Annotated in this window: 56 protein-coding genes and 1 tRNA gene (2 of these 57 cut by a window edge); 24 read left to right on the top strand and 33 right to left on the bottom strand. The window is 39.9% G+C overall.

All coding sequences use genetic code 11. The features are described from left to right. The 4 genes in view from OU683_RS08275 to mscL are tightly spaced (at most 1 nt apart) and all read left to right on the top strand, a layout consistent with a single transcriptional unit that may run on beyond the window. Window positions 1-1037, top strand: the 3' portion of a protein-coding gene (locus OU683_RS08275; protein WP_268137109.1) for a DNA topoisomerase IV subunit B. It extends 817 nt beyond the left edge of the window; the window shows 1037 of its 1854 coding nt (coding positions 818-1854); the start codon falls outside the window, past its left edge; it ends in the stop codon at window positions 1035-1037. A 1-nt stretch (window position 1038) separates the two neighbouring features. Then, window positions 1039-1521 carry a hypothetical protein gene (locus tag OU683_RS08270; protein WP_268137107.1) on the top strand — a complete coding sequence of 161 codons (483 nt, stop codon included), beginning with the start codon at window positions 1039-1041 and terminating at the stop codon, window positions 1519-1521. Continuing rightward, window positions 1522-4209, top strand: coding sequence for a DNA gyrase/topoisomerase IV subunit A (locus OU683_RS08265; RefSeq protein WP_268137105.1), 2688 nt, complete (start codon window positions 1522-1524; stop codon window positions 4207-4209). Next, window positions 4209-4661, top strand: a complete 453-nt coding sequence (mscL, locus tag OU683_RS08260; protein WP_268137102.1) for a large conductance mechanosensitive channel protein MscL — start codon at window positions 4209-4211, stop codon at window positions 4659-4661. The genes OU683_RS08265 and mscL overlap by 1 nt, the downstream gene beginning before the upstream one ends. 84 nt (window positions 4662-4745) lie before the next feature. On the opposite strand, the gene OU683_RS08255 is transcribed toward mscL, so the two are convergent. Continuing rightward, on the bottom strand, window positions 4746-5120 hold the full coding sequence (locus OU683_RS08255; protein ID WP_268137101.1) for a DNA topoisomerase IV: 375 nt from the start codon (window positions 5118-5120) through the stop codon (window positions 4746-4748). A 30-nt stretch (window positions 5121-5150) separates the two neighbouring features. Beyond that, window positions 5151-5561, bottom strand: coding sequence for a helix-turn-helix transcriptional regulator (locus tag OU683_RS08250; RefSeq protein WP_268137100.1), 411 nt, complete (start codon window positions 5559-5561; stop codon window positions 5151-5153). 278 nt (window positions 5562-5839) lie between these two features. Between OU683_RS08250 and OU683_RS08245 the strand changes: the two genes are divergently transcribed. The 4 genes from OU683_RS08245 to OU683_RS08230 all read left to right on the top strand — a co-directional run bounded on the left by OU683_RS08245 (window position 5840) and on the right by OU683_RS08230 (window position 9332). Then, a complete protein-coding gene (locus OU683_RS08245) occupies window positions 5840-7003 on the top strand; it encodes a M14 family metallopeptidase (protein ID WP_268137099.1) in 1164 nt (387 codons plus the stop codon). 78 nt (window positions 7004-7081) lie between these two features. Then, window positions 7082-7561 (top strand): Lrp/AsnC family transcriptional regulator, encoded by a 480-nt coding sequence (locus tag OU683_RS08240; protein WP_228914785.1) that lies wholly within the window; start codon window positions 7082-7084, stop codon window positions 7559-7561. An 81-nt stretch (window positions 7562-7642) separates the two neighbouring features. Next, on the top strand, window positions 7643-8677 hold the full coding sequence (locus OU683_RS08235) for a YihY/virulence factor BrkB family protein (RefSeq protein ID WP_268137098.1): 1035 nt from the start codon (window positions 7643-7645) through the stop codon (window positions 8675-8677). Between the two features lie 106 nt (window positions 8678-8783). Further along, complete coding sequence (locus OU683_RS08230; protein WP_268137097.1) at window positions 8784-9332, top strand: type 1 glutamine amidotransferase domain-containing protein; 549 nt, start codon at window positions 8784-8786, stop codon at window positions 9330-9332. A gap of 81 nt (window positions 9333-9413) precedes the next feature. Here the strand turns inward: OU683_RS08230 and OU683_RS08225 are convergent, their stop codons facing one another. Continuing rightward, window positions 9414-9740 carry a hypothetical protein gene (locus OU683_RS08225; protein ID WP_268137096.1) on the bottom strand — a complete coding sequence of 109 codons (327 nt, stop codon included), beginning with the start codon at window positions 9738-9740 and terminating at the stop codon, window positions 9414-9416. Window positions 9741-9837: 97 nt separating this feature from the next. Then, window positions 9838-10917: a 3-dehydroquinate synthase gene (gene aroB, locus OU683_RS08220; RefSeq protein WP_268137095.1), complete on the bottom strand. Its 1080-nt coding sequence runs from the start codon at window positions 10915-10917 to the stop codon at window positions 9838-9840. A 100-nt stretch (window positions 10918-11017) separates the two neighbouring features. Between aroB and OU683_RS08215 the strand changes: the two genes are divergently transcribed. After that, entirely contained in the window at window positions 11018-12229 is a 1212-nt protein-coding gene (locus tag OU683_RS08215) for a proline dehydrogenase family protein (protein WP_268137094.1), read from the top strand. 19 nt (window positions 12230-12248) lie between these two features. Further along, the gene (locus OU683_RS08210; RefSeq protein WP_268137093.1) at window positions 12249-12752 is read left to right on the top strand and encodes a 1-acyl-sn-glycerol-3-phosphate acyltransferase; all 504 of its coding nucleotides are present in this window, start codon (window positions 12249-12251) and stop codon (window positions 12750-12752) included. 47 nt (window positions 12753-12799) lie between these two features. Here the strand turns inward: OU683_RS08210 and OU683_RS08205 are convergent, their stop codons facing one another. The 3 genes from OU683_RS08205 to OU683_RS08195 form a co-directional block, all read right to left on the bottom strand. Further along, window positions 12800-14029 carry a baeRF7 domain-containing protein gene (locus tag OU683_RS08205; RefSeq protein ID WP_268137092.1) on the bottom strand — a complete coding sequence of 410 codons (1230 nt, stop codon included), beginning with the start codon at window positions 14027-14029 and terminating at the stop codon, window positions 12800-12802. A gap of 103 nt (window positions 14030-14132) precedes the next feature. Continuing rightward, window positions 14133-14957, bottom strand: a complete 825-nt coding sequence (locus OU683_RS08200; protein ID WP_268137091.1) for a DUF1853 family protein — start codon at window positions 14955-14957, stop codon at window positions 14133-14135. Continuing rightward, the gene (locus OU683_RS08195; protein WP_268137090.1) at window positions 14958-16034 is read right to left on the bottom strand and encodes an AI-2E family transporter; all 1077 of its coding nucleotides are present in this window, start codon (window positions 16032-16034) and stop codon (window positions 14958-14960) included. It abuts the gene before it with no gap. 125 nt (window positions 16035-16159) lie between these two features. Here OU683_RS08195 and OU683_RS08190 point away from each other — a divergent pair, with 125 nt between their 5' ends. After that, entirely contained in the window at window positions 16160-16948 is a 789-nt protein-coding gene (locus OU683_RS08190; protein WP_268137089.1) for a tRNA pseudouridine synthase A, read from the top strand. A 96-nt stretch (window positions 16949-17044) separates the two neighbouring features. On the opposite strand, the gene recQ is transcribed toward OU683_RS08190, so the two are convergent. After that, entirely contained in the window at window positions 17045-19147 is a 2103-nt protein-coding gene (gene recQ / locus OU683_RS08185; RefSeq protein WP_268137088.1) for a DNA helicase RecQ, read from the bottom strand. Between the two features lie 116 nt (window positions 19148-19263). Between recQ and corA the strand changes: the two genes are divergently transcribed. Continuing rightward, window positions 19264-20346, top strand: coding sequence for a magnesium/cobalt transporter CorA (gene corA, locus OU683_RS08180; RefSeq protein WP_268137086.1), 1083 nt, complete (start codon window positions 19264-19266; stop codon window positions 20344-20346). 9 nt (window positions 20347-20355) lie between these two features. Here the strand turns inward: corA and OU683_RS08175 are convergent, their stop codons facing one another. Next, entirely contained in the window at window positions 20356-20823 is a 468-nt protein-coding gene (locus OU683_RS08175; RefSeq protein ID WP_268137084.1) for a hemerythrin domain-containing protein, read from the bottom strand. Window positions 20824-21014: 191 nt separating this feature from the next. On the opposite strand from OU683_RS08175, the gene OU683_RS08170 reads away from it, so the two are divergent. From OU683_RS08170 to OU683_RS08150, 5 genes are all read left to right on the top strand, one after another. Beyond that, a complete protein-coding gene (locus OU683_RS08170) occupies window positions 21015-21980 on the top strand; it encodes a TIGR03885 family FMN-dependent LLM class oxidoreductase (protein ID WP_268137082.1) in 966 nt (321 codons plus the stop codon). 9 nt (window positions 21981-21989) lie between these two features. Next, window positions 21990-23630, top strand: a complete 1641-nt coding sequence (locus OU683_RS08165; protein WP_268137080.1) for an alpha-amylase family protein — start codon at window positions 21990-21992, stop codon at window positions 23628-23630. Further along, window positions 23627-25222: an alpha-amylase family glycosyl hydrolase gene (locus tag OU683_RS08160; RefSeq protein ID WP_268137078.1), complete on the top strand. Its 1596-nt coding sequence runs from the start codon at window positions 23627-23629 to the stop codon at window positions 25220-25222. Before OU683_RS08165 ends, OU683_RS08160 begins: the two co-directional genes overlap by 4 nt. Before the next feature lie 3 nt (window positions 25223-25225). Further along, window positions 25226-25597, top strand: a complete 372-nt coding sequence (locus OU683_RS08155; protein WP_268137076.1) for a sensory rhodopsin transducer — start codon at window positions 25226-25228, stop codon at window positions 25595-25597. Window positions 25598-25745: 148 nt separating this feature from the next. Further along, complete coding sequence (locus OU683_RS08150; protein WP_268137074.1) at window positions 25746-26084, top strand: hypothetical protein; 339 nt, start codon at window positions 25746-25748, stop codon at window positions 26082-26084. 25 nt (window positions 26085-26109) lie between these two features. Here OU683_RS08150 and OU683_RS08145 read toward each other — a convergent pair whose 3' ends face one another. Genes OU683_RS08145 through OU683_RS08130 form a run of 4 tightly spaced genes read right to left on the bottom strand, consistent with a single transcriptional unit; the run spans window position 26110 to window position 31060 of the window. Further along, a complete protein-coding gene (locus OU683_RS08145) occupies window positions 26110-27006 on the bottom strand; it encodes a M14 family metallopeptidase (protein WP_268137072.1) in 897 nt (298 codons plus the stop codon). 18 nt (window positions 27007-27024) lie between these two features. Continuing rightward, window positions 27025-28074: a glutathione synthetase gene (locus tag OU683_RS08140; RefSeq protein WP_268137070.1), complete on the bottom strand. Its 1050-nt coding sequence runs from the start codon at window positions 28072-28074 to the stop codon at window positions 27025-27027. A 53-nt stretch (window positions 28075-28127) separates the two neighbouring features. Continuing rightward, the gene (locus OU683_RS08135; protein WP_268137068.1) at window positions 28128-29177 is read right to left on the bottom strand and encodes a glutathione synthetase; all 1050 of its coding nucleotides are present in this window, start codon (window positions 29175-29177) and stop codon (window positions 28128-28130) included. Then, window positions 29174-31060 (bottom strand): peptidase MATCAP family protein, encoded by a 1887-nt coding sequence (locus tag OU683_RS08130; protein WP_268137066.1) that lies wholly within the window; start codon window positions 31058-31060, stop codon window positions 29174-29176. The genes OU683_RS08135 and OU683_RS08130 overlap by 4 nt, the downstream gene beginning before the upstream one ends. Window positions 31061-31407: 347 nt before the next feature. Between OU683_RS08130 and OU683_RS08125 the strand changes: the two genes are divergently transcribed. After that, window positions 31408-31481: transfer RNA gene (locus tag OU683_RS08125), tRNA-Arg, on the top strand. 496 nt (window positions 31482-31977) lie between these two features. On the opposite strand, the gene OU683_RS08120 is transcribed toward OU683_RS08125, so the two are convergent. From OU683_RS08120 to OU683_RS08110, 3 genes are all read right to left on the bottom strand, one after another. Beyond that, complete coding sequence (locus tag OU683_RS08120) at window positions 31978-32793, bottom strand: universal stress protein (protein WP_268137064.1); 816 nt, start codon at window positions 32791-32793, stop codon at window positions 31978-31980. Between the two features lie 131 nt (window positions 32794-32924). Then, the gene (locus tag OU683_RS08115; RefSeq protein ID WP_268137062.1) at window positions 32925-33674 is read right to left on the bottom strand and encodes a DsbA family protein; all 750 of its coding nucleotides are present in this window, start codon (window positions 33672-33674) and stop codon (window positions 32925-32927) included. A 7-nt stretch (window positions 33675-33681) separates the two neighbouring features. Continuing rightward, the gene (locus OU683_RS08110; protein WP_268137060.1) at window positions 33682-34614 is read right to left on the bottom strand and encodes a manganese catalase family protein; all 933 of its coding nucleotides are present in this window, start codon (window positions 34612-34614) and stop codon (window positions 33682-33684) included. A gap of 260 nt (window positions 34615-34874) precedes the next feature. Between OU683_RS08110 and OU683_RS08105 the strand changes: the two genes are divergently transcribed. Beyond that, window positions 34875-35693, top strand: coding sequence for an HAD family hydrolase (locus tag OU683_RS08105; RefSeq protein ID WP_268137058.1), 819 nt, complete (start codon window positions 34875-34877; stop codon window positions 35691-35693). Window positions 35694-35763: 70 nt separating this feature from the next. Here the strand turns inward: OU683_RS08105 and OU683_RS08100 are convergent, their stop codons facing one another. Together OU683_RS08100 and OU683_RS08095 are read right to left on the bottom strand one after the other, a co-directional pair. Further along, a complete protein-coding gene (locus OU683_RS08100; RefSeq protein ID WP_268137056.1) occupies window positions 35764-37260 on the bottom strand; it encodes a S10 family peptidase in 1497 nt (498 codons plus the stop codon). A 61-nt stretch (window positions 37261-37321) separates the two neighbouring features. Then, a complete protein-coding gene (locus tag OU683_RS08095; protein ID WP_268137054.1) occupies window positions 37322-38167 on the bottom strand; it encodes a phosphatase PAP2 family protein in 846 nt (281 codons plus the stop codon). A gap of 207 nt (window positions 38168-38374) precedes the next feature. Between OU683_RS08095 and OU683_RS08090 the strand changes: the two genes are divergently transcribed. Further along, window positions 38375-38851, top strand: coding sequence for an SRPBCC family protein (locus OU683_RS08090; protein ID WP_268137052.1), 477 nt, complete (start codon window positions 38375-38377; stop codon window positions 38849-38851). Window positions 38852-38929: 78 nt separating this feature from the next. Here OU683_RS08090 and OU683_RS08085 read toward each other — a convergent pair whose 3' ends face one another. Beyond that, a complete protein-coding gene (locus tag OU683_RS08085; RefSeq protein ID WP_268137050.1) occupies window positions 38930-40384 on the bottom strand; it encodes a TonB-dependent receptor in 1455 nt (484 codons plus the stop codon). Window positions 40385-40505: 121 nt separating this feature from the next. Here OU683_RS08085 and OU683_RS08080 point away from each other — a divergent pair, with 121 nt between their 5' ends. Together OU683_RS08080 and OU683_RS08075 are read left to right on the top strand one after the other, a co-directional pair. Beyond that, window positions 40506-41267 (top strand): MBL fold metallo-hydrolase, encoded by a 762-nt coding sequence (locus OU683_RS08080; protein ID WP_268137048.1) that lies wholly within the window; start codon window positions 40506-40508, stop codon window positions 41265-41267. An 18-nt stretch (window positions 41268-41285) separates the two neighbouring features. Then, the gene (locus OU683_RS08075) at window positions 41286-41765 is read left to right on the top strand and encodes a hypothetical protein (protein WP_268137046.1); all 480 of its coding nucleotides are present in this window, start codon (window positions 41286-41288) and stop codon (window positions 41763-41765) included. Here the strand turns inward: OU683_RS08075 and OU683_RS08070 are convergent. The 8 genes from OU683_RS08070 to OU683_RS08035 all read right to left on the bottom strand — a co-directional run bounded on the left by OU683_RS08070 (window position 41762) and on the right by OU683_RS08035 (window position 51275). Further along, a complete protein-coding gene (locus OU683_RS08070) occupies window positions 41762-42424 on the bottom strand; it encodes an alpha/beta hydrolase (RefSeq protein ID WP_268137044.1) in 663 nt (220 codons plus the stop codon). The genes OU683_RS08075 and OU683_RS08070 overlap by 4 nt on opposite strands. Next, window positions 42424-42750, bottom strand: a complete 327-nt coding sequence (locus OU683_RS08065; RefSeq protein WP_268137042.1) for a magnetosome magnetite crystal formation protein family — start codon at window positions 42748-42750, stop codon at window positions 42424-42426. The genes OU683_RS08070 and OU683_RS08065 overlap by 1 nt, the downstream gene beginning before the upstream one ends. A gap of 53 nt (window positions 42751-42803) precedes the next feature. Beyond that, the gene (locus OU683_RS08060; protein ID WP_268137040.1) at window positions 42804-44057 is read right to left on the bottom strand and encodes a dihydroorotase; all 1254 of its coding nucleotides are present in this window, start codon (window positions 44055-44057) and stop codon (window positions 42804-42806) included. Next, window positions 44054-45979, bottom strand: a complete 1926-nt coding sequence (locus tag OU683_RS08055; protein ID WP_268137038.1) for a BatA domain-containing protein — start codon at window positions 45977-45979, stop codon at window positions 44054-44056. The genes OU683_RS08060 and OU683_RS08055 overlap by 4 nt, the downstream gene beginning before the upstream one ends. A 36-nt stretch (window positions 45980-46015) precedes the next feature. Beyond that, window positions 46016-47194, bottom strand: a complete 1179-nt coding sequence (locus OU683_RS08050) for a sensor histidine kinase (protein ID WP_268137036.1) — start codon at window positions 47192-47194, stop codon at window positions 46016-46018. 93 nt (window positions 47195-47287) lie between these two features. After that, window positions 47288-48052, bottom strand: coding sequence for a TIGR02757 family protein (locus OU683_RS08045; protein ID WP_268137034.1), 765 nt, complete (start codon window positions 48050-48052; stop codon window positions 47288-47290). Between the two features lie 111 nt (window positions 48053-48163). After that, window positions 48164-48823 carry an ABC transporter ATP-binding protein gene (locus OU683_RS08040; protein WP_268137032.1) on the bottom strand — a complete coding sequence of 220 codons (660 nt, stop codon included), beginning with the start codon at window positions 48821-48823 and terminating at the stop codon, window positions 48164-48166. Between the two features lie 16 nt (window positions 48824-48839). Further along, window positions 48840-51275 carry a DUF5916 domain-containing protein gene (locus tag OU683_RS08035; RefSeq protein WP_268137030.1) on the bottom strand — a complete coding sequence of 812 codons (2436 nt, stop codon included), beginning with the start codon at window positions 51273-51275 and terminating at the stop codon, window positions 48840-48842. A gap of 107 nt (window positions 51276-51382) precedes the next feature. On the opposite strand from OU683_RS08035, the gene msrA reads away from it, so the two are divergent. After that, window positions 51383-51934: a peptide-methionine (S)-S-oxide reductase MsrA gene (msrA, locus tag OU683_RS08030; RefSeq protein WP_268137028.1), complete on the top strand. Its 552-nt coding sequence runs from the start codon at window positions 51383-51385 to the stop codon at window positions 51932-51934. 48 nt (window positions 51935-51982) lie between these two features. Next, window positions 51983-52288 carry a hypothetical protein gene (locus tag OU683_RS08025; RefSeq protein WP_228912903.1) on the top strand — a complete coding sequence of 102 codons (306 nt, stop codon included), beginning with the start codon at window positions 51983-51985 and terminating at the stop codon, window positions 52286-52288. Window positions 52289-52360: 72 nt separating this feature from the next. Here OU683_RS08025 and OU683_RS08020 read toward each other — a convergent pair whose 3' ends face one another. The 6 genes from OU683_RS08020 to OU683_RS07995 form a co-directional block, all read right to left on the bottom strand. Next, entirely contained in the window at window positions 52361-54628 is a 2268-nt protein-coding gene (locus OU683_RS08020) for a TonB-dependent receptor (RefSeq protein ID WP_268137025.1), read from the bottom strand. A gap of 49 nt (window positions 54629-54677) precedes the next feature. Next, window positions 54678-54995 (bottom strand): hypothetical protein, encoded by a 318-nt coding sequence (locus tag OU683_RS08015; protein ID WP_268137023.1) that lies wholly within the window; start codon window positions 54993-54995, stop codon window positions 54678-54680. 1 nt (window position 54996) lies between these two features. After that, window positions 54997-55314: a DUF6787 family protein gene (locus OU683_RS08010; RefSeq protein WP_268137021.1), complete on the bottom strand. Its 318-nt coding sequence runs from the start codon at window positions 55312-55314 to the stop codon at window positions 54997-54999. A gap of 57 nt (window positions 55315-55371) precedes the next feature. Continuing rightward, entirely contained in the window at window positions 55372-55797 is a 426-nt protein-coding gene (locus OU683_RS08005; protein WP_268137019.1) for a DUF6146 family protein, read from the bottom strand. A gap of 4 nt (window positions 55798-55801) precedes the next feature. Continuing rightward, window positions 55802-56413 (bottom strand): DUF937 domain-containing protein, encoded by a 612-nt coding sequence (locus tag OU683_RS08000; protein ID WP_268137017.1) that lies wholly within the window; start codon window positions 56411-56413, stop codon window positions 55802-55804. A 118-nt stretch (window positions 56414-56531) separates the two neighbouring features. Then, window positions 56532-57389, bottom strand: partial view of a D-2-hydroxyacid dehydrogenase gene (locus OU683_RS07995; RefSeq protein ID WP_268137015.1) — the 3' portion only. It continues 93 nt past the right edge of the window; the window shows 858 of its 951 coding nt (coding positions 94-951); its start codon lies beyond the right edge, outside the window; its stop codon occupies window positions 56532-56534.

Here is a 57389-nt window from a genome sequence, read left to right as displayed (position 1 = left end):
AATCTGTAGTAAAAACCCTTAGGGAATTCTACGGAAAGAATTTTGAAGCTAGTGACGTTAGAAAGTCTATTGTTTCGGCTATTAGTATAAAAGTTATGGAGCCGGTTTTTGAAAGTCAGACAAAGACAAAACTTGGTTCTACAGATATGGGAGGTGACCTGCCAACGGTGCGTACTTATATAAATGATTTCCTGAAGACCCAGTTGGACAATTACCTGCACAAAAATCCTGAAACTGCCGATTTACTGCAGCGCAAAATCCTGCAGGCAGAAAGGGAACGCAAGGAACTTTCGGGAATTAGAAAGCTGGCAAAAGACCGTGCTAAAAAGGCCAGCCTGCACAATAAGAAATTACGGGATTGCCGAATCCATTTGGGAGACAGTAAAAAAGAACGCTACCTGGAAAGCACCCTTTTTATTACAGAGGGAGATTCTGCGAGTGGTTCCATCACCAAATCGAGGGATGTTAATACACAAGCAGTTTTCAGCTTAAAAGGAAAACCTCTCAACAGCTACGGTCTAAGTAAAAAGATCGTGTATGAGAATGAGGAATTCAATTTGCTTCAGGCAGCGCTTAATATCGAAGAGTCTATGGAAGACCTTCGGTATAATAATATTGTGATCGCTACAGATGCCGATGTTGACGGAATGCACATTAGATTACTGCTCATTACTTTCTTTTTGCAGTTCTTTCCGGAGTTGATTAAAGAGAACCATTTGTACATCCTGCAAACGCCACTTTTTCGCGTGCGGAACAAAAAAGAAACGATCTACTGCTACAGTGAGTTGGAAAGGCAACAGGCAATACAAAAACTTTCAGGGAAACCTGAGATCACCCGATTTAAAGGACTTGGGGAGATTTCTCCGGACGAATTCAGGCACTTTATCGGCGATAATATTCGGCTTGATCCTGTTATGCTCGACAAGGAAATGAGCATTGAGGAACTTCTGAACTTTTATATGGGGAAAAACACGCCAGACAGGCAGGAATTTATTATTGATAACCTTAAAGTCGAGCTGGACCTTATTAACGAATAGCATGAAGTTCAACAATAAGAAAGAAACCAGCATTATCCCCTCGATCTATATTATTGTTGTGGCGGTTTTTATTACTAATACATTTGCATCTATTGAGTTAAAATACGACGATGCTCCCTTTAATTACAGCAGTTTAATACCTAATGTAATTGCGCTTTTGGTAGGGATCTTTATTTTTATTGTTGGTAAGACTTTCGAATTTGACAGCGATGGAGAGACAATTAACTTTAAAAGCAATGGTGTGCTGGTGTCGCAATTTATGCATTATCGGGAGCAAAGAACAGAAGTTCCAAAGTCGAAATTGAAGGATTTTAGAGTAGAGAATTATTTTTTCTATAAACGTCTGCACATCTTTATCCATTCAAGGAACAGTAAGGGTTACAGGCATTATAAATATAATATCACCTTTTTGACAGGCAAGAAAATCAAGGCTTTAAAGATGTCACTTGCCAAGATTTTGGAAAAAAACAAAGCGAGGGCTTAAATGGAGAACGAGAATCTAGACGATCATCAAGACGAACAAATCGGGCAAAACGAAGAGCTGAATTTAGAGAATAATGAGGTGCTCAAAAAGGTCACCGGGATGTACAAGGACTGGTTTCTTGATTATGCTTCTTATGTGATCCTGGAAAGGGCCGTTCCTGCTCTTGAAGACGGGTTTAAACCTGTACAGCGGCGTATCATGCATTCTATGAAGGATCTTGATGATGGCCGGTACAACAAAGTGGCTAACATTGTAGGTCATACCATGCAGTATCACCCGCACGGGGATGCCAGTATTGGAGATGCCATGGTGCAGGTTGGGCAAAAAGACCTGTTGATAGATACCCAGGGGAACTGGGGAAATATCCTTACAGGAGATGGGGCAGCAGCAGCACGATACATTGAAGCGCGGCTTTCTAAATTTGCCCTGGATGTGGTTTACAATCCAAAGATCACCGAATGGCAGCTTTCCTACGACGGAAGAAAAAAAGAACCGGTAAATCTTCCGGTAATGTTCCCGTTGTTACTTGCCCAGGGGGCTGAAGGTATTGCAGTAGGATTAAGTACCAAGATCCTGCCTCATAACTTTATTGAACTCATTGAGGCTAGTGTAAAACACCTGCAAGGGAAAAAATTTAAATTGTATCCCGATTTTGCTACCGGCGGAATTGCTGATATTACTAATTATAACGATGGTCTGAGAGGGGGCCGCGTGAGGGTGCGGGCCAAAATTTCTCAACTCGATAAAACTACCCTGGTAATAAAGGAGATACCCTTTAGTACTAATACGTCAACTTTAATTGATTCTATCCTCAAGGCAAACGAAAAAGGAAAGATTAAAATCAAGAAAATTGAGGACAATACCTCAAGTGAAGTTGAGATCCTTATCCATTTACCCTCGGGTATATCACCCGATAAAACTATAGATGCATTATATGCATTTACAAACTGCGAAGTATCTATTTCCCCTTTAAGCTGTATTATTATTGATAATAAACCGGCTTTTCTCGGAGTTTCAGAAATCTTAAAAAGATCAACAGATCATACTCTGAGTCTTCTAAAAAGTGACCTCGAAGTAAAGCTCGACGAATTCCAGGAGCAATGGCATTTTGCTTCCCTTGAGAGGATCTTTATTGAAAAACGTATCTATCGTGATATTGAAGAGGAGGAGACCTGGGAAGGAGTAATAAAAGCCATAGATGAAGGCCTAAAGCCACACACTACCCACTTAAAACGCGCAGTGACCGAAGAAGATATTGTGCGGCTTACTGAGATAAGGATCAAGAGAATTTCCAAATTTGACCTGGAAAAAGCCGAGCAGAAGATTGATGCACTGGAAGGGGAGATTGCCCAGATAAAACATCACCTGGATCATCTTGTGGAATATGCCATTGCATACTTCAACCGCCTGAAAAAAGAGTACGGTGCCGGAAAAGAAAGAAAGACCGAACTTCGATTATTTGATGATATTGAAGCTACAAAAGTTGTTATAAGAAATACCAAGCTCTTCGTCAACCGGAAAGAAGGTTTTGTGGGTACCGCCCTAAAAAAGGATGAGTATGTTACCGATTGTTCAGATATCGATGATGTGATCTGCTTTACGGCCGAAGGGAAAATGATCGTAACAAAAGTAGATGCCAAGACCTTTATAGGAAAAGACATTATTCACGTTGCCATTTTCAAGAAGAAGGACCGCAGGACCATCTATAACATGATCTATAAAGACGGGAAAGGTGGTGCTGCATATATTAAAAGATTTGCAGTAACCTCGGTCACCCGGGACAGGGAATACGATCTTACCCAGGGTAAAAAAGCTTCTGAAGTACTTTACTTCTCTGCCAATCCAAATGGAGAGGCCGAAGTAGTAATGGTTTACCTGCGCCAGGTAGGCAGTATAAAAAAACTGAAATTTGAAGTGGATTTTGCAGACATGGCCATAAAAGGCAGAGCTGTAAAAGGAAATATTGTGACCAAGTATCCGGTTAAAAAGATCGACCTGAAGGAAGAAGGGGTTTCTACCTTGAAACCGCGAAGGATATGGTTCGATGATACAGTACGAAGACTTAATGTTGATGAAAGAGGAGAGTTGCTTGGCGAGTTTAAAGGAGAAGACAGGCTGTTGATCATTACCCAAAATGGAATTGCCAAAACAATTAAACCCGAACTCACTACCAGATTTGACCAGGATATTATAGTTCTGGAAAAATGGTCTCCAAAGAAGCCACTTTCGGCTATCTATTGGGAAGGGGAAAAAGAAAAATTTTATGTAAAACGCTTCCTGGTTGAAAATGAGGAAAGGGAAGAGAATTTTATAGGAGATCACCCTAAATCCTATCTTGAAATTGTCTCTACAGATTATCTTCCGGTTGTGGAAGTGGTCTATGGAAAAGTTAGAGGTAAAGATCAAAAACCGAATGATCTTATTGAACTTGAAGAATTCATCTCGGTAAAAGGCATCAAAGCTCTTGGAAACCAACTTACCTCAGAAAAGGTTAAACAAATAAACCTTTTGGATCCTAAGCCTTTCGTAGAGCCCGAAGAGACTGCTCCCGAAGACATGGAAGTGGTAGGGGAAGAGAATGTAGAAGGGACAGGTGCTTCCTCGGGATCTCCGGATTTTTCGGAAGGAAAACTTCAGAAAAAAGGTGTGAAAAATGATGAGAGCCAGATAAAACTTTTTGATGAGTAATGGCTAAAGGATTTTTTCAGGAATTTAAAGAGTTTGCGGTCAAGGGTAACATGATCGATATGGCGGTGGGTATCATCATTGGTACAGCTTTTAACCGCGTTGTAGATGTACTCGTAAAGCAGGTGGTAATGCCTCCTTTATCGATGATGACCGGCAGGATCGATTATGGCGAAAGAAAATATGTTTTAAAAGAAGCAGTGCCAGCCACAGATGGTACAGAAGCTATTGAAGAAATAGCCGTGGGGTATGGCCTTCTCATTGAAGTTTTTATAGATTTCCTGGTAATTGGATTGACTGTGTTCCTGGTAGTGAAATTCATGAACAGGTTTAGAAGAAAGGCCGAAGATACAAAAGACACTACCGTCGCTACTCCAAAAGACATTGAGCTGCTCACAAACCTTAAGGAACTTATGCAGGAACAGAATGAGTTGCTTAAGAAGAATAACAGTTAATCTGTAATTAAAAATACAATATTTGAAAAGTGGCAGAAAAGCCACTTTTTTTATGGAATAGCTTTAAATTCGTTTAGGTATAAATTATTCTGTTTTCACTACCGTTCCCCTCTGTTTATTACTTTCCCCCACCAAACCATATTCAAAGGTATAAGTATTGTCCTTCGTAGTAAGGATCTTCATGTGAATTGGTTTTTCTTCTGCGCGGTTCTTTGGGTTTAAGTTTGAAAGGAGATATTCACAGTCGTTTATCCATCGTATGGAAGAAGTATCTGCCTTCCCTCTAAAATAATCGATCTCTATACTGTCATTTCGTACAAACCGGGTTTTTACCAGTTCTCCTTCAAGATAGGATTCAAACTCAAAAGTGCCGGTTCTAAAATCTTCGCAGTTACGTTCTGCCTGGTAACAGGAGGTGAGACAGCAAAGAGCCGTCATTCCTAAAAACAGTTTTTTCATGTGGCAAATTTAAAACTTTTTCAATGCTTCTCAATTTTCGTAAGCATCAAAAGAACCGTCGGTATAAAGAATGACCACTTTTTTTATCTTTTTTGAAGAAGAGGTTACAGCATGATCATTTGAAGGAAGTGGGGAGGAAGAAGAAAAAAGATCCTGTGCCTCATTTTTTGGAGGAGGAATCCTCACGGGTTTTTCTACTTGTGCCTGGTCATTTTTCTTCGGAAAACTTCCCTTTCCATTTAGTAGCCAATAAAGTTCTACATCGGGAAAAGCTGTGACGATCTTCATGACAAAATCTAAACTGGGTTTGTTTCTACCCGAAAGCAGGTGAGAAATAGAGGAGCGGCCTACTTCAATTTTATCGGCAAAAGAAGCAGCCGAGAGGTCATAATATTCCATGATCTCATTTAGTCTATTTGTAAATTCTGCAACGTTTACCATTGTAAACACAAATGTAAAATTGTTATGTTTACAAAAGTAACACTTTTAATTTTAATCTGCCAATTTCCGATTACAAGATAAAATTTGTATAAACTTAAACATTAAGTAAATATCTTTAGTTAACTAAAGTACAGTATTTTAAGTCATTTAATTTAGAGCTAGGGAATATTTCCTAGTAGCTGTGTTTACTGGGTTGATGGGCTGTTTACATAAGTAGACAACCAGGTCGAATTTTCATGTTTACTATTGTAAATTATGGAATATTTACTTTTGTAAACATGAAAATAGTTACAGATTTTTTGGACCAGTACGAGCAATTCACAGTTCCTGGAATACATGGCAGATTTCTTGATTTTTCTAATCTGGAGAAAGCTTTGAAGGAGTTTGGGGAAGAGTATGAAATAAAGGAAGTAGGAAGATCATTTCTTAATATTCCCATTTTAAGTATTACAATAGGTACAGGATCTAAGAAAATCTTTGCCTGGTCTCAAATGCACGGGAACGAAACCACTACTACAAAAGGAGTACTTGATCTTCTGCTTTTTTTCAATATTTATAAAGATCATATCGAGGTCAAAAAAATCCTGGAGCAATGTACTTTACTTATTCTTCCTATGGTCAACCCAGACGGGGCTGCCAGGTATACGAGAGAAAATGTCAATAAGGTAGACCTTAACAGGGACGCCAGTGATCTACACGAGCCGGAAAGTAGAGTTCTTCGGAATTGTTTTCTGGATTTTAAACCAGATTTTTGTTTTAATCTGCATGATCAACGTACCATCTTTGGTGCAGGAGATGAGAATTTGCCTGCTACGCTTTCCTTTTTAGCGCCTTCTATGGATGCAGCAAGGACAGTGACACCTGTAAGGACAAAAGCGATGAAAGTAATAGTTGCAATGAACACTGAACTGCAAAAGGTGATCCCGGGGCAGGTGGGGAGGTTTGATGATGGTTTCAATATTAATTGTACGGGTGATTATTTTACGGCACAAAACGTACCTACTATTCTTTTTGAATGCGGCCACTTTCCGCAGGATTATTTAAGAGAGAAAACCCGCAGGATTTTCACTTATTCACTATTAATGGGAATAAAGGCTATTGCTACAGGAGATTTTGTTCAGCAAAGGGAAGAAGACTATTTTGGTATTCCGGAAAATAAAAAGAGTTTTCTGGATGTTATTTTACGTAATGCATCAATAAAAGGAAGAACAGTAGATGTGGGGATCCAGTTCTCAGAAAAAATAAAAGGAGGAGAAGTTCATTTTGAGCCCCAAATTCAGAATATAAATGAGCATCTCAATTTTTTTGGTCACAAGGAAATAGATTGCAAGGGAAAGGAATTAGAAAAAACAGATGGATCCCCTCTTATCGAAAACGATATAGTAGAGGTTATTTTGTTAAATAAAGAGAAGTTATCAATAAAATCCCCTCAAATTCCGTGAATATTATTTATAATCTAATTATTTTGTATTAATTTTGTACTTCGTTTAAAAATAAGGAGAATCTACAAAAGATTAGATATGGCAAAGTTTAGATTAGATGAAACAGATCACCAGATCCTCAATATGTTGATCGACAACACCCGTACCCCTTTTACCGATATAGCCAAGAAATTGAACATATCTGCAGGGACGGTGCATGTTAGGGTTAAGAAAATGGAAGAGGCAGGAATTATTCTTGGATCATCCCTTACTCTTAATTATGAGAAATTAGGTTATGCTTTTATAGCATATGTGGGAATTTTTCTTCAAAATACATCTCAAACAAAATTTGTTCTTGAGCGTATTAATGAAATTCCATATGTTACGGTTGCACACGTTACCACAGGAAAATTCAATGTGTTCTGTAAGATTAGAGCAAGAGATACCCAACATGCCAAAGAGATTATTTTCAAACTGGATGACATAGAAGGAGTGTATCGCACAGAAACAATGATTTCTCTTGAGGAAAGCATTAATGATAAGAAAAGGCTTATGCATTCAATTTTTGAGAATCTTTAGTTTACTAAATTCTTATTAAAAGCCCTTCAAGCTATAGTTTGGAGGGCTTTTTTTATTAATTTGAATTCTTATATGACTTCTATGAGCTTAATTAAGCGAAAATTACTCACATTCTGGTCCTTGATAAGGCGTTCCTATGTAAGCTGGAACAGGAATGATCCATGGGCCCGGAGTGCTACAATTGCTTATTACGCTTTATTCTCTTTACCTTCTTTACTTATAATTGTTGTAACAGTTGCAGGCTACTTTTGGGGGAAGGAAGCGGTACAGGGGAGGATTACTCAGGAAATAGGAGAATTCATCGGTATAGATGCAGCAAAAGCCATTGAAGGAATGGTAGCCAACGCAGCACTCGATCAAACCTCCACCTGGGCTGTGATCTTTGGTTTTTCCTTTCTTATTTTTGGTGCTACGGGAGTATTCTTTCAGTTAAAGGCAGCAATGAACAATATTTGGAATATTGCTGTAAAAAAATATACGGTTAAAAGGATTGTTATAAACAGGGTTATTTCCCTCGGAATGGTTTTCGTCCTTGGTTTATTGCTCCTTATTTCGCTCGTCATATCGGCAATTTTAAAAGCTATAAATGATTATGTTGCATCAATTGCTCCCGTCATTACTACATTCCTGCTTAAAATATTGAATTTCTCACTTTCTTTTGCCATTATTATGTCCCTCTTTGCGGCCATTTTTAAATGGTTACCCGATGTAAAATTGAGGTGGAAAACAACTTATTTAGGAGCCATGCTTACTACCTTTTTATTCCTGATAGCCGAATATTTAATTGGTTTTTATTTTGGCCAGAGTAATCCCGGTTCTATATATGGTGGGGCTTCCTCTGTGGTCCTGATTCTGCTATGGGTTTATTATACCTGTCTTATTGTATTCTTTGGAGCCGAATTTACAGTGCAATATGCCCTTCACAAAAAGGAGAGGGTGGAGCCAAATGAATACGCCGAACCTGCAATCTACCAGGAGCTTGAAAGGCTTGAGCAGAAGCGGGGTCAATTGATTGATGAAAAGAGGATCCTGGACACACTTCAATCGCATTCTGATAAGGCAAAGGAAGAAAACCTTACAGAAGAACAGGAAGAGAAAAAGGAAACCCAATCTTAATTAAAGTTTAACCTTCCCTTACCCGATTTTAAAGCCTTTTTAATACAAAATACCTTTTGTATTGATTATCTTATTTCTAAATATTAAACCAAAAAAAAGAAAAGATATGAATAAGAAAGTAGCCATTTTGGCAACACATGGATTTGAAGAAGTAGAATTGACCTCTCCAAAAGAAGCAATGGAAGATGAAGGATTTGAAGTACATATTGTAAGTCCCGAAAAAGGCAAGATAAAAGCCTGGAATAAGACCGACTGGTCAAAAGAGTACAATGTAGATAAAGTAGTAGGAGAAGTGAATGCAAGTGATTATAACGCGCTTATGCTTCCCGGGGGAGTTATGAATCCAGATAATCTAAGAACGAACGAGAAGGCTCTAAAATTTGTTCGTGATTTTTTCGAACAAAAGAAACCAGTAGCAGCCATTTGTCATGCACCATGGACCCTTATAAGTGCGGGAGTGGTCAAAGGAAGGACTATGACCTCTTATAATTCCATGAAAGATGATGTAAAAAATGCAGGAGCAAACTGGGTTGATGAGGAAGTAGTTGTAGACGAAGGATTCGTTACAAGTAGAAATCCAGATGATCTACCTGCATTTAATGCTAAGCTGATAGAGGAAATCAAAGAGGGGAAACATGAAGACCAACATGCTTAATCCTTTAACTCTTTTCTAATTTTAAAGAAAAAAAAGCCGCTCTAAAAATGACATTTTTTGAGCGGCTTTTTTATAGTCTTTTTATAAGTCCTGATCCTCGTCTTCAGGTTCTTCTACCTCATCCTCGACATCTTCATTCTTTTCCGGAAGATCCACAATTGGTTCATTAAAATCTGAATCATCGTAGTCTTCTTCATCATAATTTGCCATTGTATTTTCAAGGCGGGTACTTACCTTTACCAGGTAAATACTGTCTTCGGTCCTTACCTCAACCGCCTCAACCGTCTCATTTTTTGCATTTTTAAATGAGATGATTTGATCATCGTCATACCCATCAGGATATTTTTCAACGAGTAGCCCCAAAATTTCGGGAGTAAGCTTTTTGTAATCTACAATGATTCTTTTCATAAGTAATTTTTAAGTCCTCCTTCTAGGCGAAAATAGCAATTCATATTTCCGCCGCCGTTAAAATAAGTAAAAAATTTAAAGTCAATCCTTAATTAAACTATTCATTCTCTGGAAGTGCAAGGTAAAACCTAAATGCTTCCAGAATGAGAGAATTTGGTACCTCCCGATCAATAACCGGTTCCCCAATTTTCCGCAAAAGAACAAAATTTATTTTTCCTCCCTCATTTTTTTTATCATATTTAAGTAAGTCTATGATCTTTTCCTGATCTTCAATGGAAACGGGGATCCTGCCGTACATTGAATGAATATAATTTCTTATTTCATCTCTTTTATGAATTGGAAATCCTTCAAGTTTTGAGGAAAGAAATGCAGCTAATACCATTCCTGCGGCAACGGCCTCCCCATGAAGTATTTTTTGTTTTTTTAGATCTTCAAGAAAAAAAGACTCAATCGCATGTCCCAGGGTATGGCCAAAATTGAGACTTTTTCGTAAACCTTTCTCCAAAGGATCCTGCTTTACAATCTTCTCCTTTATAACTACCGATTCCTTTATTAGGTCTTCCAGGTCTGTAATGTCCAGTTCTTTAAGCGAATTAAGGCGGTTCCAGTAGTCTTCATCTGCAATTAATCCATGTTTAAGCATTTCGGCAAGGCCGCTGCGCATTTCGGCTGCGGGTAAAGTTCCTAAAAATGACGGATCGGCTACAACCATTTCAGGTTTTTTAATGACCCCTACCTGGTTCTTTAAAGCTCCCAGGTTGACTCCGTTTTTTCCTCCCAGGGCAGCGTCGACCATAGCAAGGAGGGTAGTGGGGAAATGCACGCAGGCTATTCCTCTTTTAAAGGCGGCCGCTACAAAACCACCTAAATCGGTCACCACACCTCCGCCAAGATTTACCAGCAGACTCTTACGGTCTCCTCCCAAATGGGATAAGGTGTCCCAAAGGGAGCTACAGGTATCCAGTGTCTTATTTTCTTCCCCGGCATCAATTTCCAGAATTTCTAAAGGAATATTGGTTTCGAGTTGCTGTAGAAAGGGAGCAAGACAGTGAAGATGAGTATTACTGTCTACTAACACAAAAATCTTTGTGAAGCTTTCCTGCTCTATAAAACGGTTAAATTTATTGTAACCTTTTTCAGTAAAAAAAACCGAAGATTCGGCAGATGCTTTAGTCATGGATCCAAATTATAATTACTCGTTACATGGCCGAAAATAAGGAGAAAAATCCTAACATTCTCCACTCAATAATTATCTTTGTATACTCTAATTTGGATAAATGATCACTAAGAAAATATTTAATGATACTGAAACAGCTTTTAGGTTAAAATCTGATTCAGAATTGAACCGTGCAATCTTTCTTTTTGAAATGATAGACCGGCCATTTTTGGTCAAAACAGGAACTGCGATGACCAATCTCGCTCTCAAGGCGCACCTGCCTGTAGAGGGGCTTATTAAAAAAACAATTTTTAATCAATTCTGTGGTGGAGTGACCGAAAAGGATTGCCTTCCTACTATAGAAAAAATGCACAGTAAAAATCTTCACAGTATACTTGATTATTCTGTAGAAGGGAAGGAGAAGGAAAGCGAATTTGAAAAGGCCATCGAGCGGAAGACCAATATTGTTAAATTTATTTCTAAACGTAAGGAGTTGCCGTTTGCAGTTTTCAAACCTACTGGTATTGGTCGCTTTGAACTTTGGCAAAAGGTCTCTGCAAACGCCAGTCTTTCTCTTGAAGAGGAAGAAGAGTGGCAAAGAGTGAAAAATCGTGTAAATAGAATCTGCGAGGAAGCTTATAAACTCGGAGTTAGTCTTTTGGCTGATGCCGAAGAGAGCTGGATGCAGGATGCTGCCGATGTTCTTATGGAAGAAATGATGTTTAAGTATAACAGGGAGAGGGCAGTTATTTTCAATACCCTTCAATGTTATCGCTGGGACAGGATGCAATATTTAAAAGATTTGCACAGCAGGGCTAAAGAGCAGGGATTTATAGTGGGAGCCAAGATTGTACGCGGTGCTTACCTTGAAAAGGAAAATCAAAGAGCTTCAAAAATGGGATATACTTCCCCTATTTGCGAAAATAAAGAAGCTACAGATGTGAATTTTAATGGGGTACTAACTTATTGTCTTGCCCATATTGAAGATATCTCTGTGTTTATTGGAACTCACAATGAAGTGAGTAATTATCTGGCACTACAGGTAATGGAGGATAAAGGAATTGAGAAAGATGACGACAGGGTTTGGTTTTCTCAATTGTTCGGCATGAGTGAACATATTAGCTATAACCTGGCAGAGGCCGGTTATAATGTTGCTAAACTAGTGCCTTTTGGGCCTGTGAGAGAGGTTGTGCCATATCTTATTAGAAGAGCCGAAGAAAATACTTCTGTAAAAGGCCAAACCGGAAGAGAGTTAGGTCTCCTTTATGAAGAAAGAAAGAGAAGAGGTGGGGAGATAACCAAGAGTAATAGAGAGAGTGAACTGGCTGGCTAGATTTATTTACTTTAAAATTATGGGCTGGAAATTCTACGGTAGCTGGCCCGATAATTTAAAAAAGGCAATAGTCATTGTGGTTCCCCATACCAGCTGGCATGATTTTTACCTGGGGCTCCTGGTGAGAAGGATACTTGGGGTAGACATTAAATTCTTAGCTAAAAAGGAATTGTTTAAACCTCCTTTTGGATGGTATTTTAAATGGATGGGTGGTACTCCTTTAGACCGTACTCCCGGACAGAAGAAAGTGGAGGCCATTGCAGCTTTGTTCGATCAAAAGGAAGTTTTGCGTATAGCTATGTCCCCAGAGGGCACCCGTAAAAAAGTAACAGAATGGAAGACGGGGTTTTATTACATTGCAAAAGCTGCAAATGTTCCTATCGTTATGATTGCTTTTGATTTTGGAAATAAACTGGTGAAAGTATCAAAACCTCTTTATCCTACCAACGATAAAAATCTTGATTTCCTCAAGATCAAACACTTCTACGAAGACGTCACTGGTAAAATCGCCCATTACTCATAAAAAAAGCTGCCTTTAAGGGCAGCTTTTTCATTTTCTGATAATCGAAATTAGTACCTGTAAACGGCATTCATTTTTGATTTTTTATTTGGCATTGACTCTTGTTCAATGAGATAAACCTTTCCATTCTGTTCAATTACTTTCACGGCGGCCAGGTTCATTAGGGAAAGACTACCATTCCTTTTTTCTTGATGAATATCAACAGAAGCCATTTTCTCGTTATAATTTCCCCAGATGTCTTCCCGGTTCTGAAGAAACAACGTGTCCACTTTCCCTTCAAAAATAGCAGGAATAATATCTGAAACACTAGTAGAAGTTCGGGAAGGATTAAGGTCATTGAATTGGGCCATTTTCTCCTCTCTTTCTTTTCTAAAATGTGGTTCAAGAGTGTCCAATGCCGCTGCATGAAGACTAAAAATACTCTCATGGTCGGCTTCGGGATTACCCGGTACAGATTTTGGGAACAAATTCTTATAACGACTGGCTTCCTTGTAGATTGGGAAGAAAGAATCCTGGCAGGCGACAATCAGAGGAACAGATTCATTATTGAGAATCTCGTAGATTCCTTTATCCACAGCTCTAAAAAATCGCAGGATCTCATTTTTCCTGTCACGATTAGCTGCTTCATATCCATGTTGCGTCGAGCTGCCTTCTGCACCAGATCCTCCGCTACGCTGGGTTTTGTGCTTACTGTTCTTTTCTTCATAATCGTATCCCACTCTGTCTTCCAGTTGATCTGGAGTGAGATCACCAATTTCTACTTCCCCAATAGAATATTGAGTAGCCTCATAGAGTTTCACCTGGTCCAATTGTAAATGGAGTAGAAAAAATCTTCCATCTCCATTGAACATGGGTACAAGAGGCTTGAGGTAAAAGTGATCGGCTACATAGGTATAGGCTTCAAAATATATTGGCAGAGTATATTGCCTAGAAAAACCATCGGCAAGAAAGAGTGCAAGCCCGTCGCTCTGATGTCTCCAGAAATCCCGGTCATCCATCAGGTCAAAAACAGGTTTTCCCATCTTGTCAATTTTATCCTGTGGATATCCCATATTCTTTAATTCCTCAACGGCTTTCTTCCACTGGCTTTTTAAATTGATCTTATCTTTTTCTTCGAGGACGTCTTTTCCAGCCCTTACAGTGGGAATAAAAATAGAAACGCAAGGGTTACTGTCAAATTTTGCTAATTCCTCAAATTGTTCTTTGGTCAAAATTGGCATGATCTGTTGTGTTTTAGGGAAGATTTTTTCTCCAATTAGAGAAGCCTCTTCCTGATTCATAAATACCTAGTTAATATACTAATATGTGAAATAAGGCGCAGGACGGGCGTTCATAATTTTTCCTTAAGGAGAGCGTATTTTGCAGTTAATATATTGCAAATAGCTACCACCAAACTATGAAAAATCTTTCAAGCTCTCCCTTGGATGTTTTCATCCATAGTAAAGGAGAGAATTTGCTTTCCAGTAAGGTACTAATTTGTTCCTCAATTTCATCATAGGCAAACCACTTCTCATTTTGTTGTGGAGATACCGGCCAGTATTTTTTGGTGGGAGTGTAAAAGGCATTTTTCCCATAGGATTCAAAAGTGAATTCTGAAGCTTTAATCCAGTAACCTGCAATTGTTTCAGGATTAATGTGCTTGAAAGAGATATTCTTCATTTGCTTCGGAAGAAATACAGATGCTTTAAAACACATTTTTTGAACTACATGTTCAGTATTAATCTCTAAAGAAGTTAAAACACTTTGTGTTGCCTCCTTAAAGAGTAGGGGGAATTGCTTTTTTTGAAGTCTTTCCAGTTTTTTGTTCAAACTGTCCCGCTTATTCGGACCAATTAAATGATCAAGTTCTGAAGCACCCGTATCGGGATCAAAAAGGTAGAATTTATAGATCAGTTCTATATGGGAAATAATTCCTGAGGCAGAATCCTTGAGCAGAAAATCAAGTTCCCCCCGGGTTGTTTTACCTTCAATTATTTGCCGGTTTTGAATTAAAATTTCTTCCGAAGTAAAATGGGAGACATAAAAAGCGAAAAAATGTTCCATTCGCTTCCCCAGGACACTTTGTTTGGGTGCCGTTATTTCCCCGCTAATTTTTTGTAATGTTACTTTACTTGTTTGGTAAAGCGGGTATCCAAAAATGGCATTTTCAGCAAAAATTTGCGGTGTGCGAATAAATCCTTCGAACTGTTCTTTAAGAGAAAAATTCATTTAGTCGTCATCCTCTTTACTAAAGAGAAAAGCAAAAGGTTTTAGTGGAGGAATATGGGAAAAAACAACATTGAAAATAGCTAAAATTGGTATGGCTAGGATCATTCCCATTATGCCCCAAATCATCCCGCCAATGATCACTGCCAGAATAACAAAAAGAGGGTGAAGATCAACTTGATCTCCCACTACATAGGGTTGGAGAATATAACTCTCCACAAATTGCGCAATGGTAAAGGTGATGATTATCCCAATAAGCACCGTTGGATCCCCCGAGGTAAGGTAGCCAAAAACTATAGCCAATCCCATTCCTATCATATTACCTATGTAAGGTATAATACTTAAAATGGCCGAAATAAGGCTAACCAGAATGAAATTATTGACCCCCGATACACCCAGTCCTATTGAGTACAAAACAGCCAGTAAACCTATTAAAATGAGTTTTCCTACCAGGTATTTTTGAGTAACCTTAGCTGAATCCTCTATCACTTTCTTCACTTCTTTTCTTTTGGAATCAGGAAACAACAAGAGCAGGAAATCCTTGAACCTATGCCGGTAGTTAAGAATGAAAAAGATATAAATGAAGGTGAGCAGGTAATCTCCAAAAAAACTAATGGCCTGATTTACAAAAGAAGCTGCTTTTTGTCCCGCATTGGAATTTTTACCCATAAACGGGACTGAAGAACCTTCACCGGATTGTTTCAAATCTTCCTGGTCGAGAGGAGTATGTTCAAGAAGAAAACCCTTTAAATTCTCAATTTTCGGCTTCATGGTTTCTGTTATTTGAGGCCAGTCATCCACTACAGTTTTTACCTGCATAGAAACCAGGGCCATGAACCCAACAGAGACCAGTAAAATTATAAAGGTATTGAGTAGGGAAGACGCGGTACGATTGATAAAAGATTTTTCCATCTTACGTGCCAGCGGCATCATCAATAAAGCAAAAATTAGTGCGGTGGTAAGGGGAATTAAGAAACCTTTGGCGTGAAACAAGCCCTGAAATAAAAAGTAAATTGCAAGAATACTTAAGGTGCCAAAAAATAAAATTTGCTTTCCTTTTGAACTGAATGTTTTTTCCATAAAAGTGAAGATACAAAAGTAGCAGCCATTATATTTTAACTAAAAGTTAAAGACATTTCGTACAAAGACAGATTTGATCAATTATAGCCGAAGTTTTTCCATTAATTTCGTAAAAATTAAAGTTTGTGAAGCAACAGCGCTTTTATTACCTCATTAAGGTGCAATATCTGGGATACAGGTTGCATGGCTGGCAAAGGCAGCCGGGTCTAAAAACTGTAGAAGGTCTGGTAAAGAAAACCCTGAAATTCGTTCTGGGCGATAAAAGATTCAAGATCCTTGGCTCCAGCCGTACAGATGCAATGGTTTCAGCCCACGAATCTGCTTTTGAATTATTCACAGACCATGAGCCCCTGGAAAATATTGCAGATTTCATGGTGGTGTTCAACAAGAATTTACCGCCAGACATTAGGGTTCTAAGCATAAATGAAGTAGACGCAGGCTTCAATATCATTCAGCACCCAAAGAAAAAGGAATATTTGTACCTGTTTTCCTTCGGAAGAAAAAGTCATCCTTTTGCAGCACCTCTCATGGCCACCTTTCTCGAAAAACTGGATATTGACCTTATGATGGAAGGCGCAAAACTTTTTGAAGGGAAACATTCTTTCCATAATTTTTGCACAAAACCTACTCCTCATACGATAGTGGAACGGGAAATTGAAATTTGTGAGATTCAACCAAACCAGGAAATTACGGCAAGCTTTTTCCCCGAAAGATCTTTCCTTCTAAGAGTCACGGGAACGGGATTTCTGCGAAATCAGATCCGGTTGATCATGGGATGCCTTGTCCAGTTAGGGAGAGGAGAATTCTCACTTGAAGACATCGAAAAAAGTCTTGATCCCAAAGTGAAAATGCCCATGACCTACATTGCTCCCGGAAGTGGGTTGATTCTCAACAAGGTGGATTTTGAGATTTAATGTCTCTCTGGGATGAGCCGGGTTAATTTTTTTGGAATTAGGATCGGGGACAAATTAAGTACATCAAAAAGATTATAACTGAATTTTGAAAAACATTTATCCCTCTTTGCTCAGGATCGTCAATGCCATTCTTATAGTTCCGTAATCCATTTCCTCCTGAAAATGTTCAAAATATGGCTTTAAAGCATCGGGATTATCTAGTTTGGATTTGGCTCTTTTAACGGCCTCAAGATCACTTTTAGAAATGAATTTCTTTAGATCAACACCTTCACCTGAATCATACAATTTGGAGAGATGGGAAAAAATTGTAGTAGGAGCAAGGTTCCTGGTTTGGGCAATTTCTTCAATGGTCATACCTTCCTTATAAAGTTTAAAGGTTTCCTTATAAGTATTTCCCTTTTTGCGGGCTTTCTTCTCCCTTTTTTCTTTGCCGTGCGCGATGATCTCTTTGATAAACCTGTAACCGTAATTTTGCATTTTTTGTCTCCCCACACCACTAATCTGCATAAAGTCTTCATCGGTCATAGGTCTTTCCTTTTCCATTTCTTTTAAAGTGGCGTCATTAAAAATGAGATAGGCAGGAATCCCTTCCTCTTTTGAAAGTTCAAGGCGCAGTTTTCTTAACCTCTCAAAAAGAGTGTTTTCTGAAGTTTTTTCGGCTACAGCCTGCTCCTTTCTTAATTCGACCTGGATAACCTCTGCGAGCAAGACTTTTTCTCCTTCAAAAAGCACATTTTTGGCAAGACTGGTAAGCCGGAGTTTGTTTTGATCGTGAAAGGCAATTTCAACATAGCCCATGTTGATCAACTGGATCATGTACTGCTGCCAGTCCCTCCAGGAAACATCCTGTGCAATACCATAAGTAGTTAATTGCTGGTATCCTTTTTCGAGCACCTGCGCATTTTGGGCTCCCCTTAAAACATCGATAACCATCGAAACCGGTTCCTGTTCCCGAAGCCTGAAAATTGTTGAAAGTGCCTTTTGAGCCAGTAAAGTTCCGTCGAAGAATTCAGGAGGATTTTTACAAACATCACAATTACCGCAATCTTTGGAAATTATTTCTCCAAAGTAGCTTAGCAGAATTCTTCGGCGGCAACTCAAAGCTTCAGAATATTGCTTCATGCGCTCAAGTTTTGCCAGCTGAACTTCAGAATTCCCAGAACCTTCAGCAAACTTTTGCAACTGCACCACATCGGCATAACTATGGAATAGCAGGGTAGAGGATGGTAATCCATCACGACCGGCCCGCCCAATTTCCTGGTAATAACCTTCCAGGTTTTTAGGCATGTTATAGTGAATCACCCATCGAACATTAGATTTGTCGATACCCATTCCAAAGGCAATAGTGGCACAAATAATATCTGTGCGGTCATTGATAAAATCTTCCTGAATCGAGATTCGGTCATTATGAGAAAGTCCGGCATGATAAGCTTCAGCTTTATGGCCTTTAGCTTGCAATTTGGCCGCAAGTTCTTCTGTATTCTTTCGGCTAAGACAGTAAATGATACCACTTTCAGACTTTCTACCTTTCAAAAATGCCGAAATCTGTTCAAATTTTTTAATTCCGGGGCGCACTTCCAGGCTCAGATTTTTCCGGTCAAAAGAAGAAATATGTTTCCTGGCGTGGGGAATATTGAGTTGCTCACAAATATCCTGGCGCGTAGCTTTATCTGCCGTAGCGGTAAGAGCAATTACAGGAGTTTCGGGATGACGGTTTTTAAGATACCCTAGCTGGGTATAGGCGGGTCTAAAGTCATGACCCCAGCTGGAAATACAATGAGCTTCATCAATAGCTATTAAACTGATATTTCCTGCGGAAAATACAGTGTCGATATACTGAAGACTTTCAGGAGCTACATAAAGCAGTTTGATCTCATTTCTTTCGATCTTGCTGAAGATCTCCTGTTGCTCCTTTTCCTGCTGACTGCTGTTGAGGAAGGCAGCGGGAATACCGTTGGCAGTCAATCCATCCACCTGGTCTTTCATAAGAGCGATAAGGGGAGAGATCACAATGGTGATCCCCGGAAGCAAAAGGGCAGGAAGTTGAAAACAAATAGATTTTCCGCCACCTGTGGGCATGATCACAAGGTTATCGTCACCCTCAAAAACTGAGTTTATAATCTCCCGTTGCAACGGCCTGAAACTGTCGTAACCAAAATATTCCTTTAATGTACCTAATAACTTTGCCTCCTCTACCATGTTACAAAGAAAATGAAACCCTACCAATGCTCAATGGCAGAGGATAGTTAAATACAACTTTTTATAGTGAGCTTTAGGTAAGAGGAAATTCTTACTTTTAAAGAAATTATTCTTGTATGGTTAAAAGAACGCGCTACCTCTCCAAAAGGCCAAAGTCTCATAAGGCTCTTCACCAGGCTCCGGGAACTGTGACTTATGTTGGAAGAAAGGAACAGGTAGAAACTAAACTGGAGGTAATTGATTATAATGCCGAAAAGTATGAGAGGTTTACTTCAAAACGGCCAGAAGATGCTTTCAAGTTTGAAGAAGAGGACCGCACCACCTGGATCAATATTGACGGCCTTAGTAACACCAGTGAAATTGAAAAGATTGGAAAGTATTACGAGCTTCATCCATTGATTATTGAAGATATAGTAAACACCAACCAGCGTCCTAAAATTGATGAGTATAAAGATTATTTTTTCATTGTTGCAAAAATGCTTTACTACAAAGAAGATGGTAGGCTTGAAAATGAACATATCAGCATAGTACTGGGGAAGAATTATGTGCTCACATTCCAGGAGGCCGGGGGAGATGTTTTTGACGGGGTAAGAGAAAGACTTTCTACAGAAAAAGGCAGAATAAGGAGCCGTGGGGCAGATTATCTTGTTTTTGCTCTCTTAGATGCCATAGTGGATCATTATTTTATGGTCATAGATGATATGAGTGATAAAATAGAGGCAATGGAAGAGCGCCTTTTTGATGCCCGACCAAAGGATGATACCATTCTTGAAATCCAAGAACTAAAGCGCACGATGCTTAGAATAAGGCGTGCCGTGAACCCACTAAGGGAAGTAGTAAGTCGCCTGGAAAAAATGAATCACAACCTGGTACAGGAGCAAACCATAAATTACATAAGAGACCTTTACGACCATATGCTACAGGTTTCAGAAAATATTGAGATCTACAGGGAAATGACCTGGGGCCTTATGGATATGTATATGACCACGATTAGCAACAAGATGAACGAGGTGATGAAAGTGCTTACAATAATGGCTTCTATCTTCATTCCTCTCACTTTCCTGGCCGGTATTTACGGGATGAATTTTGAGTATATGCCCGAATTGGAGTATCGTTACAGTTATCCTATTTTATTAATTTCAATGTTCCTATTAATTGTGGGGATGCTTTTTTATTTTAGACGCAAACGATGGCTATAGATACTACTTCTATTTCCAGAATTTATCTTCCCAATCATCGGGATCTGGAGTAATAATCTCCTCTTCCTTTTTGGTTATGATATTAAGTTTTTCTTTGGGAACTGTTTCCTGCAGTTCCCGGAATAATTCCCGTTCCTCAAACCTTATATGGTCATTCAATTCCTTTTGAATTGAGGTGAAGGTTTCTCTCACAACTTCAGCTTTAAAGAGATCTTTTAGCCGGTCATGTTCTTTTAGAGCTCTAACACTCATGGGGTGAAAATCCCCCAATAAGGGAAATATTTCCTCCTCCTCAAACTTAAAATGTGGTCTTAATTGAGAAGTAAAAAAGAAATCGGTATAATTTTTAATTCGGTCGAGTTGGACATTCTTTTTTAATCCTTCTCTTATTTTCCAGCATAAAAGGAGCCCGTGATGATGGTCCCTGCTCAAATGTTTCAGCGCATCGTGTCGTTTAAGGGGTGTAGGCTTCCTCATGATTTCTTTATTGCTTCACAAAGGTAATTTTATATATCCTGGCAGAGCATGACTGAGATCATGTTTCATTGGTCGATGTTTTAAGAAGAGCAGTAATTTATCATTTTTTTAATAATAGAAATCCGGTTTATCGTGTAAAGCTTTATAATTTAGAAGGAATCATTAAAATATTTTAATTAAAGCTGCTATTTATGAAAATTGGTTTTCACGCTTCCCACGAACAATTTACCCCGGGTCACCTGCTAAAACTTGTTCAGCAGGCCGAAGATGCAGGTTTTAAGGCAGTCCTGTCGTCAGACCATTTCCATCCCTGGAGTGACAAACAGGGACAAAGTGGATTCGCATGGAGCTGGCTGGGAGCGGCAATGCAGGCTACAAACCTGGAATACGGGATAGTGAATGCTCCAGGCCAGAGATATCATCCTGCTATAATTGCCCAGGCTGTGGCGACGCTGGATCAAATGTTTCCAGGAAGATTTTTTCTCTGTTCTGGCAGTGGTCAACTTCTTAATGAAAATATCACAGGGGAGAAATGGCCGCCAAAAAGGGACAGGAATAAACGTTTACAGGAATCGGTCGAAGTAATACGACGCCTTTGGCAGGAAGACGATTATCTCAACCATAAAGGTATGTTTACGGTCGAGCGGGCAAAACTCTTCACAAAGCCTACTCAAATTCCCAGAGTGTATGGAGCAGCTATTACCGAAAAAACAGCTGCCTGGCTTTCTTCGTGGGCAGATGGTATGATCACTATCTCCAAACCCGTTGAAGAACTTGAAAAAATGGTGAAAGCCTTTAGGGGAGCAGATGGAAGTGAAAAGCCTTTGGCTTTGAAAGTGCAGATATCCTATGCGAGCACCCGTGAAAAAGCTTTGGATGGAGCCTGGGAACAATGGAGAAATAATATCTATCCAAGCAAGCTAATTGCAGACATAGACAGTCCCGAAAAGTTTGATGCCATAGGCCAAAACACCAGAAAAGAAGACATGGAAAAGCACGTGATTATAGGAAGTGATGCAGATGTCTTTATTGAAAAGATCAAAACCTTCAATGAAATGGGGTTTGAAAAAGTGATCATCCATAACGTAAATGAGCAACAGGAAGATTATATAAATTTCTTTGGAAAAGAAGTGCTTCCAAACCTTCAACAACAATAACCCACTAAGATGAATAAATACTGGTACAAAAATGCGGTGATCTATTCGCTGGATGTAGAAACTTTTAAGGATGCAACGGGTGACGGTACCGGAGATTTCAAGGGACTTAAAAATGCCCTTCCCTTCCTTTCGAGTCTTGGGATCACCTGTATCTGGCTCCTGCCAATTTTCGATACCCCAAACCGGGACAATGGCTATGACGTAAAAGATTATTATAAAATAGATCCCCGTCTCGGCGATTTAGGTCATTTCACTCAGCTCATTGATGCTGCGGAAGAAGTGGGTATTAGAATACTTATTGACCTTGCAGTTAATCACACTTCGTCTGAACATTTCTGGTTTCAGGAATCCCGGAAGGACAAAAATTCCAAATACAGAGATTATTATATCTGGGTAGATGAAAAGCCAGAGGACCCTGAGAAAAATATGATGGCAGCCGAAGGTGAGGAAAGCATCAGCTGGAAATATGATCGTACTGCTAAAGCGTATTATTTCCATTCTTTTTATCCCCATCAACCCGATCTAAATATAGCCAATCCGCAAGTTCAGGAGGAAATATGCAGGATCATGCATTTTTGGTTAAAAATGGGAGTTTCAGGCTTCAGGATTGACGCAGCGCCTCACATGTTCAAGGAAAAAGGCAGAATGGACTTTGAAGGAGATCCACATAAGATCTTCCGGAATTTCAGGGAATTTGTTGAAACTCAAAAACCCGATGCTATTTTACTCGCCGAAGTAGACCTTGATCCCAACCAATATAATAAGTACCTGGGGAACGAGGACCAGATGCATATGCTGTTTAATTTTTATGTGAATAACTTCATGTACCTGTCATTTGCCAGGGAAGAGGCTATTCCTGTTGCCCGTGCACTGCAAAGAATGCCCGAAGAGATTACCGAAAAAGAACAGCTCGCAACATTTCTTAGGAATCATGACGAATTAAACCTTGACAAATTGAGTAGAACCGAAAGAGAAGAGGTTTTTAAAGCTTTTGCCCCCAAAGAAAACATGCGCATTTTTGGAAGGGGAATAAGGCGGAGATTGGCTTCAATGCTTGGAAATGACCGGAAAAAAATGGAATTGGCCCACAGCCTTCTTTTTACGATTCCCGGTACACCGGTGTTGCGGTATGGTGAAGAAATAGGAATGGGGGAAGATCTTTCAATGGAAGGTCGTTCCAGTGTTCGCACAGTTATGCAGTGGGCTAATGACAGGAATGGCGGGTTTTCTACTGCACCCACAGAAAATCTTATTAGAAATGTCATTTCTGGAGGAGATTTTGGCTATGAGAAAGTTAATGTAAGTGATCAATTGAGAGATCCCGATTCTTTTCTTACCTGGATCTCCAAAGCCATAGATTACCGGAAAGAATTTGCGGAATTTGGATGGGGCCGTAACCACGTCCTCGACACCGGTAATCCTCATGTTTTAGGACACTATACAAAATCTGAAAAAGGGATGGGAGTAGCATTTCACAATTTCTCGGGAAAAGAAATCACCATAAAGCTCGAAGTGGATAAGGAATTATTTAAGGATGTTGTAGATGTCTTCGGAAATATAAGATATGAAAATTTCGACCCCGGAAAAGCTGAAGTGAAGTTAACCCCTTATGGTTACAGATGGATGCATAAAAAACATAATTTCTTATGAATTACAAAGAATACTTATGGTGGCACAAGGGAGTAGTGTATCAAATTTACCCAAGATCCTTCAAAGACAGTGATGGAGATGGTGTAGGAGACCTACGTGGAATAATAGAAAAACTCGATTACCTGAAAGATCTGGGTGTTGATGCTGTCTGGATATCACCCATTTATCCTTCTCCCATGGCCGATTTTGGGTACGATGTAAGTGATTATACGGGTATCCATCCTTTATTTGGAGAAATGAAGGATTTTGATGAATTGCTTACGGAAGTACATCAAAGAGGAATGAAACTTATCCTTGACTTAGTACCTAATCATTCTTCAAATAAGCATCCATGGTTCCTGGAATCCAAAAGTTCAAAAAACAATCATAAACGGGACTGGTATATTTGGAAAGATCCCGGTAAGGATGGAGGCCCACCTAATAACTGGTTAAGTGTTTTTGGAGGTAGTGGTTGGGAATATGATGAGAAAACCGAACAATATTATTACCATGCATTTTTAAAAGAACAACCCGATCTCAATTGGAGAAACCCCGATTTGCAGCAGGCAATGCTTGCCATAATGAGGTATTGGCTCAAGAAGGGAGTAGACGGTTTTAGGGTAGATGTGATGTGGCATATGATCAAAGACGAACAATTGAGGGATGATCCACCAAATCCTGAATATAAGAAAGGAATGAATTCCTACAGTAAATTACTTCCGGCCTATTCAACAGACCAGGATGAAGTTCATGACATAGTGCATAAAATGCGGAAGGTAATCGATGAATATGATGAGAGATTACTCATTGGAGAAATTTACCTGCCAATAAGCAAGCTTGTAAGTTATTACGGAGAAGACAATCAGGGCGCTCATTTACCTTTTAATTTTCAACTGCTGCAGCTTCCGTGGAATGCTGCCAGGATCAAAGCTACAATAGATGAATATGAAGGGGCGCTTCCTGAAAATGGCTGGCCCAATTGGGTGTTGGGTAACCATGACAATTCCCGAATTGCAAGCCGGGTGGGGAAGGACCAGGCCAAAAATGCCGCAATATTGTTGCTAACACTTAGAGGAACGCCTACCATTTATTATGGGGATGAACTGGGGATGCAGGATGTTGATATTCCAAAGGAGAAGATTCAGGATCCACAGGCTTTGAATGAACCCGGAGTTGGACGCAGCCGGGATCCAGAACGCACCCCAATGCAGTGGGATGCTACAAAAAATGCAGGATTTACTAAAGGAGACCCATGGCTTCCGCTAATGGTAAATTATAAAGAAATTAACGTGAAAAAGCAATGGGACCAGCCTGGTTCAATGCTTCAGCTGCACAGGAAACTTTTAAAAATTCGGGCGCAGGAACCGGCCCTGCATGTTGGCAATTATCTGCCTGTACTGTCTCAAGATGGCATTCTTTCTTACATCAGGAAATACGAGGAACAACAGTTCCTTATAGTTTTAAATCTCACAGATTCAGAAGTGAATTTTGCTCCCGGTTTTAAATGGACAGGAACTGTAAAAGTTTCATCTCACGAAGAATTTGAAGGGAAGGAAATGAATGATAAAATTAACCTCCCGGCCAATCTGGGCCTGGTTATTAAACTGGAATAAACAATGAAAGCACTAGGAAAAAAAACCTGGGTAATAGCCGAAGGCTACATCCCAAAATATGGAACGGGTAAGGAACCGGAGTTCACAAGTCATGAAACAGCTTGTATTCTCAACACCTCTAATCAAGATGCCGAGGTCGAATTGACCATTTTTTTCTCAGATAAAGATCCGGTGGGTCCCTATAAGGTGACGGTGGAGGCACAGAGAACAAAACACCTAAGATTTAATGATCTACAAGAGCCCGAGCCGGTACCATTGGGAACTGATTATGCCTGTGTTATCGTTTCTACTATACCGGTAGTAGTTCAACATACCCGCCTGGATTCAAGGCAGGCCGAAAATGCCCTTTTAAGCACCATAGCTTATTCAGAATAAGTGGATTTTTTATTTAAAAATCAGTGCATTAGATATACCCATTCAAAAAGGTGTTTTTTAGTGCTCTTTTTCAGAGGAAAGTTTTTTAGAAGGGAATTGAAAAATTTCCTAATTTTCACTAAACCAATTTGAACCAATTTAAACCAATATGAAAAACAAGTTGCAAAATGCGCTCCTGGTGTTTTCTACGATTATTCTTTTTAGTTGTGGCAGCACTATGGAAACCAGGTCAATGAAGCCGGTGCTAAGAGCCGCTACAGATGTACCTGGAAATTTTGAAGCACCAGAAGGTGCTACTACAGGAAGCAATTCGTGTAGCAATCCATTAACCGATCCCCGCGATGGCACAAAGATTATTATGCAGTCTGCTTTTTCTGAAGGAGTTGGGGATTACGAAGTACCCGAAGGTAAATATGGGGTCCAAAAAGGGGAATTTTTAAGAATTAAATGTGCTACAGGTGAAGTGGTAGGTATCGTGAGACGATAACTACCACCTCTGTAGCAGAGAAAGTTTACTGTTCTTCAATGACAAAAAAGCCGTCATTGCCCTGAGACTGGTAAAGGGGCATAAAAATATAGGCATCCCATTCACTTTTTATCTCCTGCCCATTACTTGTTGCAAGTAACTGGCCTTTTTTAATTTTTTGAAAATTCTTAAACCCCGGCTCCATTTTAAAACTATCTCCTTTTTTGATTTCGTGCCGGTATTTGATCTCAAAAGTTTTTTGAGAAGGAGCATTTTTCTCGGTAAAGCGTTCCACACATTCGGGATAGCAGGAAACATTCGTCACTTCAAGACCATTTGCTTCCTTTAAAGCCAGCCATATCATTCCTTCATGGTTTTCAACAGAAGCCTTGCTGGTGTGCTGGCCTGCTTCAAAAACAAAACCTGTAAGACCCGTTCGGCTCATATAGTGATCTATGGCACCGTAGATAATATCACTAAATCCTCTCACAATGTAGGTAGGGAATTTGTGGGCCCAGCTATCATTGTCATTCACATCCTGCACAGATATGTAAGGCAAACTATCTGAAGAGGTTGTGTGGCAGTCCAGAAAATAACGTTTTGAATATTCCTCTTCGGGATACTTTTCAAGGACTTCAATTATTTCATGCATTTCCCTTTGTTCCTGGGTTTCAGGATCGCGGTTCTTGACATTATCTTCGGTCCAGGTGCGGTTCAGGTCTTCATCAATATACCGTTGTTCCTTTTCAAGGGCAGCTTTATTGCCCATTACACCTACAATTCTTCCGTTGATTTCGGGTTTGGTTTTTTCAAGTTCAGCAAAGACCTTTTTTAAGGCTTGTACCCCGCTGGGTTCATTTCCATGAACTCCGGCAGTGACAAATAATAAAGGTCCTTTTTTATTGGTGGAGTATTCTCCTATAATCCGGGTGTTATCTTTCATTATATTTTTTTTCTGAAGTTATGCCATAGTAGCCAACACCTGATTGGATATCTGGCCTTTGTACAACTTCTTGTATTCAACTTTCTTCTCAATAGCATCGATCACTACATCCGAAAAATCGGGGAGCCCAATTTCTCCAAAGTGATCCATCCCGCCTGGACTCAATACATTGATTTCAATGAGCTTGTCTTTGACAATATCAAGTCCTACGAAGAATAAGCCGTCCCTTATTAATTTTGGAGCGGTTATTTCAATGATCTTTTTCATCTCTTCTGTGAGGGGACTTTTATCGCCTGTACCTCCCTGGTTAAAATTACTTCGGAATTCTCCCTCGCCGGTCAATCTTTTTATGATCCCGTAATTACCATCTTTTTCCATTACACGACCATTGAGAAGTAAAACTCTCACATCCCCATCTTTTGCTGCAGGTAAATATTCCTGGGCTATAATGTATCCCTGTCCAGAAAGGTTCTCTATAATCTGGTTTAGGTTCTTCTCGTTTTTATCGATAAGATATACATCTCTACCGCCAGAACCTTCAAGAGGTTTAAGAACCATTTTCTTCTTATGTTTTTCGAAGAATTCCATCACGTCCTCTTTCTTACGGGTAATTATGGAATTTGGTTTTATACTGGCAGGAAGTTCTTCGAAGTACAATTTGTCTATAAAAGCATTGGATAGGGCATAGGCATCATTCAAAACCAGCACTCCCTCCTGTTGCATCATTCGTCCAAAAGCAATACCAGACTGTTCCGCCCATTGGCGGGAAGAACCTTCCTCGGTAGGGTTATTTCTTATGAACAGCACATCAAGATCTGTAGCTGTTATTCTTTCTTTTTTAGCTTTATCTCCCTGAAGAAGTTTTAGATATTCTTCTGGCGTCTTGGCTTCCATTTTTTTAGGAACGTAGGTGGAATCAATAGAGAGTTCTTCACCCTGCTTGAAAAAGAAGTCTCCTACTCCCATTGCATAAACCTCATGCTTACGTTTACGGGCCTCCTGCATAAGGAACACAGTGGTCCCACAGTTTTCAGTTTCGACATTATTTACAACAAAACATATTTTCATTAATTCTTTGTTTTAAGGGATTTCTCCCGGTTTATTATTCTTAAAATTTTATTTTATTCCATTGTGGCCAGCTCTCTGTTCAAGATTTTCGAACCATAGAGCTTCTTATATTCTACTTTTTTCTCGATTGCTTCCATGATAACATCCGAAAAATTTTCTACACCAATTTTGAAGAGTCCGTCGATCCCACCGGGACTTAGAACGTTGATCTCAATTAGTTTATCTTTTACCACATCCAGGCCTACAAAAAAGTGGCCGTCTCTTTTTAATTTCGGACCAATGATATCCACTATTTTCTGAATTTCTTTTGTGTGTTCGCTGGCTTCAGGGGTAGCACCTTGCGAAATATTACTACGAAATTCCCCATCACCACTAACTCTTTTTATGATCCCGAACTTTCCGTTCTTTTGAAGGATCTTTCCGTTGAGAAGAAGAACCCGTACATCTCCTTCCTTAGCGGCAGGTAAATATTGCTGGGCAATAATATAACCCTGTGCACTAAGGTTTTCAATAATTTGATTTAGGTTTTTTTCATTCTTGTCGATCAAGTAAACACCGCGTCCTCCAGATCCTTCTAGCGGTTTGAGAATCATTTTCTTCTTATGGTACTCAAAAAATTCAAGAATTTCCTGTTTATCACGAGTGATAAGAGATGCCGGTTTTACATGGGCAGGTAATTCTTCAAAATAAAGCTTATCAATAAAAGCATTGGAAAGGGCAAATGCATCGTTAAGAACCAGAACTCCCTCCTGTTGAACCATGCGGCCAAACGCTACGCCCGATTGCTCTGCCCAATGACGTCCCGAACCTTCTTCGGTAGGGTTGTTACGTATAAAAAGTACATCTAATTCTTTTGCTTTAATTTTTTTCTTTTTAGCCTTTTCCCCCTGTAACATTTCAAGATGTTCTTCAGGATTCTGGGGCTTAAGGCTTTTAGGCAGGGAAGTACTAATGATAGTAAGGGCTTCATTTTTTGTAAAGCTGAAATCACCGACCCCCATAAGATACACTTCATGGTTTCTTTTCCAGGCTTCGTGCATTATATAGACCGTTGTTCCTGCACCTTCGGACTCCACACTATTAACTACAAAACATATCTTCATGCATTTATTAGTTTGGCAAGGGGTATTCCCTCCCTTATTTGACTTAGTTTTTTTCTGGTTTCTTCGGTATGAAGATATCTTGGGGTGAGTTTAACGGGTGAAAGCACTCTTCTTTCATTCAATTCACTAATAATTGGCATATGTTCCAGAGCAAATTTCCCTGTGAGCAGGGGAGCTAATTCTCCACCTTCTTCCAGGTGCTTCTTGAGTTGCACCAAGCCTTTTAAATAAGAAATATCTTTTGTGAAGCCACCTCCCTGCATAATCCTGGAGGTGATATTAAATGCACGTTGTGGTTTAAAGTTATAATCTTTATTGAGCAGCCGGAAGATCTCTTTAAAATCGGCCCCATGCATTCGGGCCGAAGCTGCGACCACCCGGCCTGCCAGGGTTCGCATCCTGTTGCCGGTAAGTCCCCCCACAAGGTATTCAGAAAGAACAGCGAGCCCTTCCTGCAGGGTATCGTAATCTGTTAGACCTATGGATAACAATTTTAATGGCTGTTGATTTCCATTATAATAGGTGAGGACATGGGTTCCAATTTCGTGCTGGATCAATGCTTTAGTTTCATTTGCATTGAGTTTGTAATCACTTGGCAAATAAAGTTCTCCCCTGGAGACCATAAGGATATTCACATCATCACGAATGTGTACTTTACTTGAAAAATTTTCATCCTGTTCCCTGAAGTAGTCAAATTCCCGATTTGCAAGTACCTTAAAATCTTCTGCTTTCATAATGCTTTCAAAAGCATGATCTTCCTTCTCAGGAACTTCTTTTAAGATAGTCTCAGCTTCGTGTTGAAGATCATTGCTAATTTTTCCAAACAGCATCATACTGTTGTAGAAAAAATTATCTGAACCTCTGTCGCTAAGCATACTTATCTGTAGATCCAGCTCTTCACGTTTTTCCCTGAAGATATAGGAGAGGGCGGGATCATCAATTTCCTCCAGTTTAAGATTATAAAGTCTTCGTTTTAGAACATCTGGGTCAAATGGTATAAGCCGATAATGATAGTTAAGTACCTTTTCATAATTACTTTCAAAAAAGGTGTCTTTGATCTGCCGTATGTTGGCAGGGGAAACTAACCACAGGAATTGATAAGAAGTTTCAATTTGGGCCAGCTGCCGGTCAATCTCTTTAACTTTATTCTGAAGGTTTTTTTGTCCCAGAGCTCTGTAGCTCTTGACTCCGCTGGAGGTTTGGATTCTAATGAACTGAAATATTGTTTTGTGAAGGGCAACTACAAAATCATCTTTAAAGCTTCTAAAGAAAACCGGGTAGTCTTCTCCTTCCTTGCTGCGGTAGACGGGCGGCACTTCAATTCCCAGCAGCAAACATCCGGAAGCTTTTAACTGTTCCAGGTTTAAAAGGGGTTTCTTCCCTTCTGGTTGTCTTTCCAGAGTATCCTGCACTTCGGTAGATCCAAGTTTTAAAGCCCTGTATCCTGAATCCACGTCATCCAGTTCTTCCTGTAAAACTTTAATTGTGGTGGAAAGTTTTTCTGCAGGACCCTTAATTTTAAATTTTCGACTCTCCGGGGCTCCTGCATAAACTTCAATGATCAAGAAAGATTTAAATTTTGAGGACATGGCTTCACTAAGGCAAAACATGAGCCGCTGGTATCCTTCAAAATCCTTATTTCCTATAATTAGAAAGGAAGCTTCACTCAAAATAAGACGCACGGTAGCGCGGTCTTCCCCTTTTTCTATATCCTCATCTTCGTTTCGGTAGATAACCAGGTAGGGGAGTTCATCACTCATATGAAGGAAACCACCCCCCGGTAAATGCTTTTCAATCTCGCATTTCTCCTGGAGTTCTTCTACTATTTTTTCAATAGATATTTCACTAAATGCCTTTGGTTCATTAGATGTACTTACTGCCATAAAATTTTTTGCTTTTTTTGAGGAATGTGAAAGCCTGTAAATAGACCGTACATCCTGTAAAAATGCTCATTAGTAAATTTAAAATATTCAGAAGTTCTGGTATAATTATGCCCGTTCAATTAGCTGAAGTTTAGGAAAGATTTAATAGTACTTTTGGAAAACAACAGGGGATACTTCTTTCTATGAAAGGCTTTAGAACCGCAAAGAAAAACCTGAAATTGATGAGTAGGACAAAGAATAAAAATTAATAAATTACTGAAGTCCTTTTACTTAGATAAAATGTCAGAATTAAATATTTTTTTTGCTTGTCTTTTTTAAAAACCTCATTATATTTGCACCGCTTTAATGGTCGCGTAGCTCAGTTGGATAGAGCATCTGCCTTCTAAGCAGACGGTCAGAGGTTCGAATCCTCTCGCGATCACATCAAGTGCAAAACCACGTCCCTAAGGGCGTGGTTTTTTTATTCCATGCAAAGCTGAAGCGCAGCTTCAAAGCTTGAAGTGGGTTAAAAAAGACGGGGGTGAAAGCCCGTGGTTTTGCATTTGCAGGAGTGCATCTCAATAGGAAATTCAATCCTTTTGGGATCACAGAAACCCCTCCCAAACGAAGGTTTTTTTGTTTTAAAAACAATCTTGTAATGAGCTTTTCAATGTAAATCTTTTATTCCAGGACCTAGGGCAGGTATTATATAGTCCATAAAGGTTCTTCTATTGAGGAAAGACCAGGGAAGCACATTTCCTAATACAAAGGATTTACTGCCAGGGCTAAGGACCGGGAAATAGTCTACAACGAAGTGTTTGGAACTCATTACAAGTAAAAACCACGTCCCAAAAGAACGTGGTTTTTTATTATGTATGATTCTTATTTTTCTCCGGAAACTGGTTAAAAATAATATTGGCGACCGAAAAATAAAAAATTTAAGCAAAAGCAGGAAAAGTAAGCAGGGGAGAAGGGCTACAGGATTGCATCCTTTTGATACGGTCCCTTACCAATCCTCTTTTAAAAAGATTCATATTCCTCTTCTCGGGCATCAATACAATATCCGGGAGCTCTTCCTCAATTGTCTTTCGCAGGGTATCAAAGACTTCAAATGAATACAGCGTTTTATATTCAATATTGGGGTAGGGGATTTCTGACTTCACTTTTTTCTGAAAAGCTTTCAGGTTCTTTATAGCTTCATCTTCTTCCCGGTGAGTAATATGTACGATCTCGATTTTTGCATTTAAAGCTTTTGCCAGAGGAATTAATTCTTTGAGATAGATTAATTCCTGATCGTCAAAAGTGCTTGCAAAAAAGATCTTTTGAGGCTGTTTAAATTTAAATTGTGGAGGCACGGCTAATACAGGTAGATGAGATTTACCAATCATTTCACTCGTGGTAGTGCCAACTAGCCTGTCTTTAAGCTTACTGGAGCCACATGCTCCCATAATAATCATTCTTACCTGAAGATCTTTGGTGAATTTTAGAATTTCTTCTGCCACTTCAGGCCCGGAAACCACTGCGGGCGAAATGAATTGGGAATTATATTCCTCCCCTAAATGAAGTTTGCAAAAATCCTGAAGCTCTTTCTGATGCTTCTTTAGAAAATCTGAATTCCGCTTTTCTCCATCATTAGGCGGATAAACATGAAGAGCAATGAGATCATCTCCCATTATCCTGGCCAGTTCAGCTGCATATTTAAGGGCCGCCACAGAGTAATGTGAAAAGTCTGTAGCATAGATTATCTTTTTCATGATCTTGGATTTTGACTTGTATAAAGTTACGCTGGCAAAACCCCAAAAAGTATGATTTTAGTCAGTAAAAACTCAAAATCTTACCCCCAGAATTACTTATTATTAAGAAAACTATAATTTCTATAATTCTATTAGAAACTTAGTTCTTTTGGAGCTTCAGTAATTTCCAGCAGTTCCCTGTCTGTAAGATTTTCCCAGCTATTGGAATATACCTCCTGGTCTATGACTTCATTTAAATCAAGATTAGGATCCATGAGGGAAAATGTCTTTTTTAACTCACTAAAAGGCCTGTAACCTGTAACCTGATAGGTTTTGTCTTTATAATAAATTAAAAGGGTAGGGAAACGACTTATTCCACTGGCTTTGGTTCTGTCCAAATCCTGTTTAAAAAGACTGCTCACTTCATCAGAAAAAAGATACTTCCGAAATTTACTTTTTTTGAGAATTTTTGCCTGCTCCAGTTCCCCGGCTATTTCCAGGATCACCTCTACTTCTCCAATGTTTTTTTTATCCATCATTACTGCCTCCCTTATCTTACGAAGCATGGCTTCCTCCCCAATTTTTGATTGCAGGGAACCCGCCTTTACCGCCATACATGCGAGATAAGAAGTATCGACTGGATTTGAGATCCAGATGTTCTCCTCAATAGGTTGGCCGGAAATATGGCGTGCCTGCATCCATAAAGGCCCCATTTGAGCGGGACGGGCTATATCATTCATTTGATCATTATAGTTTTTCCAGTCTCTTAAGAGACCGCCCATCACATAAGTAAGGTGCAGGCGGTCTTTTAAAAGAAAACGTAGTTTTCGCAACTGGGGCTCAAAAGCCCAGCTCCAGCAGCAAAGTGGATCTGTAAAATATTCAACTTTAAATTTTTCCATAAAAGGATCAATATTTACTCCATTGTGCCTCCCCTTTGGGCATGGCTTTCGTTATTTCTTCATATTTCTTTTTACTCAATTCCTTATTTTTCTTATCGACCTCTTTTGGATCCCTGGAAAGTTTTTTGTCATCATGCCCTTCAGTCATTCCCTTTGTTTTCCTCACATGTTCAATAGGATCTGAAATATATTCCCAGGTTTCTCCCAATTCCGGGCTTTTACCTTCATTCCATGGACCTCTCACATCTTCCCCATTAGAAAGGTTAAAATATTTATTGCTGTATTTGGGATCACTTTGCAGGACCCCCGGAGGGAAATTGGGTTCTATGGTCTCCAGTGCTGCCTGGAACATTTGGAAGTGAGCTACTTCCCGGGTCATAAGAAACCTCAAAGTATCTTTTACGTGAGGATCACTGGTATGTTGCATAAGATATTCATAAACGATTTTAGCCCGTGATTCAGCTGCAATATTTGATCTTAGATCAACCGTAAGATCTCCGTTGGCTGTTACATAAGCCGAGGTCCAGGGGTTTCCATTACTATCGGAGAGGGTAGGGCCTCCGCCAGAAAGATTAAAGAACTGCGGATTCACCATAGCATTGTGAATAAAATCTTCCTTGGATGCTTTTCCTTTTAAAAGTTCCATGATCTCAGACTCTTCGGCAGCATTCTTTAGATCACCGTGAATTCCTTTTAGAAGCATCTGGATAGTGGCACCTACGATTTCGAGATGACTGAATTCTTCAGTAGCAATGTCCATAAGCAGGTCATACTTATCAGGGTGGACCTGTTTGACAGCAAAGGCCTGGACAAAATACTGCAGGGCTGCCTTTAATTCTCCGTTTGCACCTCCAAACTGTTCCAGCAATAGTGTGGCAAAAGCAGGATCTGGTTTCGATACCCGCGCATTGAATTGTAATTCTTTTACGTGATAAAACATAATTCGTGAATTAGTGGTTAATAATCTTTTTTTTAAAGATTAAATTATAACCTATCTTCTGCTATGGAGGTTAATTATTTGGTAAACTTCTGTTATTGTTTACTTTACGCAGGTGAGAAGCTGAAGTAAATTGTATCTATTTTTAAAATATCACCAGCGTATTAGCTCCTGATCGAGAAACAATCTTCACCACAAATTAACGTTCCACATTGCCCCCCGGCTAAAACTTCTCTTATTTTTGCATTTTTTAAGAGGAAAACATGGATTATTCAAAGATAAAACTTGTAGTAAGTGATATGGATGGCACCTTGCTTAACAGTAAGCACGAGGTGAGTAGGCAGTTTATAGAAATTTTTAAAGAGCTACGGGACCTGGATATAAAGTTTGCGGTAGCAAGCGGCAGGCAATACTACAGCCTTAGAGAGCGTATGGATGCGATCAAGGATGAGCTCATTTATATTGCCGAAAACGGGGCCATTGTAATGCATCATGAAAAGCAACTTCACATTGTTCCAATGGAACCAGAGGTGGTTCATGAGATCATAAAAGAAGTAAGGGAACTGGATAATAAGTACCTTATTCTCTGCGGAAGGGAACAGGCTTATATTGAAAGTACCGATCCCGAATTTATGGAACCTTTTCTCAATCATTATGAAAAGTATAAGGTGGTGGATGATCTTATGGAGGTGAAAGATGATCTCTTTTTAAAATTTACCATTTGTGATCTTAGCGGGGCCGAAAAGAATTCCCTGCCACACCTAAAGCATTTTGAAGATCGTTTGCAGGTCAAGCTTTCAGGAAAGATCTGGATAGATTTTAATGACAAAAAAGCTCAGAAAGGAAATGCTTTAAAAGCAGTGCAGGAGAAAATGAATATTAAGGAAGAGGAAACGGTGGCCTTTGGGGATTATCTTAATGATATTGAGTTATTTCAACATTCCGGTTACAGTTACGCCATGGAAAATGCACATAAAGAAGTTAAAGCTGTAGCAACACATCATGCCGGAAGCAATGATGAACTCGGCGTGGAAAAAGTCCTGGAGAAATTACTGGAGTCCCTTAGATCAACAGGGGCTTAAAGTTAATTTGGTTTAAAAGCAAAAAGCCATTCTTGTGAGGGAATGGCTTTTTTACTTTATTGATTTATGCTTAATAAGTTGCAGGTTCTCCCGGCTTTGGCAATGATTTCTGAATGAATTCTCTAAGATCATCATTTGCCTTTTTTAGGTCCTCGTTTCTTAAATACATCATGTGGCCGCTACGGTAACCTTTAAAACTTAACCTGTCGCGCATTTTTCCACTGGGGTCGAGCTGCCACATAGTATATTTGGCATCAAAATATGTGGTGGCGCCGTCAAAATATCCGCTCTGGATCAACACATCCAGGTTAGGGTTTTGCGCCATAGCCTGTCGCAGGTTTTCTCCTGTTTTGTTTTTGCTGCGATCCCAGGGATGAACGGGACCAAACATATAATAAGTAAGATCGGTCTTAAAATTGAGGTCATTTCGAAGGTAATGGTTGATCGCCGGAGTAAAGGAATGTAACCATGAGGTAAGTTCAGAATTATAATCAGGTGAATCCCCTGCCTCTTTTTTGTCCAGTCCAATGTATCGGGAATCAAGTCTCCCCACGGTTAAGCCTTTTTGATCTCTTAGTAGATCTTTCCAAAAATACTGGTAAGGCACTTCAAGGTTATGCTGAAGTATTTCTTCCTTTGATATTCCTGAATAACGCGCCATTGTTTCGGCAATTTCATTTTTTCTTTCCTCCTCAAGGAAGCCTCCTTTTGCCAATGCAGGCAATAATTCATTGATGGCATACTGCTCCACTTCGGGTAGCAACTCTTCCAAATCCCTTTTTTGAAGGTCTTGCGGAAGCAGGTCATGGTACCAGGCGGCAGCAGTAAAATAGGGGAGGCGGTTGGCAATTTCTACAGGACCATCTCTTTCAATTCCTATTTCTGTTGGAGAAACCAGGATCACCCCATTGAGGTACATCCATTGTGAATTCTGAAGTTCCAGAGCCAGTCCCGAAACTCTTGTTGTTCCATAACTTTCTCCTATAAGGTATTTAGGTGATAACCAACGGTCATACCGGGTGACGAAAGTATTGATCCATTTCGCCAGGTAACTTACATCTGCATTTACACCAAAAAATAGCTCACGATCCCGCTTTTTTTCTCCTTTTGGTTCAACTATTCGGGAAAACCCAGTATTGACAGGATTAACATAAACAATATCGGCTATGTCGAGAATAGAGTAAGGATTCTCCTTTATACCGTAAGGCTGAATTGGAAAACCTTCAGGATCGATTTCCAGCACGCGGGGACCTGTATATGCAATGTGCATCCAAACAGAAGCAGATCCTGGACCGCCATTGAAGGAGATCACCAATGGTCTTTTCTTAAGATCGTTTCCACCTTCTCGTTTGTAGTACGTGTAAAAAAGGCTTGCAATGGCTTCTCCATCATCACTCCACACGGGCTGCATGCCGGTAGTGGCAGTGTAATCTATTCTCTGGCCATTTATATTTACCCGATGAGCGGTGACAACTGTAGTATCAACAGGGATTTCAACTTTATTCTGAGCTATTGCTGAAGCATGTAAAAGGCCAAAAAATATGGCAATACAAATGATTTTTTTCATTTTCAGGATTTGATTAAAGCCTAAAAATAGAAAAATTCAGCCGGAAAAAGAGGTTTAAGTTCTAAAAGGAGTACTGCAGGGTGAGTCCCTGGTATTCATTCCCTCTAAGATCTACACCCATTGCAGGAGCGACTCCAAAGTCACGCTCTTTCTTTTTATGAAGTTCGGGAATAAGGATTCCACTGGCTGCTCCCACCATGTAACCAACAATATTATCTGTCAGGAAATGTTTCCCAGCTTCAGATCTTAAATATCCCACATAGGCAGGAACGAGGGCTGCAGCAGTCCATACATAAGGTTTAGCTGCAGAGTCTGGATAAAAGTCATTATAGATCTTGGCGGCAAAAAAGGACGCCGAAGCAGTTGCCGCGGTGTGTCCTGCAATAAATGATCGCTGGGCACCTTTTTCAGTTCGCTCTTCGTCTGGTAGAGAGGTGTTATACACCAAGGGTCTCGGACGGTCTATAAGCCCGGCAGTAAGCGTATAAACAGCTCCTGTGGTGGCCATGCTTTCCAGGAATAATACAGAGATCTGCCCGGCATTTGAACGCATATTTTTATCGGCGATCATCATAACTACCGGTACGGCAAAAGAACCATAAAAAGGATAATAACTAATCTCATCGGCTCTTTTGCTATAGTTCCCGGCAATGAACCTGTCTATTCCCGGCACATCGTCTTTGGACAGATCATTTAATTCCTGAAGGGTAAGAGCTTCTTTATCCTGGATCAATTTAAAACCTACGAAATTGAGTCCCAAACTTATTCCTAAGTAAGACCCGTCAACCAGCCAGCTGGTTTTATAAGGGGAATCCGATGTATCACCGGAAGCAGGGGAGTAGGACTGAGAATATGTGGAAAAAGAAATTAAAAAGGAAAATATTAGGGGGAATATAGAATATTTCATTGTTAAAATTGTTTAAGACGAATCTCGGGTTTTTAATATTTATTACCTGAGGGATTAACGCAATTATAAGAGTGGTAGCGCGGCTTTTCAGAAAATTTTTTGAAAAGACACCTTTTTTGACCACCCAAACAAAATAACGGATGATTTATTTTGTTTAAATTATATTTTTAATAATTAAACAAATTATATCTTTGAAAAAAGTGAATCATGAAAATTTATCAGCTGCACACCATTCAACGTATACCAATTTCACTTCAGGAAGCCTGGAAGTTTTTTTCAGATCCTTCGAACTTAAAGGTAATTACTCCTCCTTACATGGGATTTGATATTACAATGGGGGGAGACCGTCCTATGTTTGCAGGACAGATCATTGAGTACATCGTAACTCCCATAGCAGGTATTAAAACCAAATGGGTGACAGAGATCACCCATGTTAAGGATCTCGAATATTTCGTAGATGAACAACGGTTTGGGCCCTACGACCTTTGGCACCACAAACATTTCTTCAGGGAGATTGATGGGGGAGTAGAAATGGAGGATATTATTGATTATAAACTTCCGCTGGGATTTATAGGCCAGGCGGTTCATCCATTTCTAGTAAGGCCTAAACTGGAGGAGATCTTTGACTTCAGAAAAAAGAAATTAAAAGAGCTTTTTGGGAGCTTCAAAAAAGAAACCGTTTAAATTGCTTTTTTGGAATCCCTTACAGGAATTCCGAAGCAATTTAAACGGTCTTATTTTTATTCTCTTTACCTCAAAAGATCAAATCTTTTGGGCAGACTTTTGTTTATAGTGACTAAACAGGTCGTGCTCCTTGATCATAGCTGTAGTTTTTTCGGGTAGCATATCTTCCCAGCCACCTTTTCCTTCTGCGATCAACTGCAATACTTCCCTGGAGAAAATATCCAGAATAGCAGGATCATAATTGGTGATATCTACAACTTTACCATTGTATTTGAAGAACTTGTAAAGCTCCTTCATTCTAGGATGCACTTTGAGATTATCGCTGGTGGTGATCTCTCCTGTCTCACGATCCTTGAATGGATAAAGATAAACCTTAAGGTCTTTGAAAAACAATTTACCAAAGGCTTCTAGGATTCCTCCACTTAAATGCCTGTAGTATTTCTCATCAAAGATGTCCACCAGGTTATTTACTCCCATGGCTAGCCCCATACGTTCCTTGGTATAGCGGGAGAAATATTCAACTACTTTATAATATTCCTGGAAATTGGAGATCATTACAGTTTGTCCTAGAGAACAAAGCAATTCTGCCCGGTCCATAAAGTCTCTTTCGTCGATTTCACCTTCAGCACGAAGGTTGGACAGGGTGATCTCAAAGATAACTTCGGTATTATCTTCCGAAACTCTGTTTTCATTTAAGAAAAGTTCGAGGGAACGCTTATACATATCCATATTAACCTTGGTCACAGGTCTAAAGCTTCCACGCAGGGCAAGGATATTCTTTTTATAAAGGATCTTCGCCGGTAAAACGTTGTTTCCATCTGGTGCAAACATAACCGCCTCGGTCATATTATTTTTCACCAGCTGTAAACTCATAAGCCTGTTGTCCACTTTTTCGAACCTGGGACCCGAGAAATTGATAGTATCGATCTCGATCTGGTCTTTGTCAATATGGTCGTAGAGGTAACGAAGCAATTTTTTAGGATTGTCGTATTTGTAATAGGCCCCGTAAATGAGGTTTACACCTAGTATTCCCAAAGTATTCTGTTGCAGGCGGGCATCATTTTCATGAAATCTTATGTGCAGGAGGATCTCGTTATAATCTTCTTCGGGATGCACCTGATATTTAATTCCAACCCACCCGTGGCCTTTGTACTTTTTGGCAAAATCAATAGTTGCAACAGTATTGGCGTAAGTAAAAAATAACTTGTTGGGATGTTTTTCGCGCGAGATCCTTTGTTCAATAAGATTGGTCTCATGCGTGAGCATCTTTTTTAAACGCTCTTCGGTAACATATCTCCTGTCATCTTCGATCCCGTATATCGCATCACTAAAATCCTTATCATAAGCACTCATTGCCTTGGCAATGGTCCCTGAAGCTCCACCGGCTCTAAAAAAGTTGCGGACGGTTTCCTGCCCTGCACCAATTTCAGAAAAAGTTCCGTAGATATTTTCATTAAGGTTAATACGAAGAGCCTTACTTTTTATCGATGGGACGTTCTCAAACTCCCTGTCACCCATTATGGTTATTGGCATAGCTGTCTTTTTTTGTTCAAAATGAGTTCCTCTTGTTGAAACACTCAATTTGTAGTCAAAGGTACTAAAATGAAGGGCTAAACAAAAAAATAATACTTAGTTTTGTGGTAAATTTAGAGCTTTGAAGGTTACATTTTTAGGCACAGGAACTTCTCAGGGAATACCCGTTATTGGCAGTGATCATCCGGTTTGCCGTAGCGAAAACCCGAAAGATAAGAGGTTGCGGGTTTCGGTACTGGTTGAAGTTGATGGATCCAATATCTTAATTGACTGTGGACCCGACTTCAGGCAGCAAATGTTATCTAACAAAGTGCAGCGTATTGATGCCATATTGTACACTCATGAACACAGTGATCACACAATAGGGCTGGACGATATACGGCCATATTTTTTCCGGCAGGGAGACATTCCGGTTTATGCACATTCAAGGGTGATGGCTTCTTTGCAAAAGCGTTTTGAGTATATCTTTTCTTCAGAAAATAAATATCCCGGTGCTCCCAGTGTACAGGAACATGTGATTGAGAATAAACCTTTCACTGTAAAAGGAATAAATGTAGTTCCCGTGGATGTAATGCATAACAGGGTGCAGGTTTTTGGTTTCAGGATTAGGGACTTCGCTTATGTTACAGATGCTAAAACCATAGAAGAAGAGGAGGCCGAAAAACTTAAAGGAGTTGATGTACTGGTGATCAATGCCTTGCGAAAAGAGCCTCACCATTCACACTTTAACCTGGAAGAGGCTCTTCAGTTCATTCAAAAAATAGGTCCCGATAGGGCATATCTCACACATATAAGCCATCACATGGGTTTTCATGATAAGGTACAGGCACAACTGCCAAAAAATGTATTTCTGGCTTATGATAATCTCCAAATAGAAATCTAAATGCGGAAAAGTTTTTTAATGTACCTGTTTGTGTTCACAATTTTACTTGCAGTAATTTTTTATGTAAACGGCTCAAAATTAGTAGAGTCCAAGGACCAGGAAATCGAGGCTCTAAAAGAGCAACTTGAGGAGCAAAATTCCGGTGTCGACAATTTAGCTGAAACTACTTTGCAGGAAGATACCTTTTCACTGGTTTCCAATGAAGAAGCCCTTTCCTACCTGGAAAACCGAGGTTTCGATCCTGCTGAAATAATCAAAAAAGTAGAAGAAGCTCTTATAAGCCGAAATACTGCAGAGGAAGACAACGAACTGGTTCCTTACGAGGGGATGAATGGGCCATTCAGGATCAATAAAGTAAAGCTTCTCAACCATAAATGGGCAATTGCCAGTTTTACCGATGGATCTTTCTGGGGAGACCTGTTGGTTAGCTTCGAGATTGACGAAGAAGGTAAGGTGGAAGTTTTTTCTGAAAAAGCTTTATTGTACCCTCAAAATTAAAGATGCTCCTCCAGCCATTGCTTCAGTTCCCTGAAGTTTTGAGGCGCAACACCGTGTCCCACAGGAAATTCTGAAAAAGTATTTTCTATGCCCAGGGAATCAAGGAAGGGTTTGGTCTTTCTCGCCCAAGCCACCGGAATCACCTGGTCGGCCGTGCCGTGAGAACTGTAAACCGAAAGATTAGAAAAATCCTTGTTTTGATAACCCTCTTTCAGGATATTCTCATTGATATAACCGCTTAACCCAATCACATTTTTGATCCTTTCGGGATAAGAAAGTGCCACTGCAAAACTCAGGATGCTGCCCTGGCTAAAACCAATGAGTGTGACATTATCTGGATCTACAGGATATTCCTCCATGACCTCATCCATAAACTGAATGATCTTTTCTCTTGAGATCACAGCTTGATTATCATCGCTAAATTTTCCATCTGCACTTCCCTGCCAGTGAATGGCATACCAGGCATTTCCATAAGGAGCCATGGGATAAGGTGCTCTTACCGAAATAATGAAAAGTTCATCGGGAAGGTCTTCTGCAAAAGAAAATAGATCCTCTTCATTGCTGCCGTAACCGTGCAGCATTATTACAAGAGGAGCTTTTTCTACAGGCTTTTTTGGTTTTCTTATTAAGTGATATAAAGTAAAGGTATCTGCTTCCATTAATTAATTGTACTAAACCATTTTTGAAATTGACTTCCTAAAAAGGGAACTTCGTTTCTTTCTCCCTGTATAGCACCAATTAAGCCATACCCCAACAAAACAACAATAAAAATATAAAAAGGAGCTGATATCAACCAGGAGTCGAACCAGGAAACTATGATTCCAAGAAGGTAAAAGGTAATGTGGATCCCAAGCCCCTGTCTAATATGAAAGGATGCAAATGGGTTCTTTGAATCATTGTTTAAAAAATAAGCAACAATGGTTCCTATAATAGTCAAATAGGCCCAAATTGCTGCAGCTTTTCCTTCGTTCGCTACGCTTTCCATGCGTCAAATTTTTAGGGTATAAATTTACTTAATTTCCTGTTTGTTTACCGGTTTCAGGAGGTTAAATATTCCTCACCCACTAAAATCCCATAGACCTTTCCTTTTAATTCTTTCCCGAGAAACAGACTGTTTTTGGAACTGCTTAAAATATGCTCTTTTTCGAAAGTATATTCCTTATCGGGATTAAAGAAACTAAAGTTAGCGGGAGATCCTTCATCAATGACTACATCTGCAAGATTGAATCTGGATTTTCCTGAGGTAAGAACTTTGACCGCAGTTCTTACAGAAAATAGCTGCAACAAAGCTCCCAGGGCCGATTCCAATCCCAGGGTGCCAAAAAGGGCATTATCGAACTCCACTTTTTTGTGCTCCACATCCATTGGAATATGATCGCATGTTACCATGTCTATAGTTCCATCTTTAACGCCGGCAATGAGCGCCTTGACATCGCTTTTAGTCCTAAGGGGTGGAAGCACTTTGGCATTGGTGTCAAATTCTTCAAGCATTTCGTCTGTAAAGAAAAGGTTATGAATAGCAACGCTGGAGGAAACATCCAGGCCTCTTTCTTTAGCATCTCTAATGATATCTACAGATTTTGCTGTGGAAATCGTGGGAATATGGAGTTTCCCGCCGGTATATTCAAGAAGATAGATGTCTCTGGTGATTTGTAACTCCTCGGCCAAAGCAGGAATCCCTTTTAATCCCAACATGGTACTATTTTCATGCTCATTGACCTGCCCGTTAAGTGCTATCCTGTCTTCCTGCGGAAAAGACATAACAAGTCCGTCAAAATTCTGAGAATATTGTAAAGCCAGTTTCAATAAGTTAGGATTGGAAACAGATTTTTTGAAGTCTCCAAAAGCCACGGCACCGGCCTGTTGCATATCGTATAGTTCGGCCATATCCTTTCCTTCACTTTTGCGGGTGAGTGCCCCAATAGGAAGCAAAGTAACAGGTTGTTTTTCGGCTCTGTTCTTTAAAAAGGTAACTGCACCTTTATTATCGGTCACAGGATCGTTTCCGGGGTTTAAAGCGATTGCTGTAAAGCCGCTAAGGGCAGCTGTTCTTAAACCGTTTTCAAGGGTTTCTCTTTCCTCAAACCCCGGTTCCCCAAATGTGATGCTACTGTCAAACCACCCTTGCGATACATGCAGATTCTCAAAATTGATCTCAAGATCGGGTTTTCGGGTTTTAATGACTGGATCGATCTCTTTAATAATACCATTTTCAACCAGGATGTCCATCACTTTGTTGTTGTATGGACTTTCATTATCAATAATCCTGGCCGACTTAACGAGTATTTTCATTTGAGGAATTTTAGAATAAATATTTCAGTAATTAAGAAAAACAGTGTAAAAATAACAAACCATTTCCAAAGGCTGTCCACTTCATTGGCCGATTTAATTTCAGAGAAAACTTCGGGAACAGAGGAGTGCACAAAAATACCTTCCCGTTCGTTTAACTCCGTATTCACCGGGTCACTTTCACTTCTGGAGACATTAAAACTAAGGGACCTTAGCACTTTTTCCTCCTGTAACACGTCGTAATGCCCGGGTTCCTTCGGAAGTTCATCCAGCAAAATTTCTACCTTATTCTGAAAACTTTGCTGCTGCGGAATAAAGGTAGTTTCAGAAGAAGATAGTTTCAGGATCTCATCTTTCTGAAGATTCGCCTGAATCCCGATTGTATGCGAGTCTCCTAATACGCTGTAAAGACTGGGCCTTGAAATAGCCAGGTTTCCTATGTTGTAAAAAGTAGGAACAATGAGCGGAGAATTTTTAAAATTAGAGTTTTCCTGGTTTAGGGCCGCGGTGAAAACAAAAACGTTATCCTGTTCAAAGAGAAAAGGCTGCCCGGATTGGTATTTTAGAATCCCGGTCGTGGTCTTGCTTAAAAGATAAGAACTCTGAACTTTTGGATATTCGAAATTTGACACCTTTTCATTAAAAACACTGCTATAAAGAGGATGCTCAAAAATGATATCTGTGATCAATTTTTCCTGGGTATTAAGAGCTGTAAAAACCGGTAGGTCCAGGTTCTTCAGGAGAGCATTATAATCCCCGATCTCAGCTTCTACTGAAGGAACGATCACAAGTAACACCTGTTCTTTTACCAACTCCTGAAGAAGCGTCAGCATCGAAAAAGGTATTTTTTGAGGCTGGTTCAGAATAATTACATTGGCTTGCGAGAGGAGATTAAAATCAATATTGTTTTCGGGAAGAATTGACAGGTTGAACTCTGGAGAAGAATAGATCCTTTGCAGGTAATCTGCTTCAGAATCACCTATGGCGACTATGTTCACAGGAGCGATTTCGTTAATGCTAAAGAAAAACCGGTTGTCAAACTGCAGGCCATTATCTTCGACTTCGATCCTGCCGTGGGGAATCGCGTCGGCAGCCAGGTTGAAGGTAGTATTCCCTCGCAGACCTTCATCCAATGTTACCGTCTTTCTTGCAAGCATACGATCGCCATCGTACAAACCTATAGCGACTTCCTCCTGCCTGTCACCATATGCCGAAAAGGAAACATTGAGAACAGTTACATCCAGCCCCCGACTTGTCACCCAGGCAGAATCCAGGGCCACGTTGTTTTCATTCTCGGGTCTTAATTGTACCAGAAAAGTATTGATATCATCGCCCAGGGCAGTAAGAGAATCCTCCACATGTTGAAAATCGGAAATTGCAATAAAGTTTCTTTGGGAATCCGAAGAATTGCGAAAAAAATTCCGGGCTTTTAATTCAATAGCTCTCCAGGAAAGTTCTTTGGGTGAAAAATTCCTGTCCTGCAGCCTTTCGCGCAAACTGGCTACAGAAATATTCTGGTATTCTTCATCATTGGTGAATAATGTGATTATTTCTTCTTCAGGAATATTTTCCAGAAGGTCCTGAACACTTCTTCTTAGAAGTACGCCGCTCTTTCCCCGTGCCTGCATACTATAGGAGTCGTCAAGATAAACCACTGTTTCTGTATCTTTTATTTCGCCAGAGGCAGGAGGGAAGTAGGGTTGGGCAAATGCAATGATGAGACAGGTCAAAAGCAACAGCCTGGTACAAAGAGTGAGGAATTTTTTTAAGCGGGAACTTTTACGGGTCTGTAGAACAGTCTTTTTCAGGAATTTTACGTTGGTAAATTGCGTAGTCCTGAACTTACGAAGTTGAAAAAGGTGCACCAGGACAGGAATCACCAATAAAACCAAAGCGTAAAGCAGTTCGGGATATTTAAAGTACATGCGCAGGCATTCTTTTGTCAAAGATAGAAAAAGGCCTTAGCAAGACCTTTTAATTTGAAACTTAAAATTACTGCCTACTCCGGGTTCAGACGCAATTTGTATGTTTCCCCCCATGTGTGTGAGTAATTTTTGTACTGTTGCCAGTCCTATTCCACTCCCGGGGTTCCCGTCCCTATCATTTTGATCAAGGGTAGCGAACAGGTCAAAGATCTTTTTAAAGCTATCTTTTGGTATACCGTCGCCGTTATCCCTGACTTGAAATTCATAAAAATGATCTAAAGATTTAAACTCTATTTCCACCCGGCGTTTATCTTTGTGGTTATACTTAAGAGCATTACTAATAAGGTTTAAAAAGATTTGGGTTAGAGCAGCTTTATTTACCCTCTTTAATACCCCTGCTTTAGGATAAGTGATCTCAACGTCTGGACTTACATTGTAAAGATTGACAATGTTTTCAAAAAAGGGTTTTAAATCAACATCTTCCTGTTCTTTTTCAAGGATGCGCTCACTTCTGTAGAAGATGAGTAACCCGTCTACATAATTTCTCAAACTGTGAGAAGCCTGGGATAAATAGTCAATATATTGCTGCGCCTCTTCATCAAACTTTTCCTGCTTTTCCTCTTTTAAAAGATCTACAAGGGAAATAATATTGGCCAGAGGCGACTTTATATCATGTGAAACAACACTGGCGAATTTTTCAAGTTCCTCATAACGTTTTTCCAAATCCTGCTGAACGCGCTGAAACTGGTTGTTTTGTTTTCTAAAGGCAATAAAGTTGAGTATTTGGATCACCAGGAGCTTGAGAGAACGTCGTTGATTGGGAGTGAGTTCAATTACAGAAACATTATATAGGGAAATTAACCCCAATCTTTCCCCATTGGCAGTAATTACAGGAACAGCAATAATTTTTTCATGATCCAAACCTAAACTTCTTAGTTCTTGCTCATCAAAGATTAGAATATCATCCTGCTCCAGCACCTTTTCCCAAAGGGATGTCTCTGCATTTAACTCTTCAATTGGAATGCCGTAAGTGCTTTTAATCCAGATCTGTTCCTTTTCCTGAACTATAAGAGCAGCTGTTCTGGCCCTTACTACCTGGGCACAAAGAAAGAGGATATCAGAAAAATCACTGTCTGAACAAGTTTTCAGAATTTGAAATTCTTCTGGAGCCGGATGTTGCCGGCCTTCAGTATTCTTGATTTCCAATTTGGGCATAAATCTCAACCTTATAAGTAGTTAAAGATATTAATTGCCACCAAAAAATTGAGATTTAACTAGAAAATATTTGAGAAAGTTCCTACAAGCTTATTAGTAATTCTCGAATACACCCAAACCGAATAGGGCATAATCATATTTTACCGGATCCTGGTGGTCCAGTTTCCGAAGGTTGATGTCTAGTTCTGCCAAAGCTTTGGCGTCATTCTGTTTACGTTTTAGAAGCCCTAATTTTCTCGCCACATTTCCTGAATGCACATCCAATGGGCAGCTAAGTTGTGAAGAGGAGAGGCTGTTCCAAATTCCAAGATCCACATTTCTATTATCATTTCTTATCATCCATCTCAAAAACATATTGATCCTCTTGGCTGCAGAATTCTTTAAGGGATCACTTACATGTTTTTCGGTCTTTTTCTCGTGCGGCAACTCAAAAAATACTTTTTTAAACTCATGGATTGCAGGCTGTAAGCTGTCTCTACTTGAATGTTTACTGAAGATGTTTTCCAGGCCTTTGTGTTGTCCATAAATGTTTTGAAAAGCTTTAATAAAATAAATAAGATCAATGCTGTTGAAGGTACGATGAACAAATTTTTCAAATCTTTGAAGGTCTCCTTCTGAATGGTTCTGCACAAAATCATAAGGAGCGAACTCCAATAATTCCATTAAAGAATGAGCATTTTTGAGAATGCTTTTGCGGTTTCCCCAGGAAATTGTGGCAGTTAAAAATCCTGAAATTTCGATATCTTCTTTGCGGCTGAAAAGATGCGGGATCTGTACAGGATCTGTTTCAATAAATTCGGCAGTGTTATATTGATCAACCTTAAAGTCAAGAAATTCTTTAAGTTCTTTTGGGGTCATTTCTGTAGACGTTAGACGTGAGACTTTAGACTTGAGATGTGGAATTGTATAATTTATATTGAATGTTTTTTTAAACCTTAAACCTTAAACCTCGAACCGGCAACAGGCACTTTAAATTATTTTCCCGTCTACCATAGTGAGCTTTTTATCGGCCATATTTGCGAGTTCTTCGTTGTGGGTAACGATCACAAAGGTTTGTCCAAATTCTTTTCGTAGATCAAAGAACAACCTGTGCAAATTCTCGGCAGATTCACTGTCAAGGTTACCCGAGGGTTCATCGGCAAAAATAACACCGGGGTTATTAATAAGAGAGCGTGCCACGGCCACACGTTGTTGTTCCCCGCCACTCATTTCGGCCGGTTTATGATGGGCCCTTTTTGAAAGTCCTAAAAACCCAAGTAATTCATTGGCTCGTTTTTCTGTTTCGGCCCTGGAACGGTTACCAATAAAAGCCGGAATACAAATATTCTCCAAAGCGGTAAACTCCGGGAGTAATTGATGGAACTGAAAAATAAAACCAATATTTTCATTTCTGAATTTTGCGAGCTCCCGTGAATTCAGGGAATACACGTCCATTCCATTTACTTTTAAAATACTTTCTTTATTCCTGTCAGGTTTTTCAAGTGTTCCCAGGATCTGTAGCAGTGTTGTTTTTCCCGCACCCGAAGCTCCTACAATAGAAATGATCTCACCTTTAAGAATGTGTAGATCTACCCCTTTTAAAACATGCAGGTCATTGTAACTTTTGTGGATATTGTGGGCTTCTATCATAATTGCAATATTAACCTTAAATAGTATTTTTTATGGTATTATAATCTAAATAATAAACAATGCGCAGGGAAAGATTATGCCTAGCAGGCTGACTAAAAAGGTTGTCAAGGCTTTCAGTATAGTTTAGTTCACTCAGTTTATCAATCTTAAAAATTGAATTTCTATAAAGGAGGATCAATTCGCTCCCGGGAGCAAACCTCCACTGGTAACTCAAATCAAGGTTCCAAATGTTGAAATTTGCATTTGGATCATTTTCTTTGTTCACCTCATAATTATAAGCAACTAAGCTTCCATTATTGAGCAGGCGGGAAAAATCATTCCTTGCAAAGTCTGCCGAAGACCAGAAATTTCTGAAGCTAAGGCTCAACGCTTCTCGGTTGTTGAAGTTATAACTTCCCTGAAGGGAATTTTCAATGCTGCGCATATCCCGGGTGCCAAAAATGACATTTTTGGGCAGCAATGTTACGAAACTTTCCCTGTCATTTTCTGCCCTGTATTCAAAGGAATAAATGAGCATAAATTTATTGCTGACTCTAAACCGCGGGCTAAAGCTAAAGTTTAGTTTTCCATGATCTGTCCCCAGGTATTTGTTGTAACCCAGCCTGGAATCCAAAGCAATTCTTCTTCGGTAATCTGAAGAGATCCAGACTTCAGCCGAAGCATTTTCAGGATATTCAATGAAAGAATTATCCCTTCTGGGTTCAAAAAAATCCTTGAAAGGGGTGCTATAACCGGCAGAACCCCCAAAAGCAAAACGATCACGGGTCATTCCGAAGAAACTGAAACCAAAGCTAGTGGTGACAGCAACATCGGGATCATAACGCCGCTGGTGATCTCCAAAGAGGCTTATATTGTATCGATTAAAAACTCCTCGTGGTTCAAAAATTCGGTATGAAGTTTCCCAGAGAAAGTTATTGTAGTTATTAATGAAATTAAGCCCCAGATCATTAATGTCATAGGTTTTATTGGCGAAGTCATGGGAAACTCCGTAGCGGAACTTTCCCTTGGTGCGGGAAAATCCCAGTTTGGATGCGAATCCGGTTTTATTACTAGTGGGATAATTCACCCGGCTCATCTTTGCCTCCCCAAAAAAATTAAAAGAACTGTTGGCATTGTAAACGTCAAATAAGAAACCGGTAACATTGCCATCTCTAAAGTGGCCTTCTCTTGTAACATTGGTATTTATAAGAGAAACAGACGACTTTTGATCAAATTGCTGGTCCAGTACAAAGATGTTGTAATTTGCCAGAGGTTCCGTTACAAGCTCCCTGCTTTCTCCTGTCAATTTGTTGTAGTACCTCGCTTTTTGTTTTTCGGTAATGGCATTAAAAAAACCTATTCCCAGGCCATTTTCTGTCCTTCCGGAGATCTTTAAAGCGTTTAGGAGATTAGTTGTTTCAGGATTCTCAACAATATCTTCATTTTCCAACCGGGCATCCTGGGCCTGGTTAAATCCTATTGGCGTATCCCCAATTCGGCGGGAATAGAAGAGATCACCTTTTGTAAAAAGTTCGGTTCCTTCAGTAAAAAAAGCCCTGTTTTCGCCAAAGGTCTGCTCAAATGGTCCCAGGTTCAATTCAACTTCATCATATGCCGTCTGCCCAAAATCGGGGATCAAAGTGGCATCCAACGTAAAAGCATCATCAATTCCATATTTAAAATCCATACCTGCGTTAAACGCAGTAGTAGTTTCTTCTTTGTAGTAATTAACTTCCCCCGAGACGTAAGGATAAAAACTAAGGCGCACAGGTGCATCAATATCCCTTACCCCCTTTAAAAGGCCATTATAGTGGGTGCTTGCTCCAAGTGACTTATTGATATAGTTCCAAACATAAGTCTCATTAAGGAAGCTTATATGCCGTCCCAGTTGCATACTCCATAACTGTTCTTTGCTGTTTGGAAATCGCAAAGCAGAGTAGGGGATCTCCATTTCTACATACCAGCCCTGTTCGTCCATAGAAACTCTTGCTTCCCACACCACGTTGAAAGCAAAGTCTTCATTTTCCCTTTTCATTTTGGCATCGGCAAGGGTACCCGCTGCAGTTACGTAGAATCGCGTCTGGTTTTCTCCGTCATTATAGGTATTAAGATCAAAAAAGAAATAATCGGCTGTGGGAAGGTTATCGCGCTGGGCAAATTCCCGCCTTATATTTGAAGGTTCTTCATCGTAAAGATAAGCCGCCAGGTAAATTGCCTCGTCGGTATAAGCGATTTGGACTTTAGTAGTATGTGTATTTCGTGAAGGATTTCCATCTCCCGGCTCATACATTACAAAATTGGTAGCCAGGGGAATATTATCCCAAACGGCATCATCAAGCACTCCATCAATGACAGGTTTTCGATCTATTCTGGTTGCTGTATAGGTTTTCTTCTGCGAAAGTTCCTTTTGCTGAGCAAACAGTATTCCCGGGATCATTAAAAGGAAAAATAACAGCCGAATATTAGGGAGCATTAGGTCAAATTTAGGGAAATGTTTTCCTGAAATGCAATGTTACGAAATCCTGAAATTTTATAATTGGAAGGTTGCCGGTTTTTCCCTATTTTTTGGAAAAAGAAAAAATGGAAGAAAAACAATTGGAAAAGGCCACTTTGGCCGGAGGATGTTTCTGGTGTACCGAAGCTGTTTTCCAGCGAATAGAAGGAGTGAAACAAGTGAAATCGGGATTTACCGGCGGGAAGATCAAGAATCCACCATACCGGGAAGTGATTTCGGGTAGAACCGGTCATGCAGAGGCTATAGAGATAAAATTTGATCCCCAAATTGTCACTTTTGAAGAATTACTGTACATGTTCTTTGCAACCCATGACCCCACAACGCTCAACCGGCAGCAAAATGATGTAGGAACACAATATCGCAGCGCCATTTTTTATCATTCTGATGCACAAAAAGAAACAGCAGAAAAAGTCATTGAAAAATTGCAGGCCGAGAAGACTTTTAAGGATCCTATAGTTACAGAGGTTTCCCCGGCACGAGAATTTTATATAGCCGAGCAGGAACATCATGATTATTATAATCAAAACCGCAATCAACCGTATTGCAGGGTGATCATAGACCCGAAGGTTCAGAAATTAAAACACACCTTTTCTGAAAAGGTCAAAAGTGAGGCCTAACCAAAATTGGCACTTTTCTTGTAATGTAAGAGGAAAAGCAAAAAACAGATGAACTCAGATAAAAGAAAATTATTGATCAAAGGATTGGTTTACGATGCCATTGGTATGGCAAGTGGAGCAATCCCATTAGTAGGTGGATTTTTAGATCTTTTATGGGCTCCATATGCCGCAAAGAAAATGTCTGCCATGTACCCTGGGAAAAAGGGGAAATTAGCCTCTGTTTTGGTATTCGTGGAAGAAATCCTGCCATTTAGTGATATAGTACCCACTTTTACCCTTATGTGGCTTTATACTTTCGTGTGGCAAAAAGGAGAGGATTTTGGCGAGTTGCGCCCAATAAAAGTTAGAAGTTAAGAAGTTGAGTTTTGATAAATAAAAAGGCCGGTTGCTCATGAGCAACCGGCCTTTTTTGTTTTTATTTCTTTTTTAGAATTTTACTCCTATTCCCAGGGAAATATTTCTTCCCATATTGGGAATACTTTCGGGTTTAAGGCGGGAAAGGTGGGAAATGTAAGTCTTATCCAGCAGGTTAGTACCCGACAATCTTAAATCTATGTCCAGGGAATTTAAAGCTATTGAAGTACCAACCCCTGCATTTAGAATAGAATACCCCCCCGTTTTGGTTTCAAACAAACCGGTTCTTTCCTGATCAAAGACAGATTTTAAACTAATACTTGCATAGCCACTGGTAAAGAGGTCTCCATCAGGTATTTCGACCCAAATGGTATTAAGGATGGATTGGGCAGGAATAAGCGGCAGGTAATTCCCATTTTCCTGCTCTCCAATCACCAGTTCATAATTACTTTCAAAATGCAGCCAGTCGAGAGGGTGTGGGTGGATGTGTAAACCTGCTTCGCCTCCGTAAAGTTTAGCGTCATTTTGCTGGTATTCAAAAACAGGATTTTCATCAAGAAATTCTCCTGTGGGATTCAGAAAAATATAATTATTAATAGAATTATAAAAAGCATTGGTGTAGATCTCAAAATGTTCGTTCCTGAATTCCATGGCCAGGTCAAGCTGATAATTTTGTTCATTATCAAGATCTGGGTTCCCAATTTCAAAACGGTTTGTACCATGGTGACTTCCATAAGAAGTCAGTTCTGCCAGGTTGGGAGCTCTAAAACCTGTGGCAAGGTTTAGTCTTGTTGTAAAATGAGAGGTAAGATCGATTTTAACCCCGAGGGCACCGTTATAGCTGTTAAAATCCCGATCCAGTGCAGGAACATCGGTTTCGGTGTCATGGTTTTCATAACCTTCAGCAGAAATTTTTCTGAAATCATATCTCAATCCCGCCTGGAAATCTATTTTTTCAAGATGATAATGAGTGGTGGCCAGGATTCCTGCATCTGTTGTCCGGGCATCGGGGATGAGAATTTCTTCTGCTAAATTTTTATTCGTCTGGAACATTCCCTGTACTCCCACAATGGTTTCAAATTTCCCATGAGCAGGGAAATGATATTTCACATCATAATTAATGGTTTCCAGGTGCATTTCCAATGCAGGCTCTCCCTCGGCGTGTCCTTGCTCTTCTTCCTCATGCTCTTCCTCTCCCTCATGCTCTTCCTCTTCATGATGCTCTTCAAATTCCTTTCGATTATTGAAAAGATAACCCAGAGTAATGTCCAGACTGGAATCGGCAAAATAAAAGGAATTCTCAATGCTCAAAATATGATTGTCTACCTGCTGGTATGGGTTCATTTTACTTTTGGATGTACTTTGAAGTCCAATTTCCTCAGGTATCCCCGAAAAGCTACTGTTTAAATTATACCGCAGGTATCCTTTATAGGTATCGTCACGGTATCCAAAACCGGTCTTCAGATCATATTCTGTGAAACGGGTATTGGTAACTCTTTCCCCATCGCCGGTTTCGTAATCACTGTGTGCCGCAAGGTTCCCACGCAATAGAAACTTAAATTTTTCACCCGAAGTTTTTACTCCGGCGTTGGCTTCAAAACCTTCAGTGTTTGTGTAATAAGCAGTTTCCGCGTCAATAATAGTGGAATCTGCAGGTGCAAAACGTTCAGGATTAAGATATAGAACTCCTCCCAGGGCATCACTTCCGTAAAGGAGGGAGGCAGGACCTTTTATAACTTCAACACTTTCAATTCCCGAACTGCTCAATCCCAGCCCGTGTTCATCACCGAATTGCTGGTTCTCAAGGCGTACGCCCTGGGCATAAATCAAAACGCGATTAGAACTAAGTCCCCTAATGACAGGTTTACCTATTGCCGAACCTGTAGTAATGGTTTCTACCCCGGCAATCTGGCTAATCCCATCGGTAAGCCGGTTTCCTCCGGTGCGATCGAGGCTCTCTATCGTGATGCGTTCTACCTTCATCACATTTTCACTTTGCAGTTGATGGAAAGGGGTCGATACAATAATTTCCTCCATTTCTATAGCAGTGGGAGAAAGTTCTATTTGCAGGTCCTGGTTCCCGGGCAGATCAAATTTGTAGGTCCTGGTACCGTAGCCAAGAGAGGATATGACGAGGGAATAGGAACCAGCCGATAAATCGTCAAATGAAAAGCTTCCGGATAGATCGGTTATTGTTACTCGTTCAGGTTTTTGAAGCTGGACTGTAGCTCCAATAACCGGTTGTTCTGTGTTTGATTCTAATATTTTGCCTTCCACCGAAAATTGGCTATAGGCATTGGAGACTACTAATAATAGCAGTCCAAAAAAGATATTTTTCATGGATATTTTTTAAATACGTTTTAAAAACTTGAAGATATTCTTCGGGAATTTAGGCAAGGGCAGGGGGTGCTCTAAGCGCAAAATGCAGTTTTTGAAAAGTACTTAAATAGATATAATCCTTTCCTGCGGAGGTTTTGTCGACTTCAGGGGTGTGTAAAACCCACAAGTTAATAGCAGGAATGGAAAAAGAATTATGTTGAAGGTGTATAATCTCACAATCCACCGATTTTTCATGGAAATGTGCTTCGGCGTAATGATTACAGTAATAATGTTGATGGCCTGCAAAAACATGAGCAAAATCTACTGCCGAAGGGAAGAGGATCAATCCTGTAAATAGGACCAGCGTTATTTTTTGCCACAACTTCATATTATTTCAGGATTCTTCCAAACCCTAGTCGGGAAAGCATATTTTTTTCAAATTGCCAGAAAAATCTGAATTGTCCAAAGATCCAGCCGTAAGTCACCAAAAGCACCTGGTAAACAGGAAAGATCATTAGAATGCGTAACGCGTAATAACCAACTCCTCCCAACAGGTCTGAAGAAAAATTCATACGCGTCAAACCAAGAAATTCGAGGGCCGGTTTAGCCACATACAAAGATGAGGAACCGGTAAGTCCAAAGACTATGAAAATAATTAAAATTTGCCAGTTGGAAGAAATCCCCCAGCGTTGCTTCAATTTGTTCATGCGGCAAATATAATAAAGAAAATCTACAACTACATTTTGTTTAAACTATTCCCTGGTTCACAATCTGGTGGGGACAGAGAAGCGTTGATCATGCTTTCGGGTGAGATAAACAAAATAGTTATATAGCTTATAATTAACATCGTAGCCGTAATCTATTTGGGGATCGTAGTTGATTTCCATTTCATAGATGTTGGGGTCATAGCGCTGGGGGTTGTTCACCCTAATATTATAATCTGTCACCAAAAACCGGTTCTTATTTTCCAGGTAGTCTTGTGAATAGTATCCTTCTGGACGCGCCATGGAATTTAGAAAATATGAAAATCCGGGATCAATTATAATGATTTCGTACTCAAGACTGTCATTTGCAATTCTAACGGTATCATTTTCAACCATTTCTTCCCCGGCTTGCATATCGCGGTCACGGGTGGAGGAGCAGCTGTAAATAAACAGCCCTAAAAGCAGTATGTATAACAGATTTTTCATAATGTCATCCTTTAAAGAAGCCGCCCAATCCTTTGGACTTATCTTTATTACCAAAAATCTTGCCAGCTACATCATCTGCGATCTTTCCTCCTTTATCTGAATTTATAAAGGTTTCTATCATAGACTGGTCGTGGGAAGAATTGGTTCCAAGTACAGATCCAACAAGGTCAGAGATTCCGCTACCGTTGTCAATGTTGTCTTTTCTCTTTTGTTTTCCCAGGATTCCCATTATAACAGGGGCAGCCATTTGAAGTAGTTTACTCACCTTGGAAGCATCCATCCCTATTGCCGAACCAACGGCCGAAGCAATTTTTGATTGGCTACCACCAAGAACATGACGAAGGATTCCCGATCCTTCTCCCATCAAGCCCGAAAGTCCGCCCACACCAATCTTGTCCAGGACAGAACCATCGTGCTTTTCTTTTTTAAGTTCACGGTTCAGGTTTTCTGCACCTTCAGGAGAATCTACATTTTTTTTAATTGCACCCATGATCATAGGAAGCGCCATTCCCAATGCCGATTTTACCTTATCGGGGGATTCGTTCACCTCTTCACTGGATTTCTGAACAAATTCTTTTCCTTTTTCAGTATCTAAAAAGTCTAATATTGAAGCCATAGTTTTTCTTTTTAATTTACAAAAAATATGAGGCTCCCACTAAACTGCACCAGGGTTTTAACCAAAAAAAATGCTTCCTTTAACAGAAGCATCTTTAAAAATGTCATTTTGGAAAAAATTATTTCAGGACTCTGATGATCTCTTCAGCGAGTTCATAACCAATTCTTTCCTGCGCTTCATTTGTAGCTGCCCCGATGTGCGGACTTAGAGAAACATTGGGATTCATAAGCACTTTAATAGCAGGAGAAGGTTCGTGTTCAAAGGTATCGAGACCGGCAAAGGATACTTTTCCGCTTTCAAGAGCTTCAACAAGAGCAACTTCATCCACAACTCCGCCACGTGAGGCATTGATAATGCCAACCCCGTCCTTCATGTTTTGAAACTGATCCTTTCCTATTACAGGCTCCTTTTGAGCCGGCACGTGTAGCGTAATAAAATCTGAATGTTTTATAAGCTGTTCAACAGGTTCGGTTTTAATTGGAATCTTAATTTCCTGGTGGTTATAAAACTCAAGAGTGATCTCTGCTTCACCTTCAGTCCTGTCACTGGCTATAACCTTCATACCAATCCCCAAAGCGATCTTAGCAACTTCACGTCCTATACGTCCAAAACCAATAATTCCGAGAGTTTTTCCTCGTAGTTCACGGCCGCCGGCATAACTTTTCTTAAGTTCCTTAAAGCGCGAGTCTCCCTCAAGAGGCATATTGCGGTTGGAATCATGAAGAAAACGTACGCCGCTATACAAGTGGGCGAATACAAGCTCGGCTACAGAGGCCGAAGAAGCTGCAGGAGTGTTGAAAACATGTACTCCCTTGCTGCGGGCATAATCCACATCGATATTATCCATCCCAACGCCTGCACGACCAATGATCTTTAGGTTAGGGCAGGAATTGATAAGATCTTCACGCACCTTGGTCGCACTGCGAACAATGATCCCGGTTACATTGTTCTCCTGGATATAATTAGCCAGTTGTTC

This window comes from Salinimicrobium sp. TH3, from assembly GCF_026676115.1.
GTDB lineage: Bacteria > Bacteroidota > Bacteroidia > Flavobacteriales > Flavobacteriaceae > Salinimicrobium.
This window is presented reverse-complemented; position numbering and strand designations above follow the sequence as displayed.

Excerpts from the sequence above, each read along its gene's own strand:
- OU683_RS08270 (WP_268137107.1), top strand. The coding sequence starts at position 1,039 with ATGAAGTTCAACAATAAGAAAGAAACCAGCATTATCCCCTCGATCTAT.
- OU683_RS08265 (WP_268137105.1), top strand. The coding sequence starts at position 1,522 with ATGGAGAACGAGAATCTAGACGATCATCAAGACGAACAAATCGGGCAA.
- mscL (WP_268137102.1), top strand. The coding sequence starts at position 4,209 with ATGGCTAAAGGATTTTTTCAGGAATTTAAAGAGTTTGCGGTCAAGGGT.
- OU683_RS08255 (WP_268137101.1), bottom strand. The coding sequence starts at position 5,120 with ATGAAAAAACTGTTTTTAGGAATGACGGCTCTTTGCTGTCTCACCTCC.
- OU683_RS08250 (WP_268137100.1), bottom strand. The coding sequence starts at position 5,561 with ATGGTAAACGTTGCAGAATTTACAAATAGACTAAATGAGATCATGGAA.
- OU683_RS08245 (WP_268137099.1), top strand. The coding sequence starts at position 5,840 with ATGAAAATAGTTACAGATTTTTTGGACCAGTACGAGCAATTCACAGTT.
- OU683_RS08240 (WP_228914785.1), top strand. The coding sequence starts at position 7,082 with ATGGCAAAGTTTAGATTAGATGAAACAGATCACCAGATCCTCAATATG.
- OU683_RS08235 (WP_268137098.1), top strand. The coding sequence starts at position 7,643 with ATGAGCTTAATTAAGCGAAAATTACTCACATTCTGGTCCTTGATAAGG.
- OU683_RS08230 (WP_268137097.1), top strand. The coding sequence starts at position 8,784 with ATGAATAAGAAAGTAGCCATTTTGGCAACACATGGATTTGAAGAAGTA.
- OU683_RS08225 (WP_268137096.1), bottom strand. The coding sequence starts at position 9,740 with ATGAAAAGAATCATTGTAGATTACAAAAAGCTTACTCCCGAAATTTTG.
- aroB (WP_268137095.1), bottom strand. The coding sequence starts at position 10,917 with ATGACTAAAGCATCTGCCGAATCTTCGGTTTTTTTTACTGAAAAAGGT.
- OU683_RS08215 (WP_268137094.1), top strand. The coding sequence starts at position 11,018 with ATGATCACTAAGAAAATATTTAATGATACTGAAACAGCTTTTAGGTTA.
- OU683_RS08210 (WP_268137093.1), top strand. The coding sequence starts at position 12,249 with ATGGGCTGGAAATTCTACGGTAGCTGGCCCGATAATTTAAAAAAGGCA.
- OU683_RS08205 (WP_268137092.1), bottom strand. The coding sequence starts at position 14,029 with ATGAATCAGGAAGAGGCTTCTCTAATTGGAGAAAAAATCTTCCCTAAA.
- OU683_RS08200 (WP_268137091.1), bottom strand. The coding sequence starts at position 14,957 with ATGAATTTTTCTCTTAAAGAACAGTTCGAAGGATTTATTCGCACACCG.
- OU683_RS08195 (WP_268137090.1), bottom strand. The coding sequence starts at position 16,034 with ATGGAAAAAACATTCAGTTCAAAAGGAAAGCAAATTTTATTTTTTGGC.
- recQ (WP_268137088.1), bottom strand. The coding sequence starts at position 19,147 with ATGGTAGAGGAGGCAAAGTTATTAGGTACATTAAAGGAATATTTTGGT.
- corA (WP_268137086.1), top strand. The coding sequence starts at position 19,264 with ATGGTTAAAAGAACGCGCTACCTCTCCAAAAGGCCAAAGTCTCATAAG.
- OU683_RS08175 (WP_268137084.1), bottom strand. The coding sequence starts at position 20,823 with ATGAGGAAGCCTACACCCCTTAAACGACACGATGCGCTGAAACATTTG.
- OU683_RS08170 (WP_268137082.1), top strand. The coding sequence starts at position 21,015 with ATGAAAATTGGTTTTCACGCTTCCCACGAACAATTTACCCCGGGTCAC.
- OU683_RS08165 (WP_268137080.1), top strand. The coding sequence starts at position 21,990 with ATGAATAAATACTGGTACAAAAATGCGGTGATCTATTCGCTGGATGTA.
- OU683_RS08160 (WP_268137078.1), top strand. The coding sequence starts at position 23,627 with ATGAATTACAAAGAATACTTATGGTGGCACAAGGGAGTAGTGTATCAA.
- OU683_RS08155 (WP_268137076.1), top strand. The coding sequence starts at position 25,226 with ATGAAAGCACTAGGAAAAAAAACCTGGGTAATAGCCGAAGGCTACATC.
- OU683_RS08150 (WP_268137074.1), top strand. The coding sequence starts at position 25,746 with ATGAAAAACAAGTTGCAAAATGCGCTCCTGGTGTTTTCTACGATTATT.
- OU683_RS08145 (WP_268137072.1), bottom strand. The coding sequence starts at position 27,006 with ATGAAAGATAACACCCGGATTATAGGAGAATACTCCACCAATAAAAAA.
- OU683_RS08140 (WP_268137070.1), bottom strand. The coding sequence starts at position 28,074 with ATGAAAATATGTTTTGTTGTAAATAATGTCGAAACTGAAAACTGTGGG.
- OU683_RS08135 (WP_268137068.1), bottom strand. The coding sequence starts at position 29,177 with ATGAAGATATGTTTTGTAGTTAATAGTGTGGAGTCCGAAGGTGCAGGA.
- OU683_RS08130 (WP_268137066.1), bottom strand. The coding sequence starts at position 31,060 with ATGGCAGTAAGTACATCTAATGAACCAAAGGCATTTAGTGAAATATCT.
- OU683_RS08120 (WP_268137064.1), bottom strand. The coding sequence starts at position 32,793 with ATGAAAAAGATAATCTATGCTACAGACTTTTCACATTACTCTGTGGCG.
- OU683_RS08115 (WP_268137062.1), bottom strand. The coding sequence starts at position 33,674 with ATGGAAAAATTTAAAGTTGAATATTTTACAGATCCACTTTGCTGCTGG.
- OU683_RS08110 (WP_268137060.1), bottom strand. The coding sequence starts at position 34,614 with ATGTTTTATCACGTAAAAGAATTACAATTCAATGCGCGGGTATCGAAA.
- OU683_RS08105 (WP_268137058.1), top strand. The coding sequence starts at position 34,875 with ATGGATTATTCAAAGATAAAACTTGTAGTAAGTGATATGGATGGCACC.
- OU683_RS08100 (WP_268137056.1), bottom strand. The coding sequence starts at position 37,260 with ATGAAAAAAATCATTTGTATTGCCATATTTTTTGGCCTTTTACATGCT.
- OU683_RS08095 (WP_268137054.1), bottom strand. The coding sequence starts at position 38,167 with ATGAAATATTCTATATTCCCCCTAATATTTTCCTTTTTAATTTCTTTT.
- OU683_RS08090 (WP_268137052.1), top strand. The coding sequence starts at position 38,375 with ATGAAAATTTATCAGCTGCACACCATTCAACGTATACCAATTTCACTT.
- OU683_RS08085 (WP_268137050.1), bottom strand. The coding sequence starts at position 40,384 with ATGCCAATAACCATAATGGGTGACAGGGAGTTTGAGAACGTCCCATCG.
- OU683_RS08075 (WP_268137046.1), top strand. The coding sequence starts at position 41,286 with ATGTACCTGTTTGTGTTCACAATTTTACTTGCAGTAATTTTTTATGTA.
- OU683_RS08070 (WP_268137044.1), bottom strand. The coding sequence starts at position 42,424 with ATGGAAGCAGATACCTTTACTTTATATCACTTAATAAGAAAACCAAAA.
- OU683_RS08065 (WP_268137042.1), bottom strand. The coding sequence starts at position 42,750 with ATGGAAAGCGTAGCGAACGAAGGAAAAGCTGCAGCAATTTGGGCCTAT.
- OU683_RS08060 (WP_268137040.1), bottom strand. The coding sequence starts at position 44,057 with ATGAAAATACTCGTTAAGTCGGCCAGGATTATTGATAATGAAAGTCCA.
- OU683_RS08055 (WP_268137038.1), bottom strand. The coding sequence starts at position 45,979 with ATGTACTTTAAATATCCCGAACTGCTTTACGCTTTGGTTTTATTGGTG.
- OU683_RS08050 (WP_268137036.1), bottom strand. The coding sequence starts at position 47,194 with ATGCCCAAATTGGAAATCAAGAATACTGAAGGCCGGCAACATCCGGCT.
- OU683_RS08045 (WP_268137034.1), bottom strand. The coding sequence starts at position 48,052 with ATGACCCCAAAAGAACTTAAAGAATTTCTTGACTTTAAGGTTGATCAA.
- OU683_RS08040 (WP_268137032.1), bottom strand. The coding sequence starts at position 48,823 with ATGATAGAAGCCCACAATATCCACAAAAGTTACAATGACCTGCATGTT.
- OU683_RS08035 (WP_268137030.1), bottom strand. The coding sequence starts at position 51,275 with ATGCTCCCTAATATTCGGCTGTTATTTTTCCTTTTAATGATCCCGGGA.
- msrA (WP_268137028.1), top strand. The coding sequence starts at position 51,383 with ATGGAAGAAAAACAATTGGAAAAGGCCACTTTGGCCGGAGGATGTTTC.
- OU683_RS08025 (WP_228912903.1), top strand. The coding sequence starts at position 51,983 with ATGAACTCAGATAAAAGAAAATTATTGATCAAAGGATTGGTTTACGAT.
- OU683_RS08020 (WP_268137025.1), bottom strand. The coding sequence starts at position 54,628 with ATGAAAAATATCTTTTTTGGACTGCTATTATTAGTAGTCTCCAATGCC.
- OU683_RS08015 (WP_268137023.1), bottom strand. The coding sequence starts at position 54,995 with ATGAAGTTGTGGCAAAAAATAACGCTGGTCCTATTTACAGGATTGATC.
- OU683_RS08010 (WP_268137021.1), bottom strand. The coding sequence starts at position 55,314 with ATGAACAAATTGAAGCAACGCTGGGGGATTTCTTCCAACTGGCAAATT.
- OU683_RS08005 (WP_268137019.1), bottom strand. The coding sequence starts at position 55,797 with ATGAAAAATCTGTTATACATACTGCTTTTAGGGCTGTTTATTTACAGC.
- OU683_RS08000 (WP_268137017.1), bottom strand. The coding sequence starts at position 56,413 with ATGGCTTCAATATTAGACTTTTTAGATACTGAAAAAGGAAAAGAATTT.